The sequence below is a fragment of the Mycobacterium aquaticum genome (assembly GCF_002086485.1).
Taxonomy (GTDB): domain Bacteria; phylum Actinomycetota; class Actinomycetes; order Mycobacteriales; family Mycobacteriaceae; genus Mycobacterium; species Mycobacterium aquaticum.
In genome coordinates, this window is sequence record NZ_MVHF01000002.1 from 173,015 (window position 1) to 230,685 (window position 57,671).

53 protein-coding genes and 2 pseudogenes (2 of these 55 running past the window's edge) are annotated in these 57,671 nt (G+C 64.3%); 47 read left to right on the forward strand and 8 right to left on the reverse strand.

The window, feature by feature from the left end:
* From BST13_RS02635 to pdxS, 17 genes are all read left to right on the forward strand, one after another.
* Positions 1-1,195 carry the 3' portion of a sugar porter family MFS transporter gene (locus tag BST13_RS02635; RefSeq protein ID WP_083160329.1) on the forward strand. 290 nt of this gene lie to the left of the window's left edge, so the window shows 1,195 of its 1,485 coding nt (coding positions 291-1,485); its start codon lies beyond the left edge, outside the window; it ends in the stop codon at positions 1,193-1,195.
* A 12-nt stretch (positions 1,196-1,207) separates the two neighbouring features.
* A complete protein-coding gene (locus BST13_RS02640; RefSeq protein WP_083160330.1) occupies positions 1,208-3,133 on the forward strand; it encodes a putative nucleotidyltransferase substrate binding domain-containing protein in 1,926 nt (641 codons plus the stop codon).
* Positions 3,134-3,138: 5 nt separating this feature from the next.
* Positions 3,139-3,330: a metallophosphoesterase gene (locus BST13_RS02645; RefSeq protein ID WP_083160332.1), complete on the forward strand. Its 192-nt coding sequence runs from the start codon at positions 3,139-3,141 to the stop codon at positions 3,328-3,330.
* Between the two features lie 78 nt (positions 3,331-3,408).
* The gene (locus BST13_RS02650; RefSeq protein ID WP_083160334.1) at positions 3,409-3,954 is read left to right on the forward strand and encodes a hypothetical protein; all 546 of its coding nucleotides are present in this window, start codon (positions 3,409-3,411) and stop codon (positions 3,952-3,954) included.
* Between the two features lie 161 nt (positions 3,955-4,115).
* The gene (locus tag BST13_RS02655) at positions 4,116-4,808 is read left to right on the forward strand and encodes a FadR/GntR family transcriptional regulator (RefSeq protein WP_083160336.1); all 693 of its coding nucleotides are present in this window, start codon (positions 4,116-4,118) and stop codon (positions 4,806-4,808) included.
* Between the two features lie 189 nt (positions 4,809-4,997).
* Positions 4,998-6,170: a sugar ABC transporter substrate-binding protein gene (locus tag BST13_RS02660; RefSeq protein ID WP_245839280.1), complete on the forward strand. Its 1,173-nt coding sequence runs from the start codon at positions 4,998-5,000 to the stop codon at positions 6,168-6,170.
* A gap of 25 nt (positions 6,171-6,195) precedes the next feature.
* Positions 6,196-7,758 carry a sugar ABC transporter ATP-binding protein gene (locus BST13_RS02665; RefSeq protein WP_083160340.1) on the forward strand — a complete coding sequence of 521 codons (1,563 nt, stop codon included), beginning with the start codon at positions 6,196-6,198 and terminating at the stop codon, positions 7,756-7,758.
* Positions 7,755-8,792, forward strand: coding sequence for an ABC transporter permease (locus BST13_RS02670; protein ID WP_083160342.1), 1,038 nt, complete (start codon positions 7,755-7,757; stop codon positions 8,790-8,792). The genes BST13_RS02665 and BST13_RS02670 overlap by 4 nt, the downstream gene beginning before the upstream one ends.
* 25 nt (positions 8,793-8,817) lie before the next feature.
* Entirely contained in the window at positions 8,818-9,534 is a 717-nt protein-coding gene (locus BST13_RS02675) for an SDR family NAD(P)-dependent oxidoreductase (RefSeq protein WP_083160344.1), read from the forward strand.
* A gap of 37 nt (positions 9,535-9,571) precedes the next feature.
* Positions 9,572-10,756: a fumarylacetoacetate hydrolase family protein gene (locus BST13_RS02680; protein WP_083160346.1), complete on the forward strand. Its 1,185-nt coding sequence runs from the start codon at positions 9,572-9,574 to the stop codon at positions 10,754-10,756.
* Between the two features lie 7 nt (positions 10,757-10,763).
* Positions 10,764-11,708 carry a C-terminal binding protein gene (locus BST13_RS02685; protein WP_245839282.1) on the forward strand — a complete coding sequence of 315 codons (945 nt, stop codon included), beginning with the start codon at positions 10,764-10,766 and terminating at the stop codon, positions 11,706-11,708.
* A 21-nt stretch (positions 11,709-11,729) separates the two neighbouring features.
* Positions 11,730-13,163 carry an aldehyde dehydrogenase family protein gene (locus BST13_RS02690; protein WP_083160350.1) on the forward strand — a complete coding sequence of 478 codons (1,434 nt, stop codon included), beginning with the start codon at positions 11,730-11,732 and terminating at the stop codon, positions 13,161-13,163.
* A complete protein-coding gene (gene xylB / locus BST13_RS02695; protein WP_083160352.1) occupies positions 13,163-14,695 on the forward strand; it encodes a xylulokinase in 1,533 nt (510 codons plus the stop codon). The genes BST13_RS02690 and xylB overlap by 1 nt, the downstream gene beginning before the upstream one ends.
* Positions 14,688-15,338, forward strand: coding sequence for an HAD family hydrolase (locus BST13_RS02700; RefSeq protein ID WP_083160354.1), 651 nt, complete (start codon positions 14,688-14,690; stop codon positions 15,336-15,338). Before xylB ends, BST13_RS02700 begins: the two co-directional genes overlap by 8 nt.
* 21 nt (positions 15,339-15,359) lie before the next feature.
* Positions 15,360-16,127: a ribose-5-phosphate isomerase RpiA gene (gene rpiA, locus BST13_RS02705; RefSeq protein ID WP_083160356.1), complete on the forward strand. Its 768-nt coding sequence runs from the start codon at positions 15,360-15,362 to the stop codon at positions 16,125-16,127.
* A gap of 26 nt (positions 16,128-16,153) precedes the next feature.
* Entirely contained in the window at positions 16,154-17,632 is a 1,479-nt protein-coding gene (locus BST13_RS02710) for an aldehyde dehydrogenase (NADP(+)) (RefSeq protein ID WP_245839284.1), read from the forward strand.
* A gap of 387 nt (positions 17,633-18,019) precedes the next feature.
* Positions 18,020-18,913 (forward strand): pyridoxal 5'-phosphate synthase lyase subunit PdxS, encoded by an 894-nt coding sequence (pdxS, locus tag BST13_RS02715; RefSeq protein ID WP_083160358.1) that lies wholly within the window; start codon positions 18,020-18,022, stop codon positions 18,911-18,913.
* Between the two features lie 609 nt (positions 18,914-19,522).
* Here the strand turns inward: pdxS and BST13_RS02720 are convergent.
* Positions 19,523-20,275 (reverse strand): SDR family NAD(P)-dependent oxidoreductase, encoded by a 753-nt coding sequence (locus tag BST13_RS02720; RefSeq protein ID WP_083160360.1) that lies wholly within the window; start codon positions 20,273-20,275, stop codon positions 19,523-19,525.
* A gap of 336 nt (positions 20,276-20,611) precedes the next feature.
* Here BST13_RS02720 and BST13_RS02725 point away from each other — a divergent pair, with 336 nt between their 5' ends.
* Positions 20,612-22,030 (forward strand): APC family permease, encoded by a 1,419-nt coding sequence (locus BST13_RS02725; RefSeq protein ID WP_158087095.1) that lies wholly within the window; start codon positions 20,612-20,614, stop codon positions 22,028-22,030.
* Positions 22,027-22,428 carry a sensory rhodopsin transducer gene (locus BST13_RS02730; protein ID WP_211295990.1) on the forward strand — a complete coding sequence of 134 codons (402 nt, stop codon included), beginning with the start codon at positions 22,027-22,029 and terminating at the stop codon, positions 22,426-22,428. Before BST13_RS02725 ends, BST13_RS02730 begins: the two co-directional genes overlap by 4 nt.
* Before the next feature lie 4 nt (positions 22,429-22,432).
* Here BST13_RS02730 and BST13_RS02735 read toward each other — a convergent pair whose 3' ends face one another.
* Positions 22,433-23,095, reverse strand: coding sequence for a FadR/GntR family transcriptional regulator (locus BST13_RS02735; RefSeq protein ID WP_083160364.1), 663 nt, complete (start codon positions 23,093-23,095; stop codon positions 22,433-22,435).
* A gap of 129 nt (positions 23,096-23,224) precedes the next feature.
* On the opposite strand from BST13_RS02735, the gene BST13_RS02740 reads away from it, so the two are divergent.
* Positions 23,225-23,914 (forward strand): cyclase family protein, encoded by a 690-nt coding sequence (locus tag BST13_RS02740; RefSeq protein ID WP_158087096.1) that lies wholly within the window; start codon positions 23,225-23,227, stop codon positions 23,912-23,914.
* Here BST13_RS02740 and BST13_RS02745 read toward each other — a convergent pair.
* Entirely contained in the window at positions 23,837-25,156 is a 1,320-nt protein-coding gene (locus BST13_RS02745) for an aspartate aminotransferase family protein (protein WP_158087097.1), read from the reverse strand. The genes BST13_RS02740 and BST13_RS02745 overlap by 78 nt on opposite strands.
* A 113-nt stretch (positions 25,157-25,269) precedes the next feature.
* Here BST13_RS02745 and BST13_RS02750 point away from each other — a divergent pair, with 113 nt between their 5' ends.
* The 7 genes and pseudogenes from BST13_RS02750 (at position 25,270) to BST13_RS02780 (ending at position 31,864) form a co-directional block, all read left to right on the forward strand.
* The gene (locus BST13_RS02750) at positions 25,270-26,265 is read left to right on the forward strand and encodes a sugar phosphate isomerase/epimerase family protein (RefSeq protein WP_158087098.1); all 996 of its coding nucleotides are present in this window, start codon (positions 25,270-25,272) and stop codon (positions 26,263-26,265) included.
* Positions 26,266-26,273: 8 nt separating this feature from the next.
* Positions 26,274-27,740 (forward strand): APC family permease, encoded by a 1,467-nt coding sequence (locus BST13_RS02755; RefSeq protein WP_083160372.1) that lies wholly within the window; start codon positions 26,274-26,276, stop codon positions 27,738-27,740.
* Position 27,741: 1 nt separating this feature from the next.
* A complete protein-coding gene (locus BST13_RS02760; protein WP_083160374.1) occupies positions 27,742-28,692 on the forward strand; it encodes a nucleoside hydrolase in 951 nt (316 codons plus the stop codon).
* Complete coding sequence (gene add, locus BST13_RS02765) at positions 28,689-29,708, forward strand: adenosine deaminase (protein ID WP_083160376.1); 1,020 nt, start codon at positions 28,689-28,691, stop codon at positions 29,706-29,708. Before BST13_RS02760 ends, add begins: the two co-directional genes overlap by 4 nt.
* Before the next feature lie 754 nt (positions 29,709-30,462).
* Positions 30,463-30,579, forward strand: a pseudogene (locus BST13_RS40375) (hypothetical protein); the annotation flags it as partial.
* 367 nt (positions 30,580-30,946) lie between these two features.
* A complete protein-coding gene (locus BST13_RS02775; protein ID WP_142282709.1) occupies positions 30,947-31,519 on the forward strand; it encodes a hypothetical protein in 573 nt (190 codons plus the stop codon).
* Positions 31,520-31,639: 120 nt separating this feature from the next.
* Positions 31,640-31,864, forward strand: coding sequence for a PASTA domain-containing protein (locus BST13_RS02780; RefSeq protein ID WP_142282710.1), 225 nt, complete (start codon positions 31,640-31,642; stop codon positions 31,862-31,864).
* Here BST13_RS02780 and BST13_RS40380 read toward each other — a convergent pair.
* The 3 genes from BST13_RS40380 to BST13_RS02795 all read right to left on the reverse strand — a co-directional run bounded on the left by BST13_RS40380 (position 31,849) and on the right by BST13_RS02795 (position 35,251).
* On the reverse strand, positions 31,849-32,382 hold the full coding sequence (locus BST13_RS40380) for a DUF3761 domain-containing protein (protein ID WP_083160384.1): 534 nt from the start codon (positions 32,380-32,382) through the stop codon (positions 31,849-31,851). The two genes, BST13_RS02780 and BST13_RS40380, sit on opposite strands and share 16 nt — an antisense overlap.
* 790 nt (positions 32,383-33,172) lie before the next feature.
* Complete coding sequence (locus BST13_RS02790; RefSeq protein WP_083160386.1) at positions 33,173-34,036, reverse strand: methylenetetrahydrofolate reductase; 864 nt, start codon at positions 34,034-34,036, stop codon at positions 33,173-33,175.
* 12 nt (positions 34,037-34,048) lie between these two features.
* On the reverse strand, positions 34,049-35,251 hold the full coding sequence (locus tag BST13_RS02795; RefSeq protein ID WP_211295991.1) for an aminomethyl transferase family protein: 1,203 nt from the start codon (positions 35,249-35,251) through the stop codon (positions 34,049-34,051).
* Positions 35,252-35,709: 458 nt separating this feature from the next.
* On the opposite strand from BST13_RS02795, the gene BST13_RS02800 reads away from it, so the two are divergent.
* From BST13_RS02800 to BST13_RS02850, 11 genes and pseudogenes are all read left to right on the forward strand, one after another.
* Positions 35,710-36,702 (forward strand): cyclase family protein, encoded by a 993-nt coding sequence (locus BST13_RS02800; protein WP_083160390.1) that lies wholly within the window; start codon positions 35,710-35,712, stop codon positions 36,700-36,702.
* Positions 36,699-37,205 (forward strand): VOC family protein, encoded by a 507-nt coding sequence (locus BST13_RS02805; protein ID WP_142282711.1) that lies wholly within the window; start codon positions 36,699-36,701, stop codon positions 37,203-37,205. Before BST13_RS02800 ends, BST13_RS02805 begins: the two co-directional genes overlap by 4 nt.
* Positions 37,202-38,110, forward strand: a complete 909-nt coding sequence (locus BST13_RS02810) for a polysaccharide deacetylase family protein (protein WP_083160394.1) — start codon at positions 37,202-37,204, stop codon at positions 38,108-38,110. The genes BST13_RS02805 and BST13_RS02810 overlap by 4 nt, the downstream gene beginning before the upstream one ends.
* Entirely contained in the window at positions 38,110-38,871 is a 762-nt protein-coding gene (locus BST13_RS02815) for an SDR family NAD(P)-dependent oxidoreductase (RefSeq protein WP_083160396.1), read from the forward strand. Before BST13_RS02810 ends, BST13_RS02815 begins: the two co-directional genes overlap by 1 nt.
* A complete protein-coding gene (locus BST13_RS02820; RefSeq protein WP_083160398.1) occupies positions 38,868-39,629 on the forward strand; it encodes an SDR family NAD(P)-dependent oxidoreductase in 762 nt (253 codons plus the stop codon). The genes BST13_RS02815 and BST13_RS02820 overlap by 4 nt, the downstream gene beginning before the upstream one ends.
* The gene (locus BST13_RS02825) at positions 39,626-40,957 is read left to right on the forward strand and encodes an amidase (protein ID WP_083160400.1); all 1,332 of its coding nucleotides are present in this window, start codon (positions 39,626-39,628) and stop codon (positions 40,955-40,957) included. Before BST13_RS02820 ends, BST13_RS02825 begins: the two co-directional genes overlap by 4 nt.
* A gap of 14 nt (positions 40,958-40,971) precedes the next feature.
* Positions 40,972-42,162, forward strand: a complete 1,191-nt coding sequence (locus BST13_RS02830) for a M20 family metallopeptidase (protein WP_083160402.1) — start codon at positions 40,972-40,974, stop codon at positions 42,160-42,162.
* An 80-nt stretch (positions 42,163-42,242) separates the two neighbouring features.
* Complete coding sequence (locus BST13_RS02835) at positions 42,243-43,394, forward strand: XdhC family protein (protein ID WP_083160404.1); 1,152 nt, start codon at positions 42,243-42,245, stop codon at positions 43,392-43,394.
* Positions 43,391-43,828, forward strand: coding sequence for a nucleoside deaminase (locus BST13_RS02840; protein ID WP_245839286.1), 438 nt, complete (start codon positions 43,391-43,393; stop codon positions 43,826-43,828). The genes BST13_RS02835 and BST13_RS02840 overlap by 4 nt, the downstream gene beginning before the upstream one ends.
* Positions 43,829-43,881: 53 nt before the next feature.
* Positions 43,882-45,036: an adenosine deaminase family protein gene (locus BST13_RS02845; RefSeq protein WP_142282712.1), complete on the forward strand. Its 1,155-nt coding sequence runs from the start codon at positions 43,882-43,884 to the stop codon at positions 45,034-45,036.
* Positions 45,026-45,441 (forward strand): annotated as a pseudogene (locus tag BST13_RS02850) (molybdenum cofactor biosynthesis protein MoaE). The gene BST13_RS02845 and the pseudogene BST13_RS02850 overlap by 11 nt, the downstream one beginning before the upstream one ends.
* A 101-nt stretch (positions 45,442-45,542) precedes the next feature.
* Here BST13_RS02850 and BST13_RS02855 read toward each other — a convergent pair.
* Both BST13_RS02855 and BST13_RS02860 read right to left on the reverse strand, forming a co-directional pair.
* Positions 45,543-46,823 carry an MFS transporter gene (locus tag BST13_RS02855; protein WP_158087100.1) on the reverse strand — a complete coding sequence of 427 codons (1,281 nt, stop codon included), beginning with the start codon at positions 46,821-46,823 and terminating at the stop codon, positions 45,543-45,545.
* A gap of 213 nt (positions 46,824-47,036) precedes the next feature.
* The gene (locus tag BST13_RS02860; protein WP_211295992.1) at positions 47,037-47,999 is read right to left on the reverse strand and encodes a LysR family transcriptional regulator; all 963 of its coding nucleotides are present in this window, start codon (positions 47,997-47,999) and stop codon (positions 47,037-47,039) included.
* A 143-nt stretch (positions 48,000-48,142) separates the two neighbouring features.
* Here BST13_RS02860 and BST13_RS02865 point away from each other — a divergent pair, with 143 nt between their 5' ends.
* The 9 genes from BST13_RS02865 to BST13_RS02905 form a co-directional block, all read left to right on the forward strand.
* Entirely contained in the window at positions 48,143-48,973 is an 831-nt protein-coding gene (locus BST13_RS02865; protein WP_083160412.1) for an FAD binding domain-containing protein, read from the forward strand.
* Positions 48,970-49,440, forward strand: a complete 471-nt coding sequence (locus BST13_RS02870) for a (2Fe-2S)-binding protein (RefSeq protein ID WP_083160414.1) — start codon at positions 48,970-48,972, stop codon at positions 49,438-49,440. The genes BST13_RS02865 and BST13_RS02870 overlap by 4 nt, the downstream gene beginning before the upstream one ends.
* Positions 49,433-51,670: a molybdopterin cofactor-binding domain-containing protein gene (locus BST13_RS02875; RefSeq protein WP_083160416.1), complete on the forward strand. Its 2,238-nt coding sequence runs from the start codon at positions 49,433-49,435 to the stop codon at positions 51,668-51,670. The genes BST13_RS02870 and BST13_RS02875 overlap by 8 nt, the downstream gene beginning before the upstream one ends.
* Before the next feature lie 104 nt (positions 51,671-51,774).
* Positions 51,775-53,049 (forward strand): serine hydroxymethyltransferase, encoded by a 1,275-nt coding sequence (gene glyA / locus BST13_RS02880; protein WP_083160418.1) that lies wholly within the window; start codon positions 51,775-51,777, stop codon positions 53,047-53,049.
* A 1-nt stretch (position 53,050) separates the two neighbouring features.
* The gene (locus BST13_RS02885) at positions 53,051-54,418 is read left to right on the forward strand and encodes an L-serine ammonia-lyase (protein WP_083160420.1); all 1,368 of its coding nucleotides are present in this window, start codon (positions 53,051-53,053) and stop codon (positions 54,416-54,418) included.
* Between the two features lie 10 nt (positions 54,419-54,428).
* Entirely contained in the window at positions 54,429-55,283 is an 855-nt protein-coding gene (purU, locus tag BST13_RS02890) for a formyltetrahydrofolate deformylase (RefSeq protein ID WP_083160422.1), read from the forward strand.
* Between the two features lie 20 nt (positions 55,284-55,303).
* Positions 55,304-56,374: a GTP 3',8-cyclase MoaA gene (moaA, locus tag BST13_RS02895; RefSeq protein ID WP_083160424.1), complete on the forward strand. Its 1,071-nt coding sequence runs from the start codon at positions 55,304-55,306 to the stop codon at positions 56,372-56,374.
* On the forward strand, positions 56,367-57,248 hold the full coding sequence (gene folP, locus BST13_RS02900; RefSeq protein WP_245839288.1) for a dihydropteroate synthase: 882 nt from the start codon (positions 56,367-56,369) through the stop codon (positions 57,246-57,248). Before moaA ends, folP begins: the two co-directional genes overlap by 8 nt.
* Positions 57,241-57,671: the 5' portion of an aminodeoxychorismate synthase component I gene (locus tag BST13_RS02905; protein ID WP_083160426.1), read on the forward strand. Its footprint extends 796 nt past the window's final position; 431 of the gene's 1,227 nt are visible here — the first part of the coding sequence; its start codon is at positions 57,241-57,243; the stop codon falls past the right edge of the window. The genes folP and BST13_RS02905 overlap by 8 nt, the downstream gene beginning before the upstream one ends.

Sequence of the window (57,671 nt, forward strand, 5' to 3'; positions counted from 1 at the left end):
CATCCTGATCCTCGCGCTGCTGTTCTTCTTCGGTGTCCTGCTCGTGGTGTTCTCGCCGGCCGGCCCCGAAGTCGGCACGTTCTCGCCGGTGGGCTACGGGGTCCTGGTGACCGGGCGCATCGTGCTCGGCCTCGCGGTCGGCGGCGCGTCAACCGTGGTCCCGGTCTTCCTTGCGGAACTGGCGCCCTACGAGATCCGCGGGTCGATCACCGGGCGCAACGAATTGGCCATCGTCACCGGCCAGCTCGCCGCGTTCGTGTGCAACGCGATCATCGGCACCGTCTGGGGCCACATTGACGGCGTCTGGCGGATCATGTTCGGCGTCTGCGCGTTGCCCGCCGTGGCGCTGTTCGTCGGCATGCTGCGCATGCCCGAGTCACCGCGCTGGCTGGTCGAGAAGGGCAGGGACGATGACGCGCTGGCGGTCCTGAAAACGGTGCGCTCCGAGGATCGGGCGCTCGCCGAACTCGATCAGATGGAGATCATTACCGAGGAGGAGAAGGCCGAGCACCTCATCGGCTGGAAGGCAATCCTGACCAACAGGTGGCTGCGCCGCATCATCCTCGTCGGCATCGGGGTCGCCATGGCCCAACAGCTCACCGGCATCAACTCGATCATGTATTACGGCACCCGGGTGCTGGAGGAATCGGGGATGTCCGAGCAGCAGGCCATGCTCGCCAACATCGCCTTCGGGGTGGTGGCCGTGCTCGGCGGCATCATCGCATTGCGCAACATGGACCGATTGGATCGGCGCAAGACCTTCATCCTGGGACTCTCACTCACCACCATCTGCCATTGCCTCGTCGGTGTTGCGTCGATGCTGCTGCCGGCGGGGAACCCGGCACGGCCGTTCGTGATCCTCGTCCTGGTTGTCGCGTTCGTATTGTCGATGCAGACCTTCCTCAACATCGCCGTGTGGGTGTGGCTGGCGGAGGTCTTCCCGCTGCACATGCGCGGACTCGGGTTTGGGATCTCGGCCTTCTTCGGCTGGACCACGAACGGATTCCTCGCCCTGTTCTTCCCGACCCTGGTCTCAGGCATCGGCATCACCGGATCGTTCTTCCTGTTCGCCGGGATCGGCGTGGTGGCGTTGGTGTTCGTGTGGACCCAGGTGCCCGAAACCCGCGGTCGCTCCCTGGAGGCGCTGGAAGAAGACGTGGCGACCGGGCAGATCTATGTCGGCATCCGCCGCTGAGCCGGCCCAGCCATGACGACGGGCGATCAGGACAGCGCAGCTGCGCAGGCGGAGGAGCTGTGCCGATTTCTCGCCGGAGTGCGGCCGTTCGACGCGCTGGATCCCGCGCAGCTGACGGAGATCACGGCGGCGGCGGCGATCCGCCAGTTCGCCGCCGGCGACCTGGTGGTCGACGCGTTCACGGCACCGCCCACCGAGATCTACGTGGTACTCACCGGCGAGGTCGATCTGTGGCACGACCCGGATCGGGTGACCAAGGCCGGTGACGACCGGTTCGTGGCCGGCGACGTGTTCGGATTCTCCGCGATGCTCACCGAGCGGCCGGTCGGCCCCCGGGTCATCGCCACCGCGGCCGCCAGCATCGCGGTGTTGCCGGGCCACCTGGTCGAGCCGGCGTTCTACTCCCGCAGCGGGGCCCGGTTCCTGGCCGACTACATCTCCCGTACCCGTCGGCTGTCCACCTCGACCCCGGTGTTCAGTACGGTCGAAGACCTGATCGCGAGCGCCCCGCTGGTCATCGACCCGGACACCCCCGTCACCGTCATCGCCCGCCACCTCATCGACCGTGACGTGCACTGCGCGGTCGTCGATGCCGGTGACGGCACCTACGGGATCGTCACCGACGCGGTGCTGGGCCGCCGCGTTGTCGGCGAAGGACTGCCCGCGGACACCCCCGCCCGCGTGGTGATGACCCACCCGGCCAGCACGGTCGAACTCTCCGGATCGTCCGTCGAGGCGCTGATCACCCTGCTGGACACCCGAGCCGACTATCTGCCCGTCGTCGATCGGTCCGGCACCCTGCGCGGCGTGGTCGGGGCACGGGATTTCGCGCTGGCACCGACCACGGCCGGGGTCGGGATGCTCGAACAGATCCACCGCACCCGCAGCCGCGCCGAGCTGATCGACCGGGCGCGACGGGCGCCATCGGTTCTCGGTGACATCCTCGACCGGGGTCTGGCCGCCGATCGAGCCATCCGGGTGTACTCCGCGATCATCGACGCGATCATCCGTCGATCGATCAGCCTGGTCTTCGCCGACCATCCCGACCTTCCGCTGGACCGCTTCACCTGGCTGTCCCTCGGTAGCCAGGGCCGGCGCGAAGCGGTGCCCTTCTCCGATGTCGACGCCGCCATCGCCTTCGACGACGACGTGCCCCCGGAGACGATGGTGCGGTTCCGCCACGCGTTCGCCGACGTCAACGCTCTGCTCACCGACGCCGGGCTCAGGGTCGACGTCAACGGCGCCAACGCGTCGAACAAAGCCTTCTCCCGGACCAACAGCGAGTGGCGGGCCGCGGCGACGCGCTGGTTGACCGTACCCGGGGAGAACTCCCGCGCGGCCATGGCTGTCCAGCGAACGGGCCTGGCCGTCATTGCGTCCCTGCTGGTCGACGCCCGGCCCATTCACGGCAAGCCCGGACTGCCCGAGGTGGCACGGGTTTTCGCCGATTTCCGCCAGCATCCGGCGACTATGGACCTGTTGCTGTCGGAATCGCTGTCGCACCGGGCGAAAGTTCGGGACCGCACGCTGCGGGATCTGTTCACCGGCAAGGGCGACAGCTTCAATGTCAAAACCCACGGGCTGCTGCCCGTGGTGAGCATCGCCCGGTGGGCCGCACTCGGGGTGGGTTCCACCGAACTGCAGACCGTCAAACGACTCCGCGATGCCTCCGGCTCAGCCCTGCTGCCCAGCGCCCAGGCCGACCGCCTGATCGAGGTGTTCGAGATCCTGCAGCGCATGCGACTGCGCCACCACCTCAATCGGCTCCGGCACGGGCAGCGACCCACCGACCTGATCGACCGCGACGACCTGTCCCCGATCGAACGCAGCATGATCGGCCAAGCCGTCCGGGAGATCAACACCATCGCCCGCCGGATGGACCGGGTCGACCGCCGTGCCACCCCGCTGTCCCGGCCTGACCGGCGCAAGACCACCTGACCGCAATGCGGATCGCCGTCATCGGTGACGTCGGTGGCCACGCCCTGGCACTGCGCGACGAGCTCACCCGCCTCGGCGCGCACCCCGACGGCTCACTCCCCGAAGACCTACTCGTCATCCAGGTCGGTGATCTGATCCACCGTGGCCCCGACTCGGCTCAGGTCCTCGACCTCGTCGAGCACTACCTGCGCACCTAACCCGCCCAGTGGATCCAGCTCATCGGCAACCACGAAGCGCACTACCTGCGGCCGCCGGTCTTCCGCTGGCCGGACACCTTGGGCCGCAAGCACATCCGGATCCTCAACCGCTGGTGGCAGGGCGGTGCCGCGACCGTCGCCGCCGCGGCCGAGACCGCAGACGAGTCCTTCCTCATCACCCACGCCGGCATCACCGCCGAGTTCTGGACCACCATCCTCGGCGGCCCGCCCACCGCCGCCGAGGCCGCCCGCCGGATCAACAACCTCGCCAGAACCGGCGCCGACCCGGTGTTCCGCGCCGGCATCTTCCTGCACGGCACCAGCGACCCCAGCGCCGGACCGCTGTGGGCCGAAACCGCCACCGAACTGCTACCCGGATGGGCCGACCGCCGACTGCCGTTCAGCCAGATCCACGGCCACAACAGCATCACCACCTGGCGCGCACCCGACACCCCCGTGGCGCGCACCGGCATCGACGCCCTCGTCACCATCGACCACGCCGCCAAACACGAAACCGTCCACCTCGACGGCGGCCGACTCATCGGCATCGATCCCGACCACCGCGAAACACCGACCACCCCATGGCACGCATTCGAACTCGATGGCACCGTCACAGCGTGTTGAATGACGCAGATTTATCATACAAAGTGAGTTAAACCTTGAGTGGTGGACTGAACCCTCGATCGGCCTGCGGTCAGCCAAATCCGTGTCACTCCAGGGTGTATGCCACAGATTGCCGCACCAGTGAGCTTGACCACACCAAATCTTTGTCATACATTTGAGTCATGACCGAGAGCGCATCCACGAAGCAGCGGTTGTCGGACACGGTTGCCGAAGCCCTGCAGCGCGACATTCTCGGGATGGCCGTAGGCGAGAAGTTGCCGACCGAAGCAGAGCTCACCGAGCGATTCGATGTGAGCCGCACGGTCATCCGGGAGGCGACACGCCTGTTGGTGCAACGGGGACTGGTCACTGTCAAGCCTGGCCGCGGTATGACGGTCGCCGAGGTGGATGGTCGCGTGATCGCCGATCAATACGGCCTCCTACTTCGGTTGAGCGAGGGGTCGTTCGAGCAGTTGATGGAGTTGCGTCTCGTTCTGGAGGTGGAGATGGCGGCGTTGGCTGCGGCGCGCCGCACCGACACCCAACTGGAGGAATTGGACGCGCTCAATGAGCGCCTGCGTGCCGCAGATCCGTCCAGTGCCGAGTTCTTGGATGCGGACCTCGACTTTCACGAGAAAATCGCGGAGGCCAGTGGCAATCCGTTCTTTCTTCTGGTAATGCGACCGGTGAACGACTTCTTGAGTGACTCCTACACCGCGGGAACCGGATATCCCTCAGAAGCCGGACATACCGTCGACGAGCATTTCGAGATTGCCCAGGCGATCCGTTCGGGTGATCCAGCCCGAGCGCGATTCGCAGCAGAGAACCATCTGCGCCGCGTTGTCAGAAATCGCGTGCTCCTGACCCGGGAGTAGTCCAGCCCAGCGTCCATAACTGCATCCACGGTTCAACCGAACCGATGGATGATCGCGCGCAGATTCACCCGATGAATGCTGTGCGGTTTCCACCTACCGGCGCCCCTGCATGCCGCACCGGCCCGACAACCCACCCAAATCTGCCGTCATTACATCTCGCCAGACAACTCGAAAGGAGCCGAGATGGCCATGCCGAAGCTAAACACGGCGCTGTTGGCGATACTCGCGACCGTCGCCGTGCTGCTCGCCGTCCCGGCTTGTTCACCGGCCCGCAGTGACCGCTCTGCTGTCGATCCGGCGGCCCGTCAGGCTGCGGTGGCGAAGGCGGAGCAGGGTGCGTCGAAGCTGTTGCGTGCCGGTAAGCAGGACAACACCTGGACCGGCCCGGAAAGCAGCCCCAAACCACGGCCGGGACTGCGGCTCACCATCATTCCGGAGCAGATGGCATCGACGGGATCGAGTCGGCCGGCGACTGCCATCGAGTCCGAGACGCGAAAGCTGGGCTGGCAGCCCAAGATCTCTGACGGTCAGGGCAAACCTGAGGTCCAACTCAATGCCTTGAACACCGCGGTCGACGAAAAGGTCGACGCCGTGATCCTCATCTTCGTCGACACCACCCGCATTCAATCCGCCCTCAAGCGCGCGCTGGCCGCCGGAGTCAAGGTCGTCACCCTTGGTTCGCTGAAGAACACTCCCGACACGGTGCCCGATGTGTCGTTCGACTGGGTTGGGGCGGGCGTGGCGGTGGCGCAGTATGCGGTGTGGAAGAGCAACGGGGATCTGGGCATGTTGCAGATGCGCAACACGGACCTCTACATCGTGATCAATGGGCAGTTCAAGGGCACCAACGACTATCTGTCGAACCCGCAGAACTGTCCGGGGTGCGACATCGTGACCAAGGACTGGAGTCTGGCGACGTTCGAGGACCCGGTGATCGGGCCGGCGGCTCAGGCGGTGGCCACGCGTCTGGCCAATCCCAACCTCAACTGGGTGACCTGCTTTGATTCCTGCCTGTTCCGGGTGGCCAACGGGTTGAATCGGGCCGGCTTCGGTAAAACCATGTCCGGCGCGGGGTTTGACTGCAACCCGGAGAACCTCGACATCATCCGGTCCGGTGGTGTGCAGAAGGTCTGTTTCGCCGATCCGCGGGAGTGGTTGGCGTTCGCGGCGATCGACAACGTCAACCGCATGACGAACGGTCAAGCACCCGTTGATTTCACCAAGTCGATACCGGTCGCGTTGTTCGACCGGGATTCCCTTTCTGAGCTTCCCCCCGCGCGGTCGGCCGATCTGGAATCCAAGGGCTGGCAAGGGAACTTCGATTTTCGCGCCAAGTTTGAGCAGCTGTGGGGCATTGGTTAACCGGACCGAGAAACGAGATACGCTGATGAATCAAGCCGCTGTTCAGATCGAGGGTCTGACAAAGGATTTCGGTACCAACCGGGTATTGGATCACGTGAACCTGGAGTTCCACCCTGGGTCCATTCATGCGTTGCTGGGGGCGAACGGCTCCGGTAAGTCGACGTTGATCAAGATTTTGGCGGGGTACCACGCCCCGACGTCGGGGACGATCCGTTTGCGCGGTGAGGCCATCGCTCTGCCCGCAGTTCCGGCAGCGATCCACGAGGCTGGTGTGCGTTTCGTGCATCAGATCCTCGGGCTCGTCGACTCCATGTCGATCACTGACAACCTGGCGCTGGCGCTGGGCTATGAAACCCGGGCCGGAACGATCGATTGGCGTCGCCAGCGATCCACTGCCGCAGAGGATCTCGCCGCCGTCGGGCTTGACGACATCGACCCGCGCACCCTCGTCGGCGACCTGGGGCCGGTGCAGCAGACCCTGGTGGCCATGGCCCGGGCCCTGCGCGGGCTGGAACCGGGCCGGGGTGTGCTGGTGCTGGACGAGCCGACCGCACGGCTGCCCAACGCCCAGGTCGACGAGCTGCTCGACCGATGCCGGAGCCTGCGGGACCGCGGCGTCGCGCTCATTTACGTGTCGCATCGCCTGGACGAGGTGTTCGCCATGGCCGACCGGGTGTCGGTGCTGCGTGACGGAAAGTTGGTTTTCGACGATTCGATCGAGGCCACCAATGACGATCACCTGACTCGGATCATCACCGGGCCCAGCGCATCCGCGGAGGTCGCCGAGCATCGTCGACATCGAGAAGTGGATCGGGCTACTGCGCCGACGCTGTCGCTGCGGGGTGTGTGCGGAACGCATGTGCGCGACGCCACGCTGGACGTGCACCCGGGGGAGATCCTGGCGGTGACGGGTCTGGTCGGGTCCGGCCGTAGTGAGTTGGGCCGGTTGGTGTTCGGGGCCCAGCGGATCACCGCGGGTGAGCTGAAGTACCTGGGTTCCCCGATCACCGGGATCACCCCGACAGGCAGCATCGACCGCGGTATCGGTTATGTCCCGCAGGAACGCCGCCAGTCCGCGATCGCCGACTTCACCCTGGCCGACAACCTGTGCCTGGCCAGCCTGGACAAACACATGACCGGTGGTCGGTTATCCGTGGCCAGCGAGCGGGAGGTCACTGAACGCGCGATCGCCGCGTTGGACGTGCGGCCCCCGGACCCCGACCGGCGCCTGGGCGACCTGTCGGGCGGTAATCAGCAGAAGGTGGTGCTCGGCAAGTGGTTGGAGCTCGAACTGAAGCTGCTCATCCTCGACGAATCCACCTATGGTGTCGACATCGGGGCGCGGCGCACGATTCTGCGCGCGGTGATCGAACGCGTTGAGCAGCAGGGTCTGGCGGTGTTGCTGCTGGATTCCGATATCGATCTGGTGGCCCAGTACGCCGACCGGGTGCTGGTGATGCGCCGGGGGCGCGTCACGACCGAACTCACCGGCGATGACATCACCGTCGATCGCATCGCTGCCGCCAGCTATGCGGTCAGCGACGCCCCACCCCCTGCAGCCCACGACCGTTCGGAGCAACTGCCATGACCAACCAATCCTCGCGCCGCGCTGGGGCGGTCAAGAAGATCTTCACCGACTACGGGATCGTGATCGCTCTCGTTGTCATCATCGTGTTCTTTTCCGCGTTACGGCCCGACACCTTCCCGACCGTCGGCAACTTCGGGTCGATCCTGCAGGCCAACGCCTCGATCATGTTCATCGCGTTCGGTCTGATGCTGCCGCTGATCGTGGGGCATTTCGATCTGTCGGTGGCCGCGATGGCCGGCTTCGGCGGTGTGCTGGCCACCGGTCTGATGTCGAAGGGCACCATCACCTTCTGGCCGCTGGCGGTGCTGGTGGTCCTCGTGGTCGCCGTGGTGGTGGGCCTGTTCAACGGTGTCCTGGTCGCTTACCTCAAACTGAACGCCCTCGTCGTCACTCTCGGTACGCAGTCCATCCTGTTCGGCGCCATCCTGTGGTACTCCAAGGGCGCGGTCATCTACAGCGACATCCCGCAGTCCTTCAAGGATCTCGGGCAGGGCCGTCCGCTGGGGATCCCGCTGCCGTTCATCTTCGCGGTGATCGTCGGGTTCGTGCTCTGGTACGTCCTGTATTACCGGCCGATCGGGCGGCGGCTCTATGCGACGGGCGGCAGTCCGGATGCTGCCCGGTTGACCGGTATCAAGGTCGACAAGCTCACCGTCGGCGCGTTCACCTGTGGTGCGGTGCTCGCTGCGGTCGGTGGCTGCCTGCAGGTCGCTCAGGTCGGCTCCGCCGCACCGACCAGTGGAAACGAGTTCCTGCTGCCCGCCATCGCGGCGTGCTTCCTCGGTGAAACTTCGATCCGCCGTGGCTATTACAACGTGTGGGGGACGCTGACCGCGGTCATTCTGGTGGCCACCGGAACCACGGGCCTGTTCATGCTCGGCGCGCAGACCTTCGTGCAGCCGGTCTTCAACGGTCTGGTTCTGATCGGCGCGATCCTCGCAGCACGGTGGGACACCGTCAAAGCCCTCATCGCCCGGCTGCGGCCGACCCCACCTGCGGAATCCCGGCCGCTCGCCGCGGCGGGCGCGAAGTGACCGCGACGTGACAAGGAGCAAAACCATGAATGGACTCAATGGGTTTGTCGTGGCGGTGACCGGTTCGGGAGGGGGTATCGGTGAGGCGGTGTGTCGGCGCCTGCTCGACGAGGGCGCCACCGTCTATGCCCTCGACCGGAACGATTCCCCCGCCGGAGAATCGCTGTTGGTCGACGTCACCGATCCCGAGCAGGTGTCCCGGGGAGCCGACACAATCGTCCAGCGATCTGGACGGGTCGACGGGCTGGTGGCCGCCGCCGGAGTGGTCGAGGACGACATCCCCGCCGAGGACATGACGCTGGACCAATGGGACCGCACCCTGGGAGTCAACCTGCGTGGCCTGTTCCTCACCAACCGCGAGTTCGGCCGCCGCATGCTGGCTCGGGGATCGGGCAGCATCGTCAACATCTCCTCGATGAGCGGCAACCACATCGTCAACGTGCCGCAGAAACAGTGCGCCTACAACGCCTCCAAGGCCGGTGTCACCGCACTGACCAAATCGCTGGCCTCCGAATGGGCCGACCGCGGCGTGCGGGTGAACGCGATCGCCCCGGGCTATGTCGCCACGCCGCTGCTGGAACGCAAGAAACACCAATTCGCGCAGTGGCTGTCAGCCACCCCACAGAACCGCATGGCCGAACCATCCGAGATCGCGGCCGCCGTTGCCTTCCTCCTCAGCGACGAGGCGCGTTACTTCTGCGGCAGCGAACTGCTCATCGACGGCGGATACAGCATCCGCTGACCAACCACCACACAGTACGAAACGAGTAATCCACGATATGAACGCCCTGATCGACAACCCCAGTCGCATCCTGCCCGACGACGTTGACGACGCGACGCTCGTCGGTCGCGTACTGGCCGACAACGGCCCGTGCGTGGTCGTCCTACGCGGCGGCACCGTCATCGACATCACCGCCACTTTCCCGACCATGTCGGACCTACTGGAGTCGGCCGACCCGGTGGCCGCGGCGCGCAACGCCACCGGCGTTCGCTCGTGGCCGATCCATGAGATCCTCGCCAACAGCCTCGACGAAGCCGACGCCTTGCCGCGGCTGCTCGCTCCGGTCGATCTGTCGGTCCTCAAGGCCGCCGGTGTCACGTTCGCCACCTCACTGCTCGAACGACTCATTGAGGAGCGTGCCGGTGGAAATCCCGAGCAGGCCAACACGCTTCGCAGCGAACTGGAAAAAATCATCGGGACCGATCTGTCGGCCATCCGGCCGGGCAGCGACGCGGCCACACAGCTCAAGGCCGACCTGCAAGCCAGCGGCCAGTGGTCGCAGTACCTTGAGGTCGGACTCGGTCCCGACCCGGAGGTCTTCACGAAGGCACCCATCCTGTCGGCGGTCGGATGCGGCGCAGAGATCGGGGTCGCGCAGGTCTCGTCGTGGAACAACCCCGAACCCGAAGTCGCGATCGCGGTGACCTCGACGGGCCGGATCGTCGGCGCCATGCTCGGAAACGACGTGAATCTGCGCGATGTCGAGGGCCGCTCGGCGCTGTTGCTGCCCAAAGCCAAGGACAACAATGCCTCGGCCTCGCTCGGCCCGTTCATCCGGCTGCTTGACGAGTCCTTCACTCTCGATGACGTCCGCGGTGCCGACGTTCGGCTCGAGGTGATCGGCGAGGACGACGGATTTCGGATGGACGACGTCAGCTATATGCGGGAAATCTCGCGCGACGTCGTGGCGCTCGCCGAATACACCGTCGGCGACGCCCACCAGTATCCCGATGGCATCGTCTTGTACACCGGCACCTTGTTCTCACCCACGCACGACCGCGGTGGCGTCGGTATGGGTTTCACCCACCATCTCGGCGACATCGTCCGAATCTCCAGTCCCAAGCTCGGCACGCTGGTGAACCGGGTGAACCACTCCGAGAAGGCCGGTCGGTGGACGTTCGGGGTGCGCGGGCTCATCAACAATCTCGCTGCCCGCGGGCTCATCGGGAAGGTCGGGGCCTGAGATGCGCATGGTGATCACCGACCACGCCTTCGCCGGTGAGCAGTTCGAGCGGGACGCAGCGGCCGAACTGGGCGCCGAGTTCGATGTGTACAACGTGTCCACCGAGGCTGCCGCCGCAAATGCCGTGCGCGGCGCCGACATCGCCCTGGTCAACTTTGCCCCGATGACCGAATCGGTACTGCAGCAGATGAATCCCGGCGCCGTGGTGGTTCGCTACGGCATCGGCTACGACAATGTCGATCTGAATGCCGCACGGGCACAAGGCATCCGGGTATGCAATGTGCCCGACTACGGCGCGGACACCGTCGCCGACCACGCCGTCACCGTAATCCTCGCGTTGATCCGCAAAGTACACCTTTTCAGCCGTGCCATCGCCGCCGGCGACTGGCCCTCGGCCACCGCACTCGCGCCGATCCGGTCGATGGCGGAGACCACCGTCGGCCTGCTCGGCACCGGCAGGATCGGCATGGCCGTGGCAAATCGGCTGCTGCCCTTCGGTTTCAAGATCCTCGCCTACGATCCGTACGCCAACGCGGAATCGACGGCCGAGCGCGGAGTCACCTTGGTCGACCTGGACGAACTCTTCGAGCGTTCAAACGTCCTGTCACTGCACGCCCCTGCGACACCAGAAACCACCGGCATCGTCTCCACCGAAAACCTCGCCAAGATGCCCAAGGGGTCGTTCCTGGTCAACACCTCCCGGGGTGCCCTGGTCGACCAGGACGCCGTCCTCGAGGCACTGAACAGCGGCCAACTCGCCGGCGCAGCACTCGACGTCTTCGTACCCGAAGTCCTACCCACCGACCACCCACTGCGCAGCCATCCGAACGCACTCCTGACCCCGCACGCCGCGTTCTATAGCGAACAGTCCCTGCGCGACCTCCAGCGCCTGGCTGCCGAAGAAGCGCTGCGCGCCGGGCGCGGTGAACCATTGCGCTGCCCGGTGAACTGACCTCACAACGAAAGCGAAACCATGACAAAGAAACTCCGGAACTACATCGATGGGCAGTGGTCCCCGGCAACGAGCACGTTCGAAGCGCGCAATCCCGCCAACGACCAGGTCATCGCCGAGGTCGCGGACTCGGGACCGGCCGAGGTCGATGCCGCGGTGGCCGCCGCACGTGCGGCGTTCGCGACGTGGCGCCATGTCAACCCGTCGGTGCGGGCCCGCTACCTGCACGCGATCGGCGATCGGGTGAAAGCGCGGGAATCCGAACTCGCCCAGGCAATCACGACCGAGATGGGCAAGACCATCGGTGAGGCGACCGGCGAAGTCGACAAGCTGGCGAAGGCGTTCCACTTCTACGCCGAGGAAGCCAGCCGGGTGCATGGGGAGGTGATCCCCAACGACGTCGACGGATTCCACAGTCTCGCAGTGCGGGAGCCGATCGGGGTCGTGGGCGCCATCACGCCGTGGAACTATCCGCTGGAACTCGTCGGCTGGAAGCTGTGCGCTGCCGTGGCCGCCGGCTGCACGATCGTCGTCAAGCCCTCCCAGTACGCATCGCTGTCCCCGGTCCTGCTGTTCGAGTGCATCGACGATGCGGGTCTGCCGGGCGGAGTGGCCAACCTCGTCCTCGGGGCGGGTGCGGCGGGCCCGGCACTGGCCGCACACGCCGGTCTCGACAAGCTGGCCTTCACCGGATCGACCGCCACCGGAAACACGATTGCCCGCAACGTTCCTCGGGCAATGCCGCTGACGATGGAACTCGGCGGCACCTGCCCGATGATCGTGACCGAGCACGCCGACATCAAGGCAGCCGTTACCGGGGCGGCCCGGCGCGGGTTCCGCAACGCCGGCCAGATCTGCATTGCGATCAACCGGATCTATGTACACCGGTCCGTGTACTCGGATTTCGTTGACGGCCTCACCTCGGCGGTCGCGGCACTTCGGGCCGGCAACGGGATGGACCCCGCGATGGACGTCGGACCGATGGCAACCCGTGCCGGCGTGGACGTGGTCGAAGCGCACGTGAAAGACGCCGTGGCGCACGGTGCCACCGTCACCACCGGCGGAGACCGTATTCCCGAGCTCGCCCCCGGCTATTTCTTCGAGCCGACCGTCGTCGCGGGGTGCACGCCCGAGATGCGCGTCATGTGCGAGGAGACCTTCGGGCCGGTGGTCGGCGTGATGGCGTACGACGACCTGGCCGACGCCATCGCATGGGCCAACGGCACCGAATCCGGGCTGGCCGCCTACGTTTACACCCAGGATCTCCGACAGGCGCACGACCTCGGCCGACGGCTCGACTTCGGCAATGTCGCGGTCAACAACGTGGATGCCGGCATCATGAACGCACCCTACGGCGGCCGCAAGGGCAGCGGCTTCGGGGTGGAACACGGCAAAGCCGGTCTGGAAGGATACTTGCAGCACAAGCACATTCGGATCCGATACGGAGCCGAATGATGAATGCTGTTCGGCGGCTACACCTCGGCGTCGACATCGGCACATCGTCGTGCAAGGTGGTCGCGGTCGACCAGGAGGGCGCGGTCGTGTCGACCGCGACCCGCGGATACCCGCTGCACTCGCCCCGCCACGGCTGGTCGGAGCAGGATCCCGAAGACTGGTGGGCAGCGACATCGGCTTGTGTGCGTCAGATCACGACCGCCCTGCCTCAGCTCGGTGATGAGGTGGTGGCGATCGGGCTGAGCGGCCAGATGCACGGACTGGTCGTGTTGGATGCGGACGATCACATTCTGCGTCGCGCGATCCTGTGGAACGACCAACGTTGCGAAGCCGAATGCCAGGCGGTCACCGAGGCGATCGGCGGCCCAGCGCAGGTTTTGAACGAGATCGACAACCGGCTCATCACCGGATACACCGCCGGCAAGATCGCCTGGCTGCACGATCATGAGCCGGACAAATTCCGTCGAACCCGAAAGATCCTCAACCCCAAGGACTTCCTGCGTCTTCGCATGACGGGACAGTTCGCCACGGAGGTGTCCGATGCATCCGGCACCGGGCTGTTCGACGTAGCGAACCGGCGCTGGTCTCCGGCAATGCTCGACGCTGTCGGCATCCCAGAATCGCTGCTTCCCACGGTCGTCGAGTCACCCGACTCGACGGGCGGCCTGCTGCCCGAGGTCGCGCGGCACTGGGGCCTCAGTGAGGATGTGCAGGTTTACGGCGGTGGCGGCGATGCCGTCGTACAGACCGCATCGATGGGAGTGGTCAAACCCGGCGACATCGGCGTCACCGTCGGAACCGCGGGCGTCGTGGCCGCGGTAGCGGAGACATGCCCGGAGAACTCCGGGAACGTCCAAGTCTCCTGTTACAACGCACCCGGCCTCTGGCACATCATGGGGGTATCGCTGTCGGCGGCGGGCGCACTGCAGTGGTTCACCGATGTCCTCAACGAACTACCGAGCTCGCCGGACGTCGGGTTCCCGGCAATCATCGACCTCGCCAAGGACATCCCCGCCGGCGCCGACGGCTTGCTCTTCCTGCCGTATCTGGCCGGCGAACGCTCGCCGCACTACGCGCCGGCCGCAACCGCGGCGATGCTCGGACTGACGAGAATGCACGGGCTCGGCCACATGGTCCGCGCCGTCATCGAAGGTGCGCTGCTGAACATGCGGGAGATCCTCGATGCGTTCGCCGACTTGAACATCCCCTGCGAGCGGGTGATCGCCTCGGGCGGCGCCACCCGGGATCCGTTCTGGCTGCAGACGATGGCCGACGTCTTCGGCATCGAGGTGGTCACCATGACCGGTAGCTCCGAAGGGGGTGCCTACGGTGCAGCACTGGTCGCGGGTGTCGGAGCGGGCACCTGGAGTTCGTTCGACGCGGTCTACAAGCACCTGCAAGTCTCTGCGCGCTTCCTGCCTGACCGCCACACCGCCGATCGGTACGACCGGATCTACGCCGGATACCGAAACCTCTACGGTCACCTGGCCGCCGTGTACGACGACATCAAGATCGCGAGGGGCGATGAGTAACAATGGTTTTGGGGTAGTCGTCCTCGATCTCGACGGCACGCTGGTCGACAGCAGCGAAGACATCGCCGACGCGATGAACCACGCCCTGTCCGCACACGGAATCGGTGCGGTCACCGCCGAGCAAGTCGCGGCGGCACTGGGCGGCGGGCCGACGATTCTCGTCGAGAAGTGTTTGACCGCAGCTGGATTGGTGACCTTTGGCTCGGATCTGGTCGCGTCTGTACTCAACGCGTATTCGGACCGGTACCGCGCGCATCCCGCGACCCATACCCGGGTCTTCGACACCGCAGGCGCAGTGCTGCCCGCGCTGCACGCACGGGGTGTGCTGATCGGCGTATGTACCAACAAGCGCACTGCGATCGCCGAGGCGGTACTGAATGCCGTCGGACTGTCGTCCGTCATCGGGGCCGTCGTCGGATCCGACACGACGCCGACCCCGAAACCCCAGCCGGGACACCTCATCGACACGGTGACCGCACTCGGTGCCGGCGACCGGCGGGTGCTCTATGTCGGTGACACCGACATCGACCAGCAGACCGCCGCGTCGGCCGGGGTGACCTACGCACAGGTCGCGTGGGGCCATCCCGGTGTACCGGCCGAACACTACCTCGCATCATTCGACGATCTCTTGTCGATCGTCTGATCTCATCGAAAGGACCACCCCGTGAAGTACCACCCGGAAACAGCACAGGACCAGGCGAAGTACGCCGTCGGCCGCGCCGCGGTCGAGCGGTATGCCCATGACGGGGCACGACTAGGCCTTGGATCGGGAACCACCTCCGCCTGGTTCGTGCGTGCTTTGGGCGAGAAGGTCGAGCAAGGTCTCGATGTCGTCGGCGTCCCCACCTCCAACTTCACCCGCGACCTCGCCCGGTCGGTGGGCATCCCGCTGCTGGACATCAACGACCTCGATGCCCCGCTCGAGGTCACCCTGGACGGCCCTGATGAGGTCGACCACGACGGCGACCAGATCAAGGGCGGCGGGGCGTGTCTGTTGTGGGAGCGGATGGTCGCCGAAGCCTCCGACAAGGTGGTCTGCATCGCCGACGACACCAAACTCGTTGATCAGCTGGGGAAGTTCCCGATGCCCATCGAGGTGGTGCAGTACGGCTGGATGGCGACCCGCCGTTCGGTGACCGCTCTGCTCACCGACCTCGGCTACGTCGACGTCGAGATCGTGCAGCGCTCCCGCGACGGCGAGCCGGTGATCACCGACAACGGCAATTTCATCCTCGACGCGCACCTGTTGGCCATCACCGACAAGAGCCTGCTCGACACCCAGCTGAACCTGATCCCCGGCGTCGTCGAGAACGGCATGTTCACCGGCATCGTCGACGAGATCCTGATGGCCTCACCGAACGGCGACACCCGCCTCATCGAACTTCCGCACCGCAAGGCCGCGCGCAAGCCGCAGTGGCGCACGCACAAGTGACCGACCGCGACCGAGAAGGAGCAATCGTGACCGCCCAGACGTTAACCTCCGAATCCCTGAACTCCGTGCTGACCGCGGCGGCCGCGGCGAAACCGGTCCTCGCTGCACAGTCCCCACAGCAGCGTTACGGGCAACTGACCGCCGTCGCTGATGGGCTCGACGCCGCTGCTGAGGAACTAGTCCCGGTGGCGATGGCCGAATCGCATCTGCCCGAGGCGCGGTTGCGTGGGGAGTTGCGCCGCACCACGATGCAGTTGCGCCTGTTCGCCGAGGAAGCCCGCGAGGGACGGTTTCTCGATGTCCGCATCGATGTGCCCGACCCGGATTTCGGTTCGGGGCCGCGCCCGGACATTCGGCGGATGCGTCGCCCGATCGGCGTGGTGCTGAATTTCGCGGCGAGCAACTTTCCGTTCGCGTTCTCGGTGGCCGGTGGGGATACCGCGTCGGCGCTGGGCGCTGGGTGCCCGGTGATCGTCAAGGCGCACGAGGGCCATCCCGAACTCAGTGCCCGCACGGCCGAGATCGTGCATTCCGCGTTGACGGGTGCGGGCGCGCCGGCGGGGACGTTCGACATCATCTATGGCCGCGAGATTGGCGTCGCAGCATTGAGCGATGATCGGGTCGACGCGGCGACGTTCACCGGTTCGGTGCGCGGCGGGCTGGCGTTGGCCGACATTGCCGCCCGGCGGGCCCGTCCGATCCCGTTCTACGGTGAGTTGGGCAGCATCAATCCCGTGGTCGTCACCCCGGCCGCGATCGCGGCGCGCGGCGCCGATATCGCCCAGGGTTTCGTGGATTCCTTCACCCTCGGCAGCGGTCAGTTCTGCACCAAACCCGGGCTGGTGTTTCTGCCCGCCGGTCATGGCCTCGACGATGTCCTCGCCACTGCCGCGGCAGGCAAGCCTGCGGGTGAGTTGCTCACTGAAGCGATCACCGCCGGGTTCGCGGCTCGCCTTGCCGATCTTGTCGGCTCGCTGGGGGGTCGCCTGCTGGCCGAGTCGAGGTTGATCGACGGAAACCCGTCGCCGGGGCTGCTGGTGATCGACTACCCGACGTTCGAGCAACATCGTAACAACGCTATGACCGAGGTATTCGGGCCGTTCGCGATCATCGTGGAATATCGCGATGCGAGCGAGATTGCCTCGGCGATAGAGCAACTCGAAGGTTCGCTCACCTTGACGATCCAGGCAGAGGAGTCCGACAGTGCCCTCGTTGGATCACTGCTGTCGTCGATAGAGCAGAAGGCGGGCCGGATCCTCGTCAACGACTGGCCGACCGGGGTGTCGGTGACACCGGCGCAGCATCACGGCGGCCCGTACCCCTCAACAACCAATCCCCTGCATACCGCGGTCGGTACCGCCGCGATCGAGAGGTTTCTGCGCCCCGTCACCTACCAAAACTTCTACGGCCCATGGCTTCCCGAACCCCTCCGCGACGACAACCCATGGAACGTCCCCCAGAACCGATCGGATGCAGGACAATCCCAACACTGGGGGCGCAGGTGAGTTCGCGGTCACCCGCGATGCCGACAATCTTTTCCGTAATAGTTTGAAAGACAACCGATGTTGCTGCGCTTTCTGCGGTTCCCGCGATCACATCGCCTGAGCTGGCAACCCGAAGAGCCCAGCGAGGCTGTAGTAGGCAGCTCGTGGGAACTCGAATCCCGCACTGCCACAGGAAGTCGCGTCCACGACGACACCGCCGAGGAGGCATGTCACTGCTACCTCTGCGGATACTGAGAACCACGGCTCTTGCGGATGCCGCGGCGTCGGTGCCGTGTGGACCATTGACCGTGCACCGAGTATTGAGCTGGCGCTCGCAGCACTGTCGGTTCAGCTGATCTCTGTCGTCGTATGTCCACTTGTGTTTATGAATTTTGTTGAAGGAGTTAGGTGAATCCGAATACTGAGGTCGGTACTGCGCGCGTGAAGCGCGGGATGGCTGAGATGCTCAAGGGTGGCGTCATCATGGACGTCGTCACGCCGGAGCAGGCGAAGATCGCTGAGGCCGCTGGTGCGGTGGCGGTGATGGCGCTGGAGCGGGTGCCTGCGGACATCCGTGCCCAGGGCGGGGTGTCGCGGATGAGTGACCCCGACATGATCGAGGGCATCATCGAGGCGGTCACCATTCCGGTGATGGCCAAGGCCCGGATCGGGCATTTCGTCGAGGCGCAGATCCTGCAGGCCCTGGGCGTGGACTATATCGACGAGTCCGAGGTGCTGACCCCGGCCGACTACGCCAATCACATCGACAAGTGGAAGTTCACCGTGCCGTTCGTGTGCGGGGCGACCAATCTGGGTGAGGCGTTGCGTCGGATCACCGAGGGTGCGGCGATGATCCGCTCCAAGGGCGAGGCCGGCACCGGGGATGTGTCCAATGCGACCACTCACATGCGCCAGATCGGTGGCGAGATCCGGCGGCTGGCCTCGATGAGCGAGGACGAGCTCTACGTCGCGGCCAAGGAGTTGCAGGCCCCGTATGACCTGGTGGTCGAGGTGGCCCGGGCCGGGAAGTTGCCGGTCACGATGTTCACCGCGGGTGGTATCGCCACTCCGGCGGATGCGGCGATGACGATGCAGCTGGGTGCCGAGGGTGTGTTCGTGGGCTCGGGCATTTTCAAGTCGGGCAATCCGGCGCAGCGGGCCGCGGCCATCGTGAAGGCCACCACGTTCTTCGACGATCCGGATGTGCTGGCCAAGGTGTCGCGCGGGCTGGGTGAGGCCATGGTGGGCATCAACGTCGAGGAGATCGCCCAGCCGCATCGGCTCGCCGAGCGCGGCTGGTAGTGCGGCCACGGGACCGATGCTTGGTTGTCGTGTTGGCCGAGCAGTCTTCGGTCCCTTGATATCCGGCGGACCATTTGCCCCACGGTCCACAAGAATCGCCTGCCGTCACCGGAGCATCAGGGCAACCGCCCACCCTCTGATTATGTCAGCGTGCAGTCAGCCATTCTGCCGTCCGAATCGCGGATCCGAGTCGAAAGATGGTAGGTTTCAGGGATTTTCGCTTTACTCGGTGGCCGGCGACCTACCCAAGGTGTATGCCGCCGATGTCGGGCTGTGGCGTCTGAACTCGGTGAATACTAGGACAACCGTGTGGTTCTCATTTTGGTAATCTCAGATGGAAAATCGGCCTGGTAAAACCAAATGGAACGCAACGTAGCTGCAGGTCGCTGAGGTGGCATTGGTAACGGAGTTCTGGACGCAACAGCAAGTAGTAGGGCTGTCGTTTCCGATTCTGCGCTAGCAATTCCATTTTGGAACTAGCACTAACTAGCAATTGCCAGGACCCGATGGAACCCAACAGGTAGGGCAGGTCAAGATGTCACCTATTCGTGCAGGAGACCCGTGATTCGGCCCTGATTGGTGGGTACACGTGCGCTTGAAGTGTGCCTCTCAAAGCCGCTCGAGTGCCCACTCGGGGTTTGCGGCGAGGATGCCCCCGTCGATGTTGAAGAAGCTGCCGGTGATGAACGATGCGAGGTCGCTAGCCAGGAACGCGGCCAGCGGCCCGACCTCCGCAGGCTCTCCGATTCGTCCGGCAGGGTAGACGGCCGACATTCGGCGCTCAGCTTGCTCCGCGTCACCGCTTTCTGCCCACGCGCGGGTCGTCAGAGGAGTCCGGATCGCACCGGGGCAAATGGCGTTGACACGGATTCGTCCGGCGTATTCGAGCGCACTCGAGCGAGTCAGCTGAATGACCGCGCCCTTCGAGAGGCTGTACACGCCGAGGAAGGGGTCGCCGGTGAAGCCGAGGATCGACGCCGTGTTGACGATGGCGGCCGTGTCGACGCGTTCGGCGAACTCTACCGTCATCCTCAGCGCGGCGAACACGTTGACGTCGAACAGCGCCCTCGTGCGCGCTTCGGAGGTGACCGACAGCCGTTCCTCGTACTGGATGCCAGCGTTGTTGATCAGGATGGGGTCTGCTTCGTCATCGACCAGCAAATCCAGAGCGTGGGCGCGAATGTGCGCATCCGTGACGTCACCGACCACTTCGATGTCGGGGCGATGTCCCGAAAATGCTTGTCTGTCAACGCCGATCACCCGGGCGCCCGCGTCCGACAGGCTCCGAGCGATGGCTTCACCGATGCCGGCCGCAGCACCAGTGACGATGGCCGTGCGCTCCGAGAGGTCGATAGCGATCATGCTGACATCCTTCCGGTCGGCGTCCGAAGACGCGGGGAGTAGGGGAGTGGACGCCCACTGTACGACAAAACTGGTAATACCACAGAGGTTGTCTAAAGCCGCTGTTCAGCACGTCAAATGCGGTCACCAGAGTCCGACTTGAACAGAATTGGTCAGACTGGTCTAGCCAGAACGGCGATTCCTTGCTAACGTCCGTCCCGACGCCGCCCCCGCGGATCATCCGAGACGCAACATGAAGGGATGGGTCCGATGACCTCCAATCCAACTTCGCCCGCTGAGGCAACTGACATGCCCGCGAAGGCGCCCGACCGACCGAGCGGACTGAAGGCCGGAGCCGTGTCCGTCGTTGGCGTCACCGTGCAGAGCGTCGGTCTTATCGGCCCGGCCATCGGCGCGCTGATGACCACCCCGTTCATTGTGAGTATTGCGGGTACCTCCGGCGCGTTCGCGTTTCTGATCGGCTTCTTGTTGATGTTGGTAGCGGCGATCCCTCTCGGTTACCTGGCACGCGAGATCCCCTCGGCCGGAGGTTATTACACTTACGTCAGCCGCACGCTGAGTGCACGGCTCGGCTTCATGGTCTCCTGGCTCTGGTTGTTTTACACGCCGGTCGCACCGGCGTTCAACCTTGCCGTGCTCGGCTATCTCCTCGACAACACGCTCAAGGCGCACTTCGGATTTGGTTTCCCGTGGTGGCTCGGCATCATCCTGGGTGCTGTCTTCCTGGTGTTGATGGGCTGGCGCGGGGTCGAACTGTCAGCGAAGGCCCTGATGATCCTTGCCGGCGCCGAGATCGCCATCATGGTCGCACTCGCTGTCTGGGGGCTCATCGTGCCCGGTGACGGGGGTTTCTCCGTTGCACCGCTGTCGCCCGGCAACGCGCCGTCAGCCAACGCTCTGCTGCTTGGCATCATCTTCTCGATCTTCGCGATAACCGGGTGGGAGGGGGCAGCGCCCGCGGCCGAGGAGACCGTCGATCCGCGCCGCAACATTCCCCGCGCACTCGTCGCGGCCGTCGTCGTCACGGGTGTGTTCTTCGTTTTCGTAACGTGGGGTCTGCAAGTGGGTTGGGGGGTGAACGACGCAGCGGGTTTCGGTTCCTCGGCCGAGTCGCCGGCGCTCGTGCTCGCTCAGAAGTTCTGGGGCAGCGCATGGGTGATCGTGCTGCTTGCCTTGATCAACTCGGTGCTGGCCGTGGCGGTCGCTTCCAACAACGTGTCGACCCGGATGTGGTACGCGATGGCCAGGTCCGGCTCGTTGCCCCAGATCTTCGCCAAGCTCCACGACAGATACCGGACTCCGGTTAATGCCGTTGTGCTGCAGGCAATTCTAGTTATCGTCGTCGGTATTGGCGGTGGTGCACTGATCGGCCCCGACAAGGAGTTCTTCTTCTTTGGTCTGGCGCTGACCGTGGTGATGGTGTTCGTCTACAGCCTCGGAAACATCGGAGTTGTCCGGTTCTTCTGGCGCAGGCCCGACCGCAAGATCGTCGTACACGTCATCTTGCCTGTCGTGAGCACAGTCGCGCTCCTCGCAGTCGGCTACTTCTCCGTGGTGCCGTTGCCCGAGAAGCCGATCGGCTGGGCCCCGGTCGCGGTTGGGGTCTGGGCGCTGGTCGGCATACTGATCCTGGTCGTGATGAGGGCACTCAAGCACGAGGAGTGGCTTAAGCGTGCCGGCGACAGCATGTCCGAACTCGAACCAGACAGTGCCGAGGACCGCGCCGGCAGCCCAATCATTGCCGAGGCCAAGTGAGTTCGATCGCCAATGATCCCGCGGTGCGCACCCCGCTTGGGGCGCACCGCTGGGTCATCGGCGATGGCTTCATTCCGCCGACGAGTACCGGCCCCGAGCCTGCGATGACGAGTCACGAGAGCCTCTGCATTCTCAATGCCAACGATGATGTCGCACGCCTCGAACTGACGTTCTATTTCACCGACCGCGACCCTGCAGGCCCGTTTCGGTTGGACATTGCGCCGAAGCGGGCGCTGCACCAGAGAATCAACGACCTGCGCGATCCAGAGCCCATCCGGCCCGGCATCGACTACTGCGTCGTTGTGACCAGCGATCAGCCGATCGTAGTGCAGCACACCCGGGTTGACACTCGGCAGGCCGAGAACGCAACGATGTCCACGATTGCTTACCCGGCGTGACCGCTTAGCCGAGCAATGAACGCAGGAACTGACGGTGGTCGTCGTAGAGTCCGCTGCAGGCCTGCAGGGCTTCGTCGAGCTCGCCGCCGGTGATTCCTGCTGCGAGTCGGCGGTGATCGTCGAGGATCTCCTTGCTCATCGCCCTGCCATGAGGGCTGATGCGCACCGTCTGGGCTATCTCGTCGGTCATCTCCGACCACAGCTTGAGCAGCATGCCTGACCGAGCTGCCTGCACGATGGAGAGGTGTAAGGCGATGTCAGGTTCGGTCGTCTCCTTGCCGCCGAGTACGGCATCCTCCAACGCCTCGAAAGCCGCCGCGACGCGCTGCTTGTCTTCGTCGTCGGCCCGTGCGGCGGCCAGTCGGAGCGCCCCGGCTTCGATCACCTCGCGAGTATCGATGATGTCGAGGAGACCGAATCTCTGGGTGCGTTCGATCGATACGTCCGCGTTGGTGACGAATGCTCCACGGCCGACCTGGATTTCGATGACATCCAGGGTCGAGAGCATGCCGAGTGCTTCGCGGATGACCGGCCTGCTGACCGAATATTGTTCGGCGAGTTGGCGTTCGGATGGCAACTTGGCGCCGACGCGATACTCACCGTCTCGGATTGCGCGCAGTAGATCGTCGGCGATCCGGGACCGTTGGGTTACCGGGTTCTCGGTCAAGGCGGTGCCCCTCCATATCGGCTTGACTGGTAATACCAGCGGAGTATCTTCCTAAGGATGCCACTTCCTCACACATCCAGGCAAGGAACCGCTGCTCCGGCGGGGCAGGTTGACATCGTCGACCTGACGATGCCGATCGTAGACGGGATGGATGCCTTTCCCGGCGAGCCGACGGCCCGCTTCTCGCGCTTCTCCTCGGTCGAGGACGAGACGGGTGTCGAGATGTGGAACGTGGCGTTGTTCAGCCAGCTCGGTACCCATCTCGACGCGCCGCGGCACTTCCTGCCGGGCGGGGCGACGGTGGATGATCTCGACTTGAGCCGCTGCATCGGGCCGGCGACGGTGTTCGACCACACGGCGGGACCGGTCGTCCAACCGCACCACCTGGCGACGCGCGAAGAGTCGTTGCGCCGAACCCGCCGGATTCTCGTTCGCACCGGCTGGGACGCCCATCTCAACACGGCCCGATACTGGACAGATATTCCCGAGCTGTCGGTAGCAGCGGCGGAGTACCTCGTCGATATTGGCGTCGTTTTCGTTGGGTTCGACACGCCTACACCGAGTTTCACCGACTTGCACGCCGTGCATCGGGTGCTGCTCGGCGCAGGGGTGGTGATTACCGAATGCCTGGTGAATCTTGCTCAACTCAGCCCGGAGACGTGGCTCGTCTGCCTTCCGCTTCCGTTGGTTGGCCTGGACGGCTCCCCGGTCCGCGCCATCGCCATGGAGAAGCGGTCCCCATCAGCGTGTGAGTGCGGCCAGCCCACCACGCAGCGCGTCAACGACGAGGTCAACGTGATCGTCGGTGACGGCCGTTGACAAGCAGCCGGTGCCGCGGGGCATGACGAGCACGCCGCGCAGCAACAGTTCGAGTCGCAGCTCCGACAGAAGCGCGGTGTTCGCGCGCCGGTGCGCTTGGTAGGACGTGACGGGCTCAGAGGAGATGGCGATGTTAAACATCGAGCCGATGCCGTTGACGTGCACAGGAATTCGTGCCGAGGCGAACTCGTCGCGGATGGCCTGACGCAGCCGCTCGGTCCGGGTCTCGATGGCTGCGTACTCGGCCTGGCCAAGGGATCGCATCGCCGCCTGGCCCGCGGCGACGAAGACCGGCGACGCCGTGAATGTTCCGGTCTGCAACACGCGCGGTCCGTCGCCCGCCAGCACACTCATCAAATCGGCGCGGCCTCCGAACGCGCCGAGCGGATAGCCGCCTCCGATGATCTTTCCGATCGCGACAAGGTCGGGCCGGTAACCCCATAGCCCCTGAGCGCCGTGGTACCCAGCGCGCAGTGCCTGAACCTCGTCGAACACGACGAGTGCGCCGCTGCGGTGGGCGGACTCGAACACAACGTCGAGGAAGTCGCGCTGAGCGGTGACCAGTGAGCTGTTGCCGAGGAACGGTTCGACGATGACCGCCGCGATTTCTGTTCCCCAGCGCGCGAATGCATCTCGCACAGAGGCGATGTCGTTGTAGACCGCCGTGATGGTGTGGGCGGGTTCCATCCCGGCTGACTCGGGTCGCGCGTGGGCACTGGTTCGCGATGGCAGGGGAGGCTGGCCGATGTCCTGGTACAGCTCGCTGTGGGAGCCGTGAAAGCCGCCCTCGAACTTCAGGATACGGATGCGGTCGGTGTTGGCGCGGGCCACGCGCGCCGCGAAGCCGACGGCCTCGGATCCGGTGGTCGTGAAGTGCAACCGTTCAAGCGCGGGGATTCGCTCGCGGAGTTCGGCTGCGTACTCGGCCTCGCGGGGATGGGCGGTACCGATCGCCGACGACGTCGCCAATTCTGCCGTCACAGCAACAGTCGTCGGACCGTGGCCGTGGCCGTGCGGAAGACTGGTGTAGTTGTTGATGAGGTCGACGTAGGAGTTGCCGTCGACGTCGGTGACTATGGCACCGGCCGCGGCCGCTGCATAGAACGGGTACGGCTGGTAGGCCAGCGTGGCCCGCGACACCCCTCCTGGTATGACCAGACTTGCTTCTTCGAAGAGGTCCCGTGATCGACCTGTGCGCGCCAGGTACTTGCTGATGGATGGCGTGGTGGCGGTGGTTGTCACGATGTCCTTCTCCTTGCGCGCGGCAGGTGTGTTGAGCAACAGCCTATCGGGACAGCCGACAATTGGTCTAGCCTGTAATACCAGTAGCCATGCCAAGCGGACGGAGCGCCACGATGAACATGCCACCTACACCAGTCGTAGCGGGCAGCACGCTGCCGTTGCCGTCGGTCTCCATTGCCGATGAAGCGAGCTGGAGCGCCGGGCTGAGCGCGCTCGCGCGTGGTGGTTTCGAGTGGGTCGATGTTGTCGACAACTGGGTGCCGTTCGGCGACCTCACCGTTGAGCAAGGTGGGCGACTCGCCGCCCATGTGGCTGACGCGGGCCTACTGATGGCCGGACTGTCGGCCATCAGGCGCAGCGTGATCGACCCGATTGACGGCTCGGCCAACTTGGCCTACACGCATCGGGCGCTCGATGTCGCTGCTGCCGCGGGAGCGCCGGTGCTTTCCATCGGCTTCCATCGCCCGCTAACGGAGCTGCAGAGACAGTGGACGTTCTGGTCGGTGCCAGGTCCGGCTGACGACGCAGACGACCCCGCACTCTGGGCGTGTGCGGTCGATCGCCTTCGCGAATTGTGCTCCCACGCAGCCGATATCGGGCTCCGACTGTCGCTGGAACTGTACGAAGACACGCTCATCGGCAGTGGTGAGCAGACCGTCAGGTTGATTCAAGACGTCGACTCGCCGGTCCTGGGCATCAACGCCGACCTGGCCAATCTGTACCGCGTGCCGCGGCGCCTGACCGAGGGTTGGCTGGAGACATTTGCTGCGTGCTTGCCCTATCTGAACTACTGGCACGTCAAGAACTTTCGGCGTGCTGAGGGGTATCCCGACGGTCCGTTCCTGGCGTGGCCGACGCAGCTGGATGACGGCGACATCAACTACCGCCTGTTGCTGTCGATGGCATTGGACGCCGGTTACGACGGACCCATCTGCATCGAGCAGTACGGCGGCGATGGCTTGACGGCTCAGTGCGCGGGCCTGGCTTACCTGACGGGTGTGCTCGATGATCTGGTCAGCGGTTCGGCATGGACGACCGCAGGACGCGTGGTTGACCGCGGGAGTGGCGCTGGTCATACTGGTCCGACCAGTATGACCAGAGGCAGGTAGGAAGCGACATGACGACTGCACCACGAGCTGATACCAGCTTCACAAAGAAGACCCTCGGCACCCCAGCGCTAGTGCTCTTCGTTCTCGCCTGCATCGCCCCGATGGGTGCGGTCGTCTCGATCGTTCCTCTCGGCATGTACCTCGGCAGCGGCCCGGGCTTCGTCGGGGCGATCGTCCTTGCGGGTCTCATCCTGATGTGCTTTGCCGTCGGCTTCGTCACGATGTGTAAGCACGTCGTCAACGCAGGTGCCTTCTACGCATACATCGCCAAGGGCCTGGGCAAGCCCGTCGGAGTGGCCGGTGCCTTCATTGCGGTGCTCGCCTACAACGCTGCGTTCTGGAGCCTGGCCGGTGCCGTCGGATTCTTCGGCTCGACAATCTTCGCCGGCATTGGGTTCTCGATGCCCTGGCAGTTCTGGTCAGCCACCGCGATCGCTATCGTCGCGTTCCTCGGTCGCCGTGCCGTCGACGTCAGTGCGAAGGTACTGGGCGTCGCTTTGATCCTCGAGGTCGCCGCCATCGTCATCCTTGACGTCGGAATCGTCGGGCACCGCGGAGTCGAGGCGTTTCCCATCGCCGGAACCCTATCCCCTTCGGTGATCGGCTCTGGTTCAGTCGGTATCGGCCTGCTCTGGGCATGCAACATGTTCATCGGCTTCGAGGCGACGGCGCTCTTCTCCGAGGAGGCGAAGGACGCCAGAAAGACTGTTGCCCGCGCCACCTACATCTCGGTCAGCGTCATCGCGGTGTTCTACGCCGTCGCCGCAATGGTCCTCGTCGGCGCCGTCGGCCCGACGAACCTGCTCAGCGCGATGAACAACGATCCCGGCACGTTCGTCTTCAGGATCGCCGAACAGTACGTCGGCACCTGGCTGTCTAGTGCCATGAAGGTGCTGGTGCTGACCAGCTTGTTCGCCGCGTTCCTCGGCATTCACAACGCCGCGTCCCGCTACTTCTTTTCGCTGGGTCGCGAAGGCCTGCTTCCCCGGCGACTCGGCATCGTGCATCCCAAGTGGAACTCACCGGCGGTCGCCAGCACCGTGCAGATCGTCATCGCGACGGTCGTCGTCGGCGCGTTCGCCGTCGTCAACGCCGACCCACTGCTGACGCTCAACACCAGCACCGCGGGCATCGGCACCCTGGGCATCCTGCTGCTGCAGGTCACCGTTGCCGCCTCGGTGATCGCGTTCTTTCGCAAGCGCGGCGACAACCGGATGTGGGCGACGGCGATCGCGCCGGGCATCGCCGCGGCGACGCTGTCAGTGGTCGTGATCCTCGCCGTGGCCAACTACTCCATCCTCACCGGCACCGGTTCCCCCGTGATCAACTCGATTCCGTGGGTTATCCCCGTCGTCGTCGTTACCGGCCTCGGCTACGGGCTGTGGCTGCGCGCCCGAAGGCCCGAGGTCTACGCGGGGATCGCGGAGGGCGCGCCTTCCGAGTTGGGCGCCGAGGTCGAGCAGGCGGCCCACTGATATGACCAAAGTGATCATCGATACCGACACCGGCGTCGACGACGGCATGGGGTTGCTGTACGCGCTGGTCAGTCCGGAGATTCAGGTCGTCGGTGTGACGACCAGTTTTGGCAACGTAGATGTTGAGAAGGTCACGCGGAACACGGCCATCTGCATGGAGCGGCTTGGCTCGACGGCGCCGCTGGCACGGGGGGCGGAGCGAGCAATCGCAGGGGAGGCACCGACCTTCAATCCGCAGATCCACGGTCACGACGGGTTCGGAAACGCCAACCTTCCCGATCCCGAATACAGCAACCTCGTCGATGTGTCCGCCGCCGAGTTGACGATCAGGCTGGTTGACGAGAATCCAGGTGAACTCACCTACATCGGACTCGGACCGCTGACGAATCTGGCGCTTGCCGTGCTGCTGGATCCGAGTCTCCCACAGCGCCTCACCCGCGTGGTATGGATGGGGGGCGCGGCCGCACACCACGGCAACGTCACCCCGGTGGCCGAGGCCGACGCGCTGCACGACCCAGAGGCGGCGGCCGTCGTCATCGGCGAGAACTGGGAATTCGTCCAAGTCGGCCTCGACGTCACCGACGAAACGGTGTTCGGCGTGGATGATCTCCAAACGGTCCGTCAGTCATCTTCTCCTGCAGCCCAATTGGTTGCGGCCGGCGCGCCGTCCTACATGGACTTCTACGAGCCGATCCTCGGCAGATACGGCTGCGCGATGCACTCGCCGTTGACCATCGCGGTGGTCGCGCACCCGGAATTGGTTCTTGCCGAACAGAAGTACAGAATGCACGTCGAGCTCACCGGTACGTACACCCGCGGAATGACCGTTGTCGACAGGCGGGTGGGTCGCGTGGGTGGACCGGTGTGGAGCAACGCCCCGCTGATCACCGTGATCACCGACGTCGACAGGGCCGCCTTCATCACTCGTTACGTACAGCGGATCACCGCATGACACCCACCATCGAACAACTGCGAGCCTTACCCAAGGTGTCGCTACACGATCACCTCGACGGCGGTCTGCGCATCGAGACCATCCTCGACCTGGCTGACGACCGAGGCATTGCGCTGCCCGCCCCTACCCCTGAGGGGTTGCGCGCCTGGTTCGACGCCAGGACGACAGCGGGCAGCCTGGAGGCCTATCTTGAGGGTGACGCCGTCACCTCGGCGGTCCTGGTCGACGTCGACGCCTTGGTGCGGGTGGCGCGGGAGTCTGTCGAGGATCTCGCCGCCGACGGAGTGGCGTATGCCGAATTACGTTGGGCACCTGGCGATCTTCTCAGGCACGGACTGTCGATGGATGACGCCGTCGACGCCGTGGCAGAGGGCTTGCGGGCCGGTGAACACGCGGTACACGGGCGGACCACGGCTCGGCAGATTCTGTGCGCCATGCGGCACGAACCCGGGAGCGAGGCTGTCGCCGAGTTGGCGGTGGTGCGTGACGACGTAGTGGGCTTCGACCTGGCCGGACCGGAGGTTGGCTATCCACCGTCATTGCACCGCCCGGCATTTGAACTGTTGCGCGCAAACGGCGTGCCCGTGACAGTGCACGCCGGGGAGGCCGCCGGCATCGACAGCATCAGGGAGGCACTCGACATCGGCGGCGCCCGGCGCATCGGCCACGGCATCCGTCTGGTGGACGATTTCGACAAGGACGGGTCCGGCGGGCCGCTGACCGAGCGGATCATCGCCGATGGAATCGTGCTGGAAGTGTGTCCGTCGTCGAACGTCCACACAGGCGCAGTCCCGCCCGAAGCGGCTCACCCCTTCGACCGGCTGTACCGCGCCGGAGTACCCGTGACCGTAAGCCCTGACAACCGACTGACCAGCCGTACTTCGTTGTCGCGCGAACTCCAATCGCTCTGCGCCGCCTTTGGTTACACGATGGCAGACATAGCGGTGTTCCAAGACACGGCAGCCGCGGCCGCGTTCGCACCTCATGCCGCGACCGCAGCTATTCGCTGGTCGTGAAAGAGGCGGTGGATGCAGAGATTGGCAGAACTCGCGCGCTGCGAAGCGATCTCGCATCGACGTTGGCGTCACTTAACGAGGCGTTGGGTCTGCGCAGGATCGGTCCGCGGGGCTATTCCGCGAGATTGCTGTCCATAATGCACAACTCGAAGAACTTGACAGCAAGTTGGAGTCTCAACAGGGTGGCCTCGACGAGCTTGTCGCTAAGCGCTCAGAACTTGAGCGTTGGCTCGGACTGTGGCAACGCATCGAGGAGCTCGAAGCGCTTCACGGCGCCGTTGCTGACGAAAAGCCGGATGCTGTGGATCCGGTGGCAGATGGTATCGGTATCGGAACTGCGCGCGAGTTCTCAGCGGATTTGCGCCGAATACTCTCTGCGTGGTCGGTCCCGGGGCCGAGACAAGCGAGTTCCGATTCGACAATCCTCCGGACGTGGTCGTAGATTGCCGCAGTCGGGCCGACCGCGGTAAAGGCATGCGGTCTGTATTACACGCTGGTTTTGCAGTCTCACTTACGGAGTACTGCGGGCAGCGGGATTTGCCGCATCCAGGATTCGTTGCACTTGATACTCCAGTTCTGACTTGCCGGGACGCTGACAGAGGGGGGTCGTCTATCGGGGACGGTGCTGGGAGGAATGGCCCCGGCGGAGTAGCCGCGATTCGAGGTGAGGACGAGCTAGTGAGTGGCGCAGTCGCACAGGCGTTTTACGACTATCTGGCGTTCACGTGTCCGAGTCAGACTATCGTGCTGGAGAACCAGATCCCTAGACCCCACCGGCCGCGGTAAGGCACGATGGGCAATGAGGTGGAAGCCCGCGCTGAACGCGTTCGCGATCACCTTCAACGGCCGGATCACTCCGACTGGCAACTAACCCATGCCAAGTCAGATCCACCGTTTATCTGACAGTCCCTGGTGACACACATCAGGCCGTCGCTTTGCGGATCCGAGAAATTCGGTGACAGCAGTTCGTGCAAACAGGGGCGGGTGGGACACAGGGCGGTGATGACTCGCACGAACAGCAACAGAAGTGCCGTAATCGGGCCACGGTCGCTTGCGCCCGACAACGCCTCGTATGCATGCTTCGTGAACCTTGCGGTGATCGCGGGCAGGAAGACCATACGTGCCGTCAACTGTTGTCTCCAGCAAGCTCGTGGACTGCATATGTCAACGCCGAGGCCAGCGGCTGAGTTGAGTTGATTTTGGTCCGATGCGGCCTTCGGGAGTTGTACGTTCACGGCGTGCGTCTGGGGATTGGTGGTGGTGCGTTCGGCGTCCGCGGTGGCATTTCGACCCGTGGCGTCGGCGTGGGCGTTGGCCCGTTCTCGGCTGGGACGTCCTGGCGGGGTGGGGGTGGCGGCGGCGGAGGTTACGTCGCGTGGGTGATCCTTGCAGGGGTCTTCCTCTTGATCGTGGCGTGGCCGTATCTGCTGGGTACCTATATCGCAGTTCAGTGCGGTGCGTGGAATCCGTCCACCGGGCGATTTGTCGTCGGCTGGATTTTCGAAGTGGTCTACATCGCCGCGCTGGTCGGATGGTTTTTGACCGCGCGAGCCAAAAACGCCCGGCGTGCCGCTCAGGATGCTAATCGGCTGGCTTCGCTACAGGCGTCGGGAGCTGTATACGAAACGAAATCGGGCAACTCGGTGGTCTACCGGCACGGCACCTGCACAACGAACCACCGCTCGGCCGACGCCGCCGCGCGCTGTACGAAATCGGACCACGAAAAATCGCTGGTACCAGTGCATACCAGCTCCGACACGGAAAATCCGGGTGAGCAGGGACCCAGGGCGCACCGAGCTGCCATCACGTGAGCCGCAAGCATTCTCGTTGTCGGGATCGTCTCCGGCCTTGCCATCCTCATTGTGGACCCCATTCGCTCCGCAGCCGGTGATGCCCGAGACAAACCTTGCCCGACACAGATAGACGCTGATGTGAGCGCTTCACGTATCACGATGCCCGACCTCATCGGTCAGAACGCCGGGCCCGTCGAGGACCGGCTCAAAGGACTGGGGATCACCAACATCGAATTATCCTCGGCCAACCCGGAATACAAATCGGTGTGGGTAGCGTCAAACTGGACGGTGGTCAGCACGGATCCTCCCCCTGGATGTTCGATCAACGCCCACCACCAGGTCGTCGTCTACGTGACCAAGTAAGTGCGACGTAAGACATCACTGGTGGCAAAGTTCCACTGATTAACAGCGACTGAATCGGCTGCGGCTTGGCTGCCGGCGGTGCCACAGGGCTCCGGGACGTCCGGTGGCAAGGGAAACTGCAAGCGCGACACCGCTATTCTGTTCAACGTGGCGGTCGGTACGGGTATGCCGTTGGTCGGTCGCGATGCCAGACCGGCGCACGGGCACCACTCAGTGACACCGCCGTGGTGTGAGCAAGTTCCTTGTGCGCTCTGCGAATGAGAATCCGATCCATCCTGGCAGATCGCGGTCACCGCTGAAGGTGAATCGTCAGGCGACTCGACGCAGGTTTGGTGGCTCGAAGACCAGTAGTAGCCTGGCCCGCATCCGTCCGCTGCGGCTGGGGGTGATGTCCCATTAGCCACCACGATTCCACCAGCGGCCACAACCAGCACGCCCACAATGAAACGGAGCGTGCGGGTTGGTGTGAGGAGTGCGGCCAAGGAGAGTAGCGGGCACACGAAGATAAGACGATTCATAATTATGATATTGCGCTCTGCAAGGGTTGCTGAATGCTACACATTTGCTGTGAGTTTCTAGGTCTGGCACCGGTGTTTGGGCGACGACAGTCAGCGCCGTCAACGTCAACGAGCGCTGGGTCGGCATAGCCGAGGCATCGAAGGCAGGCGGCTCGCCGCCGCCTAGTCGCTCGCCATTGAGTGTCAGATTGTTCCAGTTGGTCTAGGCGTGGGCGACCCATTAACAGCTTTCGGTGTCAGAGGTGCTTCTATATCGAGTCGCGTTCGCCAGTCTGCCGCGTCCGCCAGTCTATGAAGCGACGAGCCGAACCTGAGGGGAGCTGCGGCTCGGCGACCTGTCGTTGTGAACCCCAGCACGGCCAAGAAGCTAAATCGTGCATTCATCTAGCATCCCGCGGTTGAATGGGTTCATTAACCCTCGCTTGTCCTTACTGGGCAGCCGTCGAGTCGACTCTGCCACCGATGATGGGTCGATGTGCCACACAAACAGCCAAGCCCCTGCGGCGGGGGATAGATTGTTGCCAACTCAGCCGCCAGATCATGGTCGTGGCGGCTGCCGGCGACGAACTCCCAAAGTCTCTCGACAAAGCGCTGCAGGTTCAGTCCGAACCGGATAAAGACCTCTTCTTCGGGCACACCACCGTACGGGATCCAGATGCGAGCAATCCGGATGAAGTCGTGACTTTCGGTGCTTCGATGGCGATCGTCTCGCAGCACCTGGTCCTCTGGACACAGTGCGTGGGATGCAACCGTCGGATGAGTGGTCGGATTGCTCATCTGCTATGCCAGCTCACGCCTGTGACCGCGTTGCCGTCAGTCGCTGTACCGTTTGGCGACGCCATTGTTCCGTTTCCTGGATCTGATTGAAGCTGAACAGATGGATCCCGACGATGCGGGTGGCCGTTGCGGTGTCCTCGAGGACGTCCTCGAGTAACTCGTCGGGTGTGAACATCTTGTGGAGCAGTAGTTTCGCCATTGTGCGTTTGTTCTTCGACAAGTAGCGGACCGAGTTGCCCACCCCGATTCGTGGTGACATCTCCATCAGTTTGCGCCGGGCCACGGCACCGGGGGCGCTGAGGACCATGGGAAGCGCTGGATAAGTGGTGGCCACCGATTCGATCCACGTTCGCATGATCGACGGGTCGAAACACATCTGCGGAACGATGTACGAGGCGTATCGAGCCTTACGGCGTAATGCGTGGGCCAGGTCGTCGGATGATATTTCGGGATGGCCCTCGGGATAGCCGGCAATACCGATGCGCGAGGGGTGACCCGGCAGCTCCAGCATATCTTCGATCAGGTCTGCTGCGCTGGAATAGGTTGAGTCACCGGCCCGTTGCCCGTCGCCGCCGATGGCGAACACTTCATCAATTCCACTGGCGGATAGGCGGGCAACGATCTGGGAGAGGTGGCTCTGGTCCTGTATTTGGCTTGCGGCTAGGTGGGGAATTACCTCGTAGCCATGTGCGGCGAAGAACTCGGCGGTCTCGACAGTCCGCTGCACCCCGTGCTTGGGTGAGCACGTAATCGTGAGGGTTGATCCCTCCGGGATCGATGCAAGCACCGTTTCGCGGATGCCCGACAGTGGAAGGATTTCGAGTCGCGCGTTCTGCAGCAGCCTGCTCAGCGGGTCGACTTGATCGATGTTAAGCATCGAATTGCCCTTTCAGGACAGCGACGTGGAACGACGCCTGGTCACGAATGGAAGATCGACCACGACTGCCGGTACGTCGACCTGTTCTTCACCGATCGGCCACAGGACCGTGACGGTATTGCCGGGGGCGGCGGATGCCGGTGGCACGTGACCGAAACCGATCAATTTCCCTGTGGTGGGACTCCACGTGATGCTCGAAGCACGCTGATTCCCAACTGCGTCGCCCTTCAAGGGAAGCGGAACCCACCGCACCCTACCGAAGTTCGGCGGTGCTGCGTTACGGCGCTCGCATTCTCGAACGATCGTGCGCCAGTCGATCTCCAGACCGACGTTGTGCGTACGACTGCCTGTGGCCGCCTCCCTGACCAGCGCCGCCTTTCCGATGAACTCTTCCTTGGAGAAGTCGACGAGGCGCCCTAACCCCAGCTCGAACGGGGTGGCCTCGTACCGGGCTGCGACCTGCACGGATGCGCCTTGGGAATCGAGTCCGGCGGCCGTGTAGTCGTAGCCGACGATCAGCAGCCCTGCCTCGATCCTGGCGACATCTTCGGCGAGACCGCCGGCAGGCTTGATGTCGTAGCGCTCCCCGGCGTCAAACACGGCGTCCCACACCGATATGCCGTCTTCTGCTCGCATCCACAGTTCATAGCCCACTTCGCCGGTGAAACCTTGTCGCAGTACGTCGACGTCGCAGCCACCGATCGAGGTTGTTCGGAGCCGTGAGAATCGCAGATCGCCCCAGTCTGCGCCCGACGCCGCCTCCAGCACCTCTGTTGACTTCGGCCCCTGCAGGGTAATGATTCCGTAATCCTCTGTGAGGTCGTGGATTTCAACGTCGTATCCCTCGGCGCAATGGCGCAACCAGAGCAGGTTGGGATCGGCAGATAGGCGGAACGTCGATGCGTCGACTCGTATGACCAGCCCGTCGTTGACCAGCTTGCCCTCGTCGTTGCACCAGGGTGTGTAATACGTCTGTCCGATCTGCAGTTTGCTGGCGTCACGGGTGATGAGTCGGTCGACGACCGTCACCGCGTCCTTTCCGTGGATCTCGTACTTCGACAACGGCGACATGTCGCCGATCGCGACGCCGGTTCGAATGGTGTGAAGTTCTTCGGACAAGTCAGTGAAGACGTCGGCGATCATCATTCGATCCCACGACATCCACAACGCATTGCGGTTCAGCGCGGCGGTGCGTGCGGCGAACGGTGTACCCAACCATCTGACGGGGCGGTGTTCTTGCTGCGGCTCCGGGGAAATGGGGGGCAATGTCGCGCCGTCGCTCCGGTCGGAGGCAAGATTGGTCATTATTTAGGGCCTTCCATATACGTTGAAAGTGCAGGCTGCTGCCGCGAGATGATCTGCCGCAGATGTGATTTCCTCTATCGAGGCGGAACCTGTGCGGCGATGGAACGAGCCTAAGGCGGCGTGATCCATTCAACAAAGACCGAAATCCTGCCGTGAAGATAAGCATTTACGTATAGCGGAACGACTCGATCTGTCTCATAAGTAGATGCCTATGTGAATGTGTCCAAATTCATCTTTGTCTAATGGCTCCAGCTGGTCGTAGGCTGCGATTGCACCGCCCAGGACCCTGGGGCCTGCAGCCGAAGGTCTTGTGCAATGCCATGTTTCGCGACGCTTAGTCCGTCGTTCACCACCAGAGGGAGAAATCAATGTGTGGAGTCACCGCCGATTTCCGTTGGACCGACCCGGCGGAAACAGGCAACGAGCTTCGCCCCGCGCCGCTGCTCGACAAGGATGGGCTGGTCGTATCGAAGAGCCCGTGGGGTCCTGACGACGAGATCGGCCGTCTCAATTGGCTTCATCCGCAGTCGGTCGGCGCGATCATCGACCGGTTGGATGGACGTAAAGTCTTCGACCTCGCCGTCGATTACTTCCCGGGGATGCCGTCATGGTCGGAGGCGGGCGACCCGCCGTTCGACATCTGGATGACCCATACGCCACAGGGTTCGATCGTTGACGGCCGGTCCGGTTACGGGCCTGAGATTCACGAGAAGTACTCGTACGCAGGTGATGCCATCTCGATGTATACCCATTGCGGCACGCACATCGACACGCTCAATCACATGGGATACCACGGGCTGTTCTGGAATGGCTGGACCGCCGACAAGCACTTGGGCAGCAAAGTCTGGACCAAAGGTGGCACGGACAATTATCCGCCGATCATCGCTCGCGGCGTGATGCTGGACATCGCCGGCGCGCATCAGGTGGAGTGCCTCGACGACCACTACGAAATCACCCCCGATGACCTGCGGGATGCGGCTCGACGCCAGAACGTGGAGCTGCGCAAAGGTGATGTCGTGCTGGTGCGCACCGGCCGGATGAGCCGCTGGCCCGATCGGGACGCCTACCTCGCCGGGTCGCCGGGCATCAACGTTGCCTCGGCGAAGTGGCTGTGCGAGGAAGCCGGTGCGATGAGCATCGCCGGCGACAACATCGGCCTCGAACCTCAGCCCTATCACGGCGAATATGCGCCGGTGCACTGCTACATGCTGGCCACCGCCGGCGCCCAGATCATCGAGGTCGTCAACATGGAAGAACTTGCGGCCGAACGGCTCTACGAGTTCGCCTTCGTCGGGCTGCCGATGAAACTGTTCGGCGCGACCGGTGCGCCGATGCCGTGCGTGGCGGTGCCACTGCGATGACCATCAATCCGACCAAGACGGCGCCGTTGAAACTCAAGCGGCTCGACAACATCGACGTGGTTGTGAACGACTTCCCCCGGATGGTCGCGTTCTATCGGGATGTGCTCGGTCTGCCGTTGCATCCGCACGGTTACCGGCCGGACCGCGGCTGGGCCATGTTCATGTGCGGCGACGTCGATCTGGTGCTGCTCAGCGTCCCGGAGGCTGAGCGGACCGGGCGCCGGCGTACATCGAACTATGCGCAGGATCCCGCCGGCGTGCACTCGTTCGCCGCCCAGGTCGACGACCTCGACGAAGCGATCACCACACTCGACGCGCACGGGGTGAAATGGGCCGACGACACCGTCGTATTCGGCGCAGGCCATGTGCTGCCGTCCGCCCCGGACGGTGATTTCAACGGGATCTGGTACCGATTCCGCTCCTTCTACGACCCAGAGGAAAACGTGATGCACATATGTGAAGTTCACCCGCCGACCGGCTTCGACCGCGGGAGGCAGGCATGAACGCCGAAGCAAAGCTGACCTGCTGCCTGACAGTGGGCATGGATGCGTTGTCGCTGTGGACCACGTCGTTCAAGAGTGACAACCCGAGCATGATTTCGCGCGGCGAGTTCGACGCGGTAGCCACCGACCGCATCCTGGAACTGCTCGCCACCAACGACATTCGCTCGACGTTCCTAATTCCGGGGCATACAGCTCTGGCATACCCGGAGCTGACCAAGAAGATTCACGGCCTCGGTCACGAGATCGCCTACCACGGCTGGGTTCACGAGGATCCACGCGAGTTCGATCTGGCGGGCCAGCGACGGATCTTCGAGCGTGGTTTGGAGGCGCTCGACCACGTGGTCGGTGTGCATCCGCGTGGTCACGTGTCGCCGGCCTGGAACACCAGCGCCGACACCTTCGCCTTGGTGGAAGAATTCGGCTTCCTCTATGACGGCAGCCGGATGGCGACCGACTTCCTGCCGGTCTACGTCCGTAAAGGTGACCGGTGGCCGGCCAATGAACCGTACGAGTTCGGGCAGCTCACCGAAGTAGTCGGCCTACCGGTTGCGTGGCCGCTCGACGATGTGCCGCTGTTTGAGTTCGTCTGGGGCCAGCTCGGCGGGTTGACCGCACCGTCGGTGGCCGAGGAAATCTGGACGGGCGACCTCGATTACGCCCGCACTCACTGCCCGGGAGGCGTGTTCAACCTGACCATCCACCCGCAATCCAGCGGCCGGGGCCACCGCATGCTGCTGCTCGAACGATTCGTCGAATACGTCAAACAGTTCGACAACGTGGAATTCGGTTGCCTTGGTGACTACGCCGAGCGGTGGAAGGCGAACAACCCGATCGACGTCTGGCGCAAAGCCAATCCGGCTCTCGCTGGTGACGGCGCCATCACCGAACTGCCCCTGGGGAAGTGATGTCCGGCCAGCGGGTTCTTCTCACCGGCGCAACGTCGGCGATCGGGGTGTCGATCGCCGAGCGCTTGCGCCGCGGCGGTGCGCGGATCGCGCTTACTGGTCCCGCCGACGAGCACAACCAGGCACTTGCCGACCGGGCCGACGTGGTGCTCCTAGATGTCGACGAACGCGATCCGAAGCAGGTCCGTGAATCGGTCTGCGCTGCCGTGGATCGACTCGGCGGTTTAGACGCACTCGTCATCGCCACCGGTGTGATGTGCAAGGGCCCGCTGGCGGAGACGCCCGACGCGGACTGGGATGAGCTGCTCGAAACCAACGTGTTCGCACCATTCGCCTACGCCACCGAATGTCTGCCCGCGCTGCGTGACGCCGGCGGCGGATCGATCGTCATCGTGTCCTCGGCGGCCGCGCTGTGGCCGGATACCGGTGCCGGTGCGTATGCCGTGACCAAACGGTCATTGGTGATGCTGGCGGAAATGCTGGCGATGGAAGGCGCCCGCCACGGTGTGCGGGTCAACTCTGTATGCCCGGACGACACGTCGGTGCTCATCGCCGCGGATGGGAATGGGGAGGCCCAAGACGCAAACGCCACCCCGACCCAGTTCCGGCCCCCGCTCGGGCGGCTCGTGCAACCAGCCGACGTCGCCGGTGCCGTCGGCTACTTCCTGTCCGAGGCTGCGGCGTTCTGCACCGGTGCGAGTCTGGCGGTGGACGGCGGCATGCGGGCCGCCGCACGGGCTTGGGCGGTGGCGGCCGTATGACCACACCGCCAACGGCGCTCGTCACGGGTGGCACCTCGGGTATCGGTCGCGCCATCGTGGAAAGGCTTCGCGCCGAAGGCTTTCGGGTTGCCTTCACAGGACGCAACAACGAACGCGGTCTCGCCGTCGCGGTCGGCGCCGAGGCGGCGTTCATCCGGGCCGATTCCGCCGACCGTGCCGCGACCGACAGGGCGATGTACGAAGCGCTCGCCTGGCTTGGCGGTCGGCTCGATCTGCTCGTCAACAACGCCGCCATCGTCTACGAGGGACCACTCGAGACCACCCCCGACTCGGCACTGCAGGAACTGTTCGAGGTCAACCTAACCGCAGCGTTTCGCTACTCGCGGGCCGCCTTCGCGATCATGCGCGAGCAGCGAAGCGGCAGCATCGTCAACATCGCCTCCGACGGCGCGATCCGCGGCATACACAAACTTCCCGCGTATTCGGCAACGAAGGCTGCGCTGCTGACGCTTTCCGAACTGTATGCCGCCGAGGGTGCGCCGCACGGCATCCGATGCAACGCAGTCTGCCCCGGCGCCACGCATCCCGGCATGCAATCCACGGCCACGGGATTCGCCCATCACGCCGAGAACGACAGCCGATGGGCGCCGGCTCCCTCCGGCCGGCACGGCCAGGCCAGTGACGTCGCTGCGCTGGTCGCGTGGTTGGTATCTGCGGAGGCGGCCCGCATGAGCGGCGCCACGCTGCGCCTGGACGGTGCCGCCGCCGCGACCATGAGGGGAGAGACACGCGAATGAGCTCGACGCAGCTGAGCGATTGGTGCACCGTCGAAGCTGCCGGCGACGCCCTTCGGAAGGGGGAAACAACAGCAGTCGAACTACTCGAGCAGGTGATCGATCGACTCGCGGCAACAGAACCACATGTGCATGCCTACGCCTCGCTCGATCTCGATAGAGCCCGTCGAGATGCGAAGCGGGCCGACCGCTGTCGAGTCCGAGGGCCGCTGCACGGTATTCCCTTCGGGGTCAAGGATGTCTTCGCCGTCGCAGGCTTGCCGACAGCGTGTGGGTCAAAAGCGTTCGCGGACAACATCACACACCGCGATGCCGTAGTCGTGGCAGCTTTGCGTCGTGCCGGCGCGGTACTTATCGGTAAGCATGTCACCCATGAACTGACTTGCGGTGTCGACGAGGCTCCCACACGTAACCCGCATGCACCCGCCTACTATCCGGGCGGCTCGAGCTGCGGATCTGCCGCGTCGGTGGCCGTCGGTTCGGCGTTGTTCGCGATCGGTACCGACGCCGCCGGGTCGGTACGAATTCCAGCGTCTGCGACCGGCACCGTAGGGTTCAAACCGACCCGCGGCCTGCTGAGCACCCGGGGCGTGGTCCGGGGCGCGACCGCGCCGTCGATCGATCACGCTGGGATTCTCGCCCGTTCGGTCACCGATATTGGTCTGATCCTCGATGCCCTTGCCTCAGAGCCTATCTCGCGGAATCTGCTCAAGCCGCCCACCATGAGACTCGGAGTCGTTCGGGTCGGAGGCCTAAAACTCGATCGCGAGGTCGGCGTCCTGTTCGAGGCCGCACTCGACCGGCTGGCCGCCCTAGGGGCGACGCTGATTTCGGTCGATCTTCCTGAACTAGGCGACGCACCCGCTGCAGTCGCAACGTACTTTGCGGCCGAGCTCGCCGAAGGAAATCGTGGTCGATTCTCGCGTCGGTGCGCTGACTATCATCCCGCGGTCCGGGACCTCATCACCGTCGGCCTGAACACCTCAGACGTCGACCGTGGGTCGGCTCAACAGGTCCGGACACGGATCAATGCCGCGTTATCCGGGGCGTTACAGCAGGAAGGGCTTGACGCCTTCGTGTCGCCGACCATTACCCGGCCACCCCCGCTGCTGGCCGAGCTCAACCCAGTCGACGACCTCTCCCAGTTGGTCGCGTTCACCTGCGCGTTCAACCTCACCGGTCAGCCCGCGATCAGCGTCCCGTGCGGTGTGACCGCGCAAGGACTTCCTGTCGGGCTGCAGATCGCCGGACACCTACATGACGACAGAACCGTGCTGCGCATCGCCAGCGCGTATGCGCCACCCGTTGTTTCACCACCACCAGTTACCTAAAGGAGCGGATCGCCATGACAATCGCCAGCAATCACTCAGAGCAGCGAGCACCGGATCAGACCCTTGCTGCCCGCGCGCTCGCCGACCTGATCTCTACCCCCAGCGTGAATCCCGGAATCTATGAGGCGGCCATCGCGCAACGGGTCGCCAGGTGGTTCGACGGCACACCGGCAGAGATCGATTTCGTCGACACCCTCCTGCCCGGGCGCCCCAGCGTTGCCGTCACGATCAAGGGATCCGGTGGCGGACCGCGTTTGGTTCTCAACGGGCACCTCGACACCGTTCCGGTCGACGACGAGCAGCGCTGGACCGTCGACCCGTTCGCGGCCACGATCCGCGACGGTTACATGTACGGGCGCGGCGCCTCCGACATGAAGGCCGGCCTCGCCGTCCAGATTGCCGTCGCACACACCCTGTTGCAGCGATCCCAGAAGGTCAAGGGCGACCTGGTGCTGCACTTCGCCGCAGGCGAGGAGTCCGGTGAGCCGGGCACACTCGGACTAGTTCAGGCCGGACATGTCGGCGATTTCGGTGTCGTCACCGAACCGACACAGCTCGAAGTGTCGGTTGCCACACGCGGGCTGATGATGGTGCACATTCGTATCAACGGCCGCTCCATCCACGCCAGCCGCGCCGAGGCCGGTCTCAACCCGGTGGCCAAGCTCTCCAAGGTCCTCGACGCCGTGTTCGGCTATCGCACCAAGGTGCTCGAAACCCAACACCCCCTGCTCGGCAGCGGCTCTTGTACCCCGACCGTGGTCAAAGGCGGCGTCAAGCAGAACGCGGTGGCCGACTACTGCGATCTTTACCTCGACCGCCGACTCGTGCCGGGCGAAACCGTGGCCGCCGAACTCGAGAAACTACGTGGATTCCTTGAGCAGGTGCGCCGCGAGGATCCCGAGTTTGACTACGAACTCGACCATTTGCCCTACCCGTTCGAGCCCGCCGAGATCCCCACCGACGCCGGATTGGCACTGCAGCTGCAACGAGTGGCAGGACGGGTTCTGGGCACTCCGCCGCCGATCATCGGCACCCCCTTCTCCTGTGACGTGCGCAATCTGGTCAACGATGCCGGCATGGAGGCAGTGACGTTCGGCCCGGGCGACGTGGCCGAATGCCACTGTGTCGACGAGCGGGTCTCGCTGAGCCAACTCAACGACGCGGTCGAGGTGCTCACCGAATTGTCCACGGAGATCCTCGGCTAGTTGGCCACCGGCGTATCGGAGCAATGGCACTATGACACCGCCATCTGTAACACCAGTTTTCATCGTCGGCAGGCTCGCACATGCATGAGGTTCTCGCAGAGTTGTTGCGGGCGTGGCAGGCGGATCAGACCGCCGTTCTCGCCACAGTGGTATCGACTCACAAGTCGGCACCGCTTGCTGCGGGCGCGGCGATGCTGATCACCGCGGAGGGTGAGGTGGTAGGCAGCGTCTCAGGTGGCTGCGTGGAAAGCGATGTCTACGAGATCGGACAGCAGATCCTCGACGGTGCCGACGCCACCTGCCGGCACTACGGCATCGCCGACGAGGCCGCATTCAGCGCCGGACTGACCTGCGGGGGTGAGATCGACGTCTTTATCGAGCGGATCGACCGATCTACCTTCCCCGAGCTCGATGAGGTGGCCGAGGCGGTGCGTGCGCTCCGGCCGCTGACCGTCGCCACCGTGATTGCCGGTGCGCGTGGCGCGCGCCTGATCGTCTCCTCACAGGGCCTCTCCGGAACAACTGGGTTCCCCGCTGCCGACCGAAGTATCGCCGGCGATGCCCGGGCACTGTTGGGCACCGGGCAATCCCAGTTGGTGGGCTACGGAGCCGACGGCACTCGCCCCGGCAACGACTTGCAGGTCTTCTTCCACGTCCTGGTCCCGCCGCCGCGCTTGCTGATCTTCGGAGCCAGCGAGTTCGCCACAGCTCTGGCGGGCGTTGGCGCGGCCACCGGCTACCACGTGACCGTCTGTGACGCACGGGCAACATTCACTACCCCGCAACGGTTCTCCGCTGCGCACGACGTGATTGTCGACTGGCCGCATCGATACCTGACCGGTGAAGCCAGCGCCGGGCGGATCGATTCACGCACAGCCATCACCGTGCTCACCCATGAACCGAGATTCGACGTACCGGCGCTACAGGCCGCCCTGCGGCTCCCACACGTCGGCTACATCGGTGCTCTCGGTTCCCGACGCACCCACGCCGACCGGGTCGAGCGACTCCGTGCCGCCGGAGTATCCGAGACCGAGATTTCGCGTATATCGAGCCCATTGGGACTCGATATCGGCGCGAACACCCCGAGTGAGACCGCGGTTTCCATTCTCGCCGAGATCATCTCAACCCGGTCCGGGCGCTGCGGCGAGCCCTTGCACGCGGCAACCGGACCCATTCACGCACACAACAACGAGGACCACCAATGTTGGATCGCGAACGGAGGCTTCCGGTGAACCAGGATCTCCAGTTCATGAGCCTGGCCGTCGAGCAGGCCCGCATAGGAGCGCGCGAGGGCGGCCTACCGATCGGCGCTGCCCTGGTCTGTGACGGCACGGTTCTGGGCGTCGGCCGCAACCGCCTCGTCCAGCAGTCCAGCGTGATCCGGCACGCCGAAACGGACTGCCTCGAAAACGCCGGGCCACAGCCCCCCGACGTCTACGCTCGCTGCACCCTGTACACGACGATGTCACCGTGTCAGATGTGTGCCGGAGCGGTGCTGCTGCATCAGGTTCCGCGTGTGGTAATCGGTGAGAACCGGAGCTGGCAGAGCAGCGAGGAACACCTGCGCGCACACGGAGTGGACGTTGTGGTCCTCGATCTTGAGGAATGCGTCGACATGATGAACGAGCTTCTCGCGCGCCATCCGGAGTTGTGGAGCTGGGGGTAGGGTCGGCAGCGATGACCGAGACAGTTCTCGACGACACCTCCTACCTGCGGGCATTGCCGAAGGCGGAGTTGCACTGCCATCTGGAAGGCAGCGTGCCTGCGGCGACGATGATCGAACTCGCACGGCGCAACGGTGCTCCCCTCCCGACATACGATGCCGCCGAGCTGTACCAGGTGGACATCGGTGAAGATGAGTTTCAGCGATTGGCCGAGCATATGCCGAGCTGGATCGGCCAAGGGTTTGCGCGAAAGTACCAGCGCCGCATAGACACACCCGACGACTTCTACGGGCTGGCCGTCTTCGAGAGTTTTCTGGAGCGGTTCGATCAGGTCTGCGGGGTACTGCAGACCGCAGAGGATTTCAGTCGTGCGGCGTACGACTCGCTGATCACCGCGGCAGACCAGGCAAACGTGCGCTATCGCGAAATGTTCTTTCATCCGATGAACCACCCCGGCGTTTCCTACCGGACGATGGTCGACGGCCTGATCGACGGAATACGTGCCGCTGCGGTCGATCGAAGGGTGATCGGCCGGCTGATACCAGCGATCAACAGGGACTGTTCAGCGGCCGCGGCAGCGGCGTTGGCGCAACAGGTGGTCTCCTACCGCACCGACGAAATCGCCGGTTTGGCAAGTGACTATGACGAAGAACATCTCCCTGCGTTCCGCGAAGCGTACGAAATCGCCGCCAAGGCGGGTCTCCCCGGCACCGCCCACGCCGGCGAGTACGGCACCGCCCAGTCAATCGCCGAAGCAATCGACATCCTCGGATGCACACGCATCGACCACGGATACGCGATCACGACCGATGCAGACTTGACCCAGCGCGCGATTGAGGCCGGAATCCACTTCACCTGCATCTTCTCCTGGAGCATTGCGATCACCCAGCCCGCCTGCTGGCCGCTGGATCCTCCGGCCCTCCCGCCCAGCCGCCGTGTCACATCACCGGTAGCAGCCATGCTCGACGCGGGCATGTCGATATCGCTTTCGTCCGACGACCCCGCCTTCGACGGCTTCGGTAGCCTCGCCGACGAATACGTCTGGGCCGCCGGATCGCTCGAGTTTGATCGCGCCCGCATGACCGAGCTTTCCCTCGCCGCCATCGATGGTGCGTGGCTGGATGAGACCGACAAGACCGCACTACGCCAGGAGTTCCGGAACGAGATCGGCACCCTCACCGGCACCACCGCTTGCGATAGTGGACGCTAGCGCACTGGCCAGGATCACGAGCGCACCGCTGGATCCTGCTGTCGTCGAAGCGGCGATCGCTTCACCCGCACACGGTGCCGTAGTCACCTTTGTGGGTGTGGTCCGTAATCATGATGCAGAACAAGTTGTTTCAGCCTGGACTATCACGCCCACCCGGACGCCGAACGGTTTCTGCGCGCTTGTTGCCGCGAGGTAGCCGAAACGACCGGTGTGGCAGCGACCGCCGTGCACCGTGTGGGCCAGCTCATCGTCGGTGACCTCGCGGCGGTTGCTGCGGCGGGGGCCGTCCATCGTGGCGACGCCTTCACCGCATGCGCGGAGCTGGTGGAACGGATCAAACACGAAGTGCCGATCTGGAAACGACAGCACTTCGGCGACACGACGTCGGAATGGGTCGGGTTGTAGCACGCCGCTGACCGTCACGGTGAGGCCACCGACAACGACGGCGTCTCTCCGATCGAGGGTATTCGGAGAGACGCCGTGCCGTTGGCATCGACCAGCGGTGGTCACCGGCCTGCGGGCCGCCGCTCGACCATCTCGACGCGACCAGGTTCGACCACTTCCCCGCCGCGCGGTTCGTGCGCTAGTAGACCTACAGCGCCGCAACCGATTCCGACCGCACCCAGGAACGCCCATGCCCAGGTGTAGCCGAGTGCCGTCACGACATGGCCATAGATCCACGGAATCAGAAAGCCACCGATGGCGGTGATCGTCAGCATCAGCCCGATCGCGGTGCCGATGTCCTCCGATTTCACCCCGCCAGCGCTGCCGGGCACACACTGCCACACCGCCCAGCCTCCATTGAAGGCGAATCCGATGCCGGCGGCCGAGAGCCAGAGCAGGCTGCCAGGGGTGACCGGTATTGCCAGCAGCAGCAGCCCCTGCACCAGCACTGCCGCGAGGATGAACGAGCGACGCTGGCCGAGTCGATCACTCCACCACCCGCCCACGACGCTGCCCGGGATTCCGGCCAGGCCCAGCAGCAGCATGGCGACCCCGACCTGTCCGGAACTGAATCTCCCGGTGCTGTCGCCGTATTCGCCCAGCATCTGCGAGGCAACAAAGAACGCGCCGTAGGTTCCCAAGAACGCTACGCCGTAGAGCCAGAGTTGGCTGTTACCCAATGTCTGCCGCAGTGACTCGACAGTGATCCGCTCACCGGCCAGATGATCGTTACCGGGCGGGGCGACGTACACAGCAGCGATCAGTATGGTGATCAAAAGGCCGAGCGCACCCCCTACCACTAGGGCAGCGCGCCAGCCGACGGAGTCGGTGACGAATTCCCACCCGTACAGACCGACTGCGGTTCCGACGGAGTAGCCGGCCGACAGCACGCCCAGCGCCAGCGCCAGGTGCTTGTCGCGGTACCACACACTGACCGCGGCGATCCCGATCGCGATGAAGATCGAGGTGCCGATGCCGGCGACGAAGCGGGTGAGCAACAATTGAAGATACGTCGACGCCAGGCCGGAAAAAATCGGCGCCGCGCTGGCGATCGCCAGACCGAGGACGAGGACGAGGCGCAGACCCAGCCATTTGGCGAGTAGGCCACTGGCGAAATGGAAGACGCCGACACCGACCAAGAAAGCCGAGATCAACAGCGTCAACTCGGGCACCCCGAGCGCGAAGTGGTCTTCGATCTGCGGGAATACCACGGCGATGCTGAACCAGTTCAGTGCCATCACCACGAAACCGAGACACACCGCGGTGAGGATGACCCATCGCCGCGTCTGGCCTATCTCGCGGGGCCCGGCTGTTTCCTTGCTGGAGTCTGCACAGTCTGGCATCGCTGTCCTCATATCTGTGTTCGAAGGAGTCGAGCCCAGCGCCGGGTGCGGATCGATTTTCCCCTGCTCACCTCAACGATGAACACGGCGGAAAGCGCTCGCACCCCGATAACGTCGGTCACCGTGACCCTGGGGCGCACATCGGGCTGTGGCCCGGTGTAGTCGGAGCCTAGGATCGCGTGACGCATCATACAAAGACGAAAATCTGAGTGGTCACATAACCGAATCCATATGGTGGTCGCTCGGTCCGGGCAGCACTATGGCGTTCTTCGGGCGCTTGGCCCAGGGTTGTTTTCGCAGCTGCGTGATAAACGCTGCAGCAATCGGCGAGAACGTGGTCCGAGCAAAGGCGGTCAGTTCCCAGATGACCGGAGGATCCAGCGGTCTTGCCGCACTGGATAATTCGGGCGGCACGTTGTGTGAGGGCACCAGAGCGGGCCCGAGGCCGGCGGCGGCGAGCCGCGCGGCAGCCTGTACCTGAGAGGTGAGCAAGGCAGGGCGCGGTACAAAGCCGGCCTTGGCGCACGCGATCGCGACGAAGTCGGCGAGTCCGTTGGCCGGTTCGTACAGGACCCAGTCACGCTCGGCCAGCTCGCTCAACACGATGGGGCCCGACTGGGAGGCCGCAGGATCCCCGGGCGGGAGCAGCACGACGAATTGCTCCCACCCGAGGTGCACAACCGGCCCGCTCCAGCGATTCGGCCGGTTGCTGACCGCCACATCGGCGGTGCCGCCAGCCACTGCGTCATCCAGCAGCCGGCCCAGCGGAAACTCGTGCAATCGGATCGAGGTTCCCGTGTGTTCAAGATGCCAGCGGCGGAGCGGCTCGAGCAGTGTGCTGTCGACCAACGACGGCAGCGTCGCGACTTCAAGCACTCCGGTCTCCAACGCTTGGGCGCTGCGCGCGTGCCTTTCGAGCCGTTGCGCCGCCGCGAGCGCGTCCCGTGCGTCGCCTAGCAGGGAGCGCCCGAGGGGAGTGGGCTGGACCCCGCGAGGCAGTCGTTCCAGCAGTGGCCCGCCCAGTTGCCGTTCCAGCGCCCGCAGGTGTTGCGACAGCGCCGGCTGCGAGATTGACAGCCGCCGCGCCGCTGCCGTAACCGATCCTTCTTCGATAATCACCAGCCAGAAACGCAGCTGCCGCAGGCTGACGAACGCCGATGATTCCATTTCAGACATACGAAGAAGCTTATGCCTTGCACCAACTTTCTGTCTTTGTCTAATGGATGGCCCCGGCCGTAGGGTTGCTGTCATCGCTGCTGATCCGTCCGCGACCTGTGCGGACAGGAGCACAACGACCGGCGGAGAGGAGAGTGAATCTCATGAGCGGACTGTCCGTTTCACCGGACCAGGCATCGACGGCAGTGGTCATCACCCCACACCGTCTCGATGAGGCGTTGCGTGCGCGGGCAGCGCAACCAGATGCGGCCCCGATCCAAGGGGGCACCGATCTGATGGTGGAAATGAACTTCGGGCGGCGCGACCCGGCTGCCCTGCTCGACCTCACCCGGGTGCCCGAGCTCACCCGATGGCGAAGAGAAGGTCCGTTGCTGCGTCTCGGCGCCGGCGTGACGTTTGCGCAACTGGAACGCAGTCCCTTCCTCGATATGGTGCCGGCGCTCGCACAGGCTGCGCGGACGGTCGGATCGCCCCAGATCCGCAACCGGGGCACCATCGGCGGAAACGTGGCGACCTGTTCGCCCGCCGGTGATTCTTGGCCGCCGTTGATCGCCGGGTTGGCCGAGATCGAGGTTGCGAGCGTGCGCGGACATCGCTCGATCCCGGCTGCAGAGTTCGCGCTTGGGCCGAAACGCTCGGCGCTGGCTGCCGACGAGTTGGTTGTGGGCGTCTCGCTGCCGGTCGCGACAGGGGCCCAGACCTTTATGAAGGTCGGTCCACGCAACGCGATGGTGATCTCGGTGACCTCACTGGCGCTCGTCATCGACACTCACCGCGCAGAGGTGCGGGCAGCGTATGGATCGGCCGGCCCCGTGGTGGGCCTGGTCAGGTTGCCGCTGAGCGAGGCGCACCTGCTTCCCGACGCAATCGCCGAAGCCTGCGCGCCCATCGACGATGTGCGCGGAACTGCCGAGTATCGCCGCCACGCGCTACGAGTTTTGTCCACCCGCGCAGCCGAAAGGTGCCTCACGTGACTGTGCATTTGATTCTCAACGGACAAGCGGTGTCGGTTGACGCCGATCCTCGGATGAGCTTGCTTACCGTGCTTCGCGAACACCTTCGGCAGCCCGGGTCCAAGAACGCATGCGAGCAGGGCGAATGCGGATCATGTTCGGTTTTCTTCGACGGAGATCTCGTCTGCTCCTGCTTGGTCGCCGCCGGGCAGGCGGAGGGCCGACATGTCGTCACAATCGAAGGCCTCGGCGATGAGAGCACCCCCCACCGAGTGCAGCAGGCCTTCGTCGACGCCGGTGCCGTGCAATGCGGATTCTGCACACCAGGACTCGTCATGGCCACGGCCAACCTACTCGAATCCTGCCCACACCCCACCGAGGACGAGGTGCGTGAGGCCCTGTCGGGCAACCTCTGTCGGTGCACGGGCTACCAGAAGATCCTTGATGCGGTGAACCTCGCCGCGACCGAAGGGAGCCACGATGACTAGGGAGCTTGCGGCCGCATCGATCCCGCGCGTTGGCTCTAGATCACACAAGATCGATGCGGCGGAGAAGGTCGCGGGCCAGTTCACCTTTGCCAGTGATCTGGATATGCCCGGCATGCTCTTCGGCGCCACGGTGCGCTCTGAGCACGCCCACGCGCGCATCCTGTCGGTGGATACCGCCCAGGCACGCGCCATGCCGGGTGTGGTTGCGGTGCTGACCGCCGCCGACGTACCCGGGCAACCGAATTGCGGGATTGAACTGCGCGATCAACCGGTACTGGCCGTTGACCGAGTCCGTTTTCGCGGCGAACCGATCGCGGTCATTGCCGCGGTGGATCAAGCCACCGCCCGCCGGGCTGTCCGTGCTGTCCGGGTGAGCTACGAACCTCTGCCGACAATCGACGATCCGGAACAGGCCCTGACGTCGGAACCCTTGCACGACAATCCCCCCAAGGGCGCCGGCTGGTGTGACGACCCCCGGCCGAACGTCGTGCGCACCGTGGTGGTTCGCCATGGTGACCCGGACACCACCGCCGACGTCACCGTCACCGGGGTCTACGAAGTTGGCCGGCAGGATCCAGCGTTCCTCGGTCCGGAAGCCGGCCTGGCCGTACCCGATGGAACCGGTGGGGTCGACATCTACGTGCCGACCCAGTGGTTGCACCAGGATCTGCCCCAGGTCATCGACTGCCTTGGCCTACCCGAAGATAAGGTTCGAATCCATCTCGCCGGGGTCGGCGGCGCATTCGGGGGTCGCGAGGACCTGTCCGGCCAGATCCACGTCGCGATGCTCGCCCTACACACCGGCCGTCCGGTCAAGTTCATGTATCTGCGCGATGAATCGTTCGTCGGGCATGTTCACCGGCATCCGGCGAAAATCTGGGCCGAGCACCGCGCCAACCGCGACGGCACGCTGGTGTCGGTACGGATGCGGCTGCTGCTCGACGGTGGCGCCTACGCCTCGGGATCCCCGGCCGTCACATTCAACGCGGCGACCATGCCGATAGGCCCGTACCGGGTACCGAACGCGCTCCTGGAAGCCACGACGGTTTATACCAACAACCCCCCTGCCGGCGCTATGCGCGGGTTCGGGGTCGTGCAGAGCTGCTACGCCGCGGAGAGCCAAATGGACGCACTGGCAAGCGAACTCGACATGGACCCGGTGGAGCTTCGGCTTCGGAACGCACTTCAACCCGGCGACCTGCTCCCCACCGGAGAACAGGTCTTCGGTCCGCTCCCGGTCAGCGAGATCATACGGCGTTGCGCGGCACTGGAACCTCCTGCGGCCGAGTCGTTCCCGCGGAATCCGATCCGGCTGCCCGGCGGATCCGGCAACACTACCGGCGGCGAGGGCGTACGGCGCGGCGTCGGCTTCGCCGTCACCTTCAAAAACTGTTGCTATTCGGGCGGTTACGACGACCACAGCACCGCTCGAGTGCGATTGGCCGTAGCCGAAGACGGAGCGCTAACCGCCGAAGTGCATTCGGCCGCCGTGGAATTCGGCCAGGGCATCACCAACGTCCTCGCCCAGGTGGTCAACACCGAGCTCGACGTCGACCGTGTCGTCATCGGCCCGGCGTCGACGAAACTCAAGTCTTCCGGTTCGACGTCGGCATCGCGGCAAACCTGGATGAGCACCGGGGCGGTACGGATGTGCTGCGACGCGGTTCGCAAGGAGTTGGCCGAACGGGGGAAGCCGTTGGCGCCGGGCGAAAGCATCGAGGTCGAAGAAACCTATCACCACGCGCGCACAAGCCCACTCGATCCCGTAACGGGTCAAGTACTCGGTGAGCGCTCACACGTCGGATTCGCCTGTGCCGCAATGAAGGTTCTTGTAGAAGTCGATGTCGAACTCGGGCTGATCCGTGTGGCGTGGGCGGGCATCGCCCAAGATATCGGCCACGCGATCAATCCCCTGGCAGTCGAGGGGCAGATCGAGGGTGGTATCGCCCAGGGCCTCGGACTCGCGGTGATGGAGGAGATTGTCACCGACGGTGGCATCATCAAGAACGCCAGCTTCACCGACTACCTGATCCCCACCATGTTGGACATGCCTCCGGTTGAGATCGATCTGCTCGAAATCCCCAATCCGGAAGCACCGTACGGCCTCAAAGGCGTCGGCGAACCGCCCACCGTGGTAGCGACCGCGGCCGTCGCCTCCGCTGTTCGGGCGGCGACCGGCCTCGCCCTTCCTCGGGTGCCGATACGGCCGCAAGATATCGCGCTGGCGTAGCGCTGAAGCCGGCGGGGCCCGACGTCGGTGGCGGTCGCCGCGCACAACGAATTGTTCGGACAATAGCACATACACCGATCTCGATTCGAAAGAACGGAAACGGCATGCACATCCTCGACCGTCCCCTAGCCGATATCGATCCCGATATTGCCGATCTCATCGGCAAAGAGCTCGACCGGCAACGCACCGGTTTGGAGATGATCGCCTCCGAGAACCACGCCCCGCTGGCGGTCATGCAAGCCCAGGGGTCGGTACTGACCAACAAGTATGCCGAGGGCTATCCGGGCAGGCGCTATTACGGCGGCTGTGAGCACATCGACGCGATCGAGCAACTTGCCCTCGACCGAGTCACATCCTTGTTCAACGCGAAATTCGCTAATGTCCAACCACATTCAGGGGCTACCGCCAATGCGTCAGTGATGCACGCATTGCTCCAGCCCGGTGACACCATCTTAGGTTTGTCCCTGGCCCACGGCGGACACCTCACCCACGGCATGCGCCTGAACTTCTCCGGAAAGCTGTATAACGTTGCTGCGTATGGTGTTTCACGCAGCGACTACCTGATAAACATGGATGAGGTGGCCCGGGCCGCGCGAGAACACCGCCCCAGGCTCATCATCGCGGGCTGGTCGGCCTATCCGCGCCACCTCGACTTCACCCGGTTCCGTGAGATCGCCGACGAGGTCGACGCATACCTGATGGTCGACATGGCGCACTTCGCCGGACTGGTCGCGGCCGGCCTGCACCCCTCGCCGCTGCCGCACGCGCACGTCGTCACCTCGACCACTCATAAGACGCTCGGCGGCCCGCGCGGCGGCATCATCTTGACCAACCACGCCGACATCGCCAAGAACATCAATTCGGCGGTATTCCCGGGCCAACAAGGCGGGCCACTCGAACATGTCATCGCCGCCAAGGCGTCGGCTTTCAAAATGGCTGCCGAACCCGCATTTGCCGAGCGCCAGCGTCGCTGCCTTGACGGGGCAACGGTGCTGGCCAATCGGCTCAGCCGCCCAGATGTCAAGGAGGCGGGTATCGCCGTCCTCACCGGCGGCACCGACGTGCACCTGGCGCTCGTCGACTTGCGGCATGCCGCCATTGATGGGCAGCAGGCCGAAGACCGCCTCGGCGCCATCGGTATCACCGTCAACCGCAATGCTGTTCCGTTCGATCCTCGCCCGCCGATGGTGACCTCCGGACTGCGTATCGGCACCCCGGCACTGGCCGCGCGCGGATTCGACCGCGACGATTTCGAGGCCGTCGCCGACCTGATCGCTCATGCTCTCATCGCCCCTGCCGGCGCGGACCTGACCATGCTGGCCGCGGCGGTGCGCGGCCTCGCGGATAAACACCCGCTGTACACCAGTCTGGGGCACTGAGATGGCCGTCAGCGTCTTCGACCTGTTCTCCGTCGGCATCGGCCCCTCCTCGTCCCACACGGTGGGTCCGATGCGTGCGGCCCGCACATTCGCCGACAGCCTGGGCAGCGACGAGCTGTTGTCGGACACGGCGTCGGTGAGCGTGGAACTGTTCGGCTCGCTCGGCGCGACCGGAATGGGCCATGGTAGCGACGTTGCCGTGCTGCTCGGTTTGTCGGGGGCAGCACCCGAACTTATCGATCCAGATCGAGTGGACGACGAGATCCACACAATTCGGCAGGACAGGCAGCTGCGGCTTGCCGGCACGCGGTCGATTCCCTTCGACGAATCGATCCATCTGATCATGCACCGCAACCAGACATTGCCCTACCATCCGAACGGAATGCGATTTCGCGCGTTCGACGCGAACGCCGAGACGTTGTGCACGCGGACCTACTACTCCATCGGCGGCGGCTTCATCGTCGAGGACGGCAGCGAATCCAGGGACGCCGCGGCTGACACAGCGGTCACCTACCCGTTCCGCACTGCTGCGGAGCTCCTCGCGCACTGCGCGGCCACGGGGAGCTCCATCGGCGACATCATGCTGTCAAACGAAATGGCCTGGCGCTCGGTGAGCGACGTCCATTCCGGGCTTTTGCACATCTGGAATGTGATGCAGCAGTGCGTGTCTCGTGGCTGCGAACGTGAGGGAATGCTGCCGGGTGCGTTGAAGGTGCCGCGACGCGCGGCTGAGCTGTACCGACGCCTGACCAGCGAACACTTCGGCACGGACCCACTGCGCGTGATGGACTGGGTGAACCTCTTCGCGCTGGCCGTCAACGAAGAGAATGCCTCCGGGGGACGTGTCGTCACCGCGCCCACCAATGGAGCCGCCGGGATCGTTCCTGCGGTACTGCACTACTACGCGCGGTTCATCCCCGGCGCCTCCAACGACGGGATCATCGAATTTCTGCTTACGGCGGGCGCCATCGGGGTGATCTATAAGGAGTCCGCGTCGATCTCGGGCGCCGAGGTCGGGTGCCAGGGCGAGGTTGGCTCGGCGAGTTCGATGGCTGCCGGAGCCCTATGTGCGGTGCTGGGCGGAAACCCAGCCCAGGTGGAGAACGCCGCAGAGATTGCGATGGAACACAACCTCGGGCTGACGTGCGATCCCGTGGGCGGGCTGGTACAGATTCCGTGCATCGAACGCAACGCGATGGGAGCGGTGAAGGCGATCAATGCTGCCCGAATGGCGCTGCGCGGCAACGGGTGCCACCGCGTCTCGCTGGACACCGTCATCAAGACCATGCGCGACACCGGCGCAGACATGCATGTCAAATACAAGGAGACCGCCAGAGGGGGGCTCGCCGTGAATGTCGTGGAATGCTAGAGGACCGGGAATGAGCCGGAAATTCGTTCTTACAGTCAGCTGCCCCGACCGCCCCGGCATCGTCCACGCGTTGACGTCGTTTCTCGTCGAAGCCGGGTGTGACATCGACGAGCATCAGCAGTTCGATGACACGGTCAGCGGTATGTTGTTCGCGCGCACCAGCTTTGTCGCACCGTCATCGACGCTCACCTGCACAGAGTTGGCCGCCGCGTTCCGTCCGGTGGCGGTGGACTTTGAGATGAGATGGCAACTGCACGATATCTCCTCGCCCCCGCGGATTCTGGTCATGGTCTCAAAATTCGACCACTGCCTCGACGAGTTGCTCTATCGATGGCGGACCAACACGCTCGACGGTGAGCTCGTAGCGGTCGTATCGAATCACGAGACGCTGCGCGGCATGGTCGAGGCAGCGCAACTGCCGTTCCTGCACATCCCGGTCAGCGCCACCACCAAAGCCGCCGCCGAGCAACGCTTGATCGACGTCATCGACGAGTACGACGCCGACCTGGTGGTCTTGGCCCGATACATGCAGGTGCTCTCCGATCCGACCTGCAAGTATCTAGAAGGGCGCGCCATCAACATTCACCACTCATTTCTCCCCAGCTTCGCGGGCGCCAAGCCGTATCACCAGGCCTACGCACGGGGTGTCAAGTTCGTCGGCAGCACAGCGCATTACGTGACCGCTGATCTCGACGCCGGCCCGATCATCGAACAAGAAGTGATCAGGGTCGATCATCGCCTTTCCCCCGACGCGTTGGTCACCATTGGCCGCGACGCCGAACGGCTGGCCTTGGCGCGCGCGGTGTCTTGGCACTGCCAACGCAGAGTCTTGCTCAACGGCAACCGAACCATCATCTTCAACTAGCGACACGCGGTGATCTCATCATGACAGCAGCAACATCAGTGGCACTCGGGCTGCCGCGCGTACGCAGCGCGCGCCCCGCGACGCTGCGGGACCGGCCACCGGTTCCCGGCCTCATCGACAGTTTCGGGCGCACCGCGCGCGATTTGCGCGTCTCCATCACCGAGAAATGCTCGCTACGCTGCTCGTATTGCATGCCTGTGGAGGGCCTACCACCCATTGCGCCCGACAGATTGCTCACCGCGTCCGAGATCATTCGGTTGGTGCGCATCGCAGTGCAGTACCTCGAGGTCCGTGAAGTGCGATTCACCGGCGGCGAGCCGCTGCTGCGCCGCGACCTTGAGCAGATCATCGCCGGCTGTGCCGAGGCAGTCCCAGAAACGCCACTGTCCATGACCACGAACGCGGTTGGACTGGAACACCGCGCAGCGGCACTGGCCAAGGCAGGACTCGGACGCGTCAACGTGTCCCTCGACACCATCGACGCAGAACAATTCGCCGCACTCACTCGCCGCAATCGGTTGCCCTCCGTACTGACGGGCGTCAAAGCAGCACGGCGCGCAGGTCTGACACCCATCAAGGTCAATGCCGTCCTCATGCCCGAGACCCTCAGCGGTGCAGCGGATTTACTGCGGTGGTGTGTGGCGGAAGCCTGCCACCTGCGGTTCATCGAAGCGATGCCACTCGACGCAGATCAACAGTGGACACGCGAACGCGTGGTCGACGCCGCACAACTACTCGCGGCACTCAGGCAACATTTCGAGTTGACCAGCATCGGCCGCGAGAACCCGTCTGCACCCGCAGAGGAATGGCAAGTCAACGGCGGGTCAGCGACGGTCGGCATCATCGCATCGGTTACCCGCAGCTTCTGTCGAGACTGCGACCGAACCCGTATCTCCGCCGAAGGTGCGGTGCGGTCCTGCCTGTTCAACGACAGCGAACACGACCTTCGCACCGCACTGCGAAACGGCGCCACCGATGAAGAACTCGCGCAACTGTGGCGCGCGGCTATGTGGTCCAAACCCGCCGGCCACCAGATAGACACGGCAGGATCTGCACTACCACGGCACAGCATGGGAGCGATCGGTGGCTGAGAAGGCTGAGAAGACAGTCACGGTCCCGACACCGCAAATCATGGGGGTCGTCAACACCACGCCTGACTCGTTCAGCGACGGCGGATGTCACCTCGATCCGAAACGCGCCATCGAACACATGGGCTGGCTCATCGATGCCGGAGCAGACCTCATCGACGTCGGGGGAGAATCCACACGGCCCGGTGCGCGGCCTGTCAACGAGAACGTCGAACTTGCGCGCGTCATCCCCGTCGTCGCCGCAGCCGTGCAACGGTACTCACTGCCGATATCCGTCGACACCACCAAGGCAAACGTCGCACGACGCGCACTTGAGGCCGGAGCAGCGATCATCAACGATGTCTCGGGAGGCTTCGCTGACCCCGAGATGCTCTCGGTCATAGCCGGTTTCGACGCCACTTATATCCTCGGTCACTGGCCGCGCCACTTACCGTGGGAACGGCAAGGTCATCGATCCACGGGGGAAGTGAACACCGTGATCGCCGACCTGCGGTGCAGCGTCGAGCGGGCAGTCAACTCCGGCGTCAGCCCAGCACGTATCCTCGTCGACCCAGGAATCGGATTCGACAAAGATGCCGAATTCAACTGGAACATTCTCACCCACACCCATCACATCACCGCCGCCCTGGAACTGCCGCTGGTCATCGGTGCAAGCCGGAAGCGGTTCCTCGGCGCACTCGGCGGCGTCGGCACGTCCTCGATGAACCCCGCTGACAGAGAGTCGGCGACCACAGCGCTCCACGCCCTACTCGCCCACATCGGTCGTGTCGACGTCCTACGGACTCACAACGTCGCGGCAGCCCGCGACGCAATTCTGGTCGCGCAGAAATGGTCGCATCGGCTCACTGCTGAGCCGAAGCTCGTTCGTCATGGCTAGAACACTTCTTGGCCGGGGAAACGCGCCAGAAGCGGTTCTGCGCGCACTCCACGACCGCGCACGGCGACTAGCACTACCACCGCCAGCCGCTCTGAGCGGCCGCTGGTTCGGGGTACGTGCCGTGCTCGCGCCATCGCTCGCAGTCGAGATGGTGCCAACCGACCAATTCATGACGGCGAATAGGCCGGCGCCAAACACCTACAGCGAGGGTCTGGCGATCGGCGGCGGCTGGATCGGAAGCGTCCAGTATCCCGCCCACGCGGACGCCCCGCTGTTGACGCAGGCCGGCTGGACAGATGAGGTACTGATCTTCGATGGATCACATTGGTGGCACGAAACACTCAGCGCACAGAGCCGTGCCGACGACTATCGTTATCTCTTCATCAACTCCGCGTCCCGAATCCCTTCGGGACAGGCGCGACC

Coding starts and splice junctions, on each gene's coding strand:
- BST13_RS02860 (WP_211295992.1), bottom strand. CDS start 47,999: ATGTCTGAAATGGAATCATCGGCGTTCGTCAGCCTGCGGCAGCTGCGT.
- BST13_RS02815 (WP_083160396.1), top strand. CDS start 38,110: ATGTCCGGCCAGCGGGTTCTTCTCACCGGCGCAACGTCGGCGATCGGG.
- BST13_RS02790 (WP_083160386.1), bottom strand. CDS start 34,036: ATGCTTAACATCGATCAAGTCGACCCGCTGAGCAGGCTGCTGCAGAAC.
- BST13_RS02825 (WP_083160400.1), top strand. CDS start 39,626: ATGAGCTCGACGCAGCTGAGCGATTGGTGCACCGTCGAAGCTGCCGGC.
- BST13_RS02660 (WP_245839280.1), top strand. CDS start 4,998: ATGCCGAAGCTAAACACGGCGCTGTTGGCGATACTCGCGACCGTCGCC.
- BST13_RS02875 (WP_083160416.1), top strand. CDS start 49,433: ATGACTAGGGAGCTTGCGGCCGCATCGATCCCGCGCGTTGGCTCTAGA.
- BST13_RS02665 (WP_083160340.1), top strand. CDS start 6,196: ATGAATCAAGCCGCTGTTCAGATCGAGGGTCTGACAAAGGATTTCGGT.
- BST13_RS02675 (WP_083160344.1), top strand. CDS start 8,818: ATGAATGGACTCAATGGGTTTGTCGTGGCGGTGACCGGTTCGGGAGGG.
- BST13_RS02830 (WP_083160402.1), top strand. CDS start 40,972: ATGACAATCGCCAGCAATCACTCAGAGCAGCGAGCACCGGATCAGACC.
- BST13_RS02645 (WP_083160332.1), top strand. CDS start 3,139: ATGCGGATCGCCGTCATCGGTGACGTCGGTGGCCACGCCCTGGCACTG.
- BST13_RS02800 (WP_083160390.1), top strand. CDS start 35,710: ATGTGTGGAGTCACCGCCGATTTCCGTTGGACCGACCCGGCGGAAACA.
- BST13_RS02740 (WP_158087096.1), top strand. CDS start 23,225: ATGCCGATCGTAGACGGGATGGATGCCTTTCCCGGCGAGCCGACGGCC.
- BST13_RS02640 (WP_083160330.1), top strand. CDS start 1,208: ATGACGACGGGCGATCAGGACAGCGCAGCTGCGCAGGCGGAGGAGCTG.
- add (WP_083160376.1), top strand. CDS start 28,689: ATGACACCCACCATCGAACAACTGCGAGCCTTACCCAAGGTGTCGCTA.
- BST13_RS40380 (WP_083160384.1), bottom strand. CDS start 32,382: ATGAATCGTCTTATCTTCGTGTGCCCGCTACTCTCCTTGGCCGCACTC.
- purU (WP_083160422.1), top strand. CDS start 54,429: ATGAGCCGGAAATTCGTTCTTACAGTCAGCTGCCCCGACCGCCCCGGC.
- BST13_RS02750 (WP_158087098.1), top strand. CDS start 25,270: ATGAACATGCCACCTACACCAGTCGTAGCGGGCAGCACGCTGCCGTTG.
- BST13_RS02835 (WP_083160404.1), top strand. CDS start 42,243: ATGCATGAGGTTCTCGCAGAGTTGTTGCGGGCGTGGCAGGCGGATCAG.
- BST13_RS02690 (WP_083160350.1), top strand. CDS start 11,730: ATGACAAAGAAACTCCGGAACTACATCGATGGGCAGTGGTCCCCGGCA.
- BST13_RS02865 (WP_083160412.1), top strand. CDS start 48,143: ATGAGCGGACTGTCCGTTTCACCGGACCAGGCATCGACGGCAGTGGTC.
- BST13_RS02755 (WP_083160372.1), top strand. CDS start 26,274: ATGACGACTGCACCACGAGCTGATACCAGCTTCACAAAGAAGACCCTC.
- BST13_RS02655 (WP_083160336.1), top strand. CDS start 4,116: ATGACCGAGAGCGCATCCACGAAGCAGCGGTTGTCGGACACGGTTGCC.
- BST13_RS02680 (WP_083160346.1), top strand. CDS start 9,572: ATGAACGCCCTGATCGACAACCCCAGTCGCATCCTGCCCGACGACGTT.
- BST13_RS02810 (WP_083160394.1), top strand. CDS start 37,202: ATGAACGCCGAAGCAAAGCTGACCTGCTGCCTGACAGTGGGCATGGAT.
- BST13_RS02760 (WP_083160374.1), top strand. CDS start 27,742: ATGACCAAAGTGATCATCGATACCGACACCGGCGTCGACGACGGCATG.
- xylB (WP_083160352.1), top strand. CDS start 13,163: ATGAATGCTGTTCGGCGGCTACACCTCGGCGTCGACATCGGCACATCG.
- BST13_RS02685 (WP_245839282.1), top strand. CDS start 10,764: ATGGTGATCACCGACCACGCCTTCGCCGGTGAGCAGTTCGAGCGGGAC.
- moaA (WP_083160424.1), top strand. CDS start 55,304: ATGACAGCAGCAACATCAGTGGCACTCGGGCTGCCGCGCGTACGCAGC.
- BST13_RS02885 (WP_083160420.1), top strand. CDS start 53,051: ATGGCCGTCAGCGTCTTCGACCTGTTCTCCGTCGGCATCGGCCCCTCC.
- BST13_RS02805 (WP_142282711.1), top strand. CDS start 36,699: ATGACCATCAATCCGACCAAGACGGCGCCGTTGAAACTCAAGCGGCTC.
- BST13_RS02670 (WP_083160342.1), top strand. CDS start 7,755: ATGACCAACCAATCCTCGCGCCGCGCTGGGGCGGTCAAGAAGATCTTC.
- BST13_RS02700 (WP_083160354.1), top strand. CDS start 14,688: ATGAGTAACAATGGTTTTGGGGTAGTCGTCCTCGATCTCGACGGCACG.
- BST13_RS02855 (WP_158087100.1), bottom strand. CDS start 46,823: ATGCCAGACTGTGCAGACTCCAGCAAGGAAACAGCCGGGCCCCGCGAG.
- glyA (WP_083160418.1), top strand. CDS start 51,775: ATGCACATCCTCGACCGTCCCCTAGCCGATATCGATCCCGATATTGCC.
- BST13_RS02820 (WP_083160398.1), top strand. CDS start 38,868: ATGACCACACCGCCAACGGCGCTCGTCACGGGTGGCACCTCGGGTATC.
- BST13_RS02720 (WP_083160360.1), bottom strand. CDS start 20,275: ATGATCGCTATCGACCTCTCGGAGCGCACGGCCATCGTCACTGGTGCT.